Consider the following 57,671-nt stretch of genomic DNA (forward strand, 5'->3'; position numbering starts at 1 on the left):
ATTGAAGCTAACGACGAAATCTTACTCACTCAAATGGAGCACCACTCAAACCTAGTTCCCTGGCAAATTCTAGCTAAAGAAAAAGGGGCAAAGCTGAAATTCATCCCGATCAACGAGCAGGGTGAATTAAGAATTAAGAATGAAGAATTAAAAATTTACTTGACGCCAAAGACAAAATTAATCTCTTTAACTCATGTTTCCAACGTCCTCGGTACCGTCAACCCTGTGAAGGACGTGATTAACGAAGCTAAAAACTTTAATCCTGAGATTAAAATTCTAGTCGATGGAGCTCAGGCAGTACCACATCTTCCAGTCTCGGTGCAGAGCCTAGGAGTCGATTTTTACGCTTTCACTGGCCACAAAATGCTTGGTCCAACCGGAATTGGGGTGCTCTGGGCAAAAAGGGAACTACTTGAAAAAATGAGACCGTTTCAGGCTGGTGGGGAGATGATTCTTGACGTTGGTTGGGAAGAGTCCAGCTACAATTACATTCCCTGGAAGTTTGAGGCGGGCACCCCCAATATTGCTGGGGCGGTTGGTCTGGGAGCTGCCGTAGACTATTTAAGCAAAGTTGGTATGAAAAATATCCGAGAACACGAAAAGGACCTAACTGAGTATGCTTTAAGAAAACTTGAATCTGTTGCCAATCTAGAAATTTATGGACCGAGAAAGCTTGATCGCAAAACGGGAGTCATCTCTTTCAACATTGTTAAAGAGGGTAAGGTAAACCCCTCACTTCGTTCAGCGACCGTATTTCCTGACGGAAAAGTGGTCATTCATCCCCATGATTTAGCTTCGATACTCGACGCTCATGGCATTGCTGTGCGCAGCGGGCACCACTGCGCAGCACCCTTGATGAAAGTTTTGGGCATTCCAGCTGCGGCCAGAATCAGCTTTCATCTTTACAACACCAAAGAAGAAATTGACCAACTTGTGCCCGCACTTGAGAAAGCGAAGCAAATTTTTAAGATTAATTAAAATGGAAGACCAACTCTACCGAGAAGTTATACTCGAACGTTTTTCCAATCCAGTCAATCAAGGGATGCTTGAAAAGCCGGACTTGGAGGCTGTTTTGCTCAACCCACTCTGTGGTGATGAAGTGCGTTTGCAAGTTAAGCTAAACGGAACCAAGGTAAGTCAAGCCCGCTTTTCGGGAAACGGTTGCGCCATCTCCCAGGTTTCAGCCTCACTTCTAGCAGAGTATTTGGAAGGTAAAAATTTAAGCGCAGCAAAAAAGATAACCCCAGACAAACTTCTTTCTCTGCTCGAGATCAAACCCAGCCCCGCTCGTTTGAGTTGCGCTTTGCTTTCTCTGGAAACCCTAAAGAAAGCCCTGCAACCTAGTTAATTATCTTCTGCTATACTAAAAATAGCTATGGAACAGGTTAAATACTTAATTATTGGTGGCGGTATTGCCGGTACGAACGCAGCTGAAATGATCCGTCGTCTCGATCCTTCAGGATCAATCCTCATTGTCACAGAAGAAAAAGACCTACTTTACTCACGAGTCATGCTACCTGATTTTCTGCGTGACGAAGTTCCCTACGAAAAGATTTTTCTGCGCAAGGCGCAGGATTATCAAAAAAACCAGATTGGGCTGAAGCTAAACGAGCCGGTTTCGAAGGTTAACGCAAAGGAAAAGAAAATCACTCTAGCCTCTGGAGAGGAGATAGAGGCGGAGAAAATTCTGGTCGCCTCGGGAGGAAAAGTGAACAAACTGAAAAACCCAGGATCAGACTTAGCTGGAGTCAGCTATTTGCGCACCACTGAGGATGCGCAACAAGCAAAAGATTGGCTCCGAACCTCGCAAGAAGCAGTTGTGGTTGGAGGAGGTTTCATTGGAATTGAATTTGCCAAAACTTTTCGCCAGCACAATTTGCAGACAAAAGCCTTGATCATGGAGAAGTATTTTTGGGAGGCAGTGGTGGGTGAAAATTCTGGTAAATTGCTAACCGAGCTACTTCAAGAAAATGGAATTGAAGTTGTCGCTGGGGTCCAAGTTGGCCAATTTATTGGCCAAAACCGTTTAGAAAAAGTCAAACTGAACAACAACCAGGAGATCCCAGCCCAAATTGCCGGAGTGGGGATTGGCATTCATTTGGATTTGGATCACTTGCAAGACTCAGGTCTCAAGATTAACAAAGGAGTAGTCACAGACCAGTATTTGCAAACTTCGGCCCCAGATATTTGGGCTGCCGGTGATATTGCTGAATTTTATGACCCTATTTTCGATAAGTACCATACTCTAGGCAACTGGACCAATTCTTCTGCTCAAGGCCGGGTCGTAGGTGCGAATATGGTGGGTCAGAAGCAAGTTTTTGAGACCTTAAGTACATACTCAATTGATGTTTTTGGCTCAAGCTTTACTTTTTTGGGTGATCCGGCCGTGGATGAGCAAACTGAAGTAGTTGAACGTGGTAGCCTGACGGATAAGAAATTGGGTAGAATTTTGCTTCGCAATGACGTTGTTGTTGGTGCTTCTCTCATCAATCTTAATCATGACCGAGCGGCTTTGAACAAACTTATTAAAGAAAAGACGAAGGTAGCTACTTCAAAAGAACAATTAAAAGACCCAAAATTCGATCTTCTGAGCTTACTCAACACCCTATAGTACTTGACTTTTAACCCTATTTTTGCTATAATATTTCACATTGAAGTCGGCAAACGTCGACTTTTTGTTTCCTTAAGGAGGGAGCACATGCGATCGTTGGTCATCAAAGTGACCGCCCCGCTGGCGATCATCATGACGCTAGTGTGGTTGACTTTTTCGGCATCCTCGGCCTTGGCTTGGGAAGTCGAAGTCGAGTGTCGCGACGGTTTCGTCGGCGGCAGCATCCATGTCCCGGAGGCGAGTAGCTTCGACATTTATGTCGAGGATCACGTCCCTGGTAAGGGCTGGCTGGAGGTTCCAGGCAGTCGCGATGAGATTACCGTCGCCGAGGGTAAGGAGGGTTTCGTGCCTTTCGGACCACTTGACGTTCGGGCTCATCGTGATGGTGCTGATCTTCTCAAGATCGCTCAGACAGCGGACGATACTCCCTACGAGCCGTTCGACGTTTGTGACGCACCTGAACCGACCTCAACTACAGTCCCACCGACGAGTACTCCGAGCCCGACCTTCACCGCGACGGCTACGAGAGCTCCGAGGACGGCCACGAAGACCGCAGTCCCTCCGACCGCGACTTCAACGCCTTGGGGAAGTGTGGGTGAGCCGGGTTTGTCGATCACTCCCGAGCCAACGTCCACGACCGCACCAGCACCGCCAGCCATCAAGCTGCCGGCCGCAGGAACAGGGGCTGATCGAGTAGCGAAGAGGCAAGTCGTACCCTACATGGTCATCGGCTTCGCCGGCATCTTCCTTCTCATGGCCGGGTCACTGCGACGCAACAACCGACGGCGTCGTTAAGCGAAATTATCCTTGAGTCGGTTTTGATCGGGTCGTCCACTGTAAGCCTCTTTCTAAGAGCAAGTGGACGGCCCGATTTTCGTATTTGACAGCTTTCCCCCCAACGTTTAGGATAGATTTATGGCCGATCTTTCTGGAAAAAAAGTTCTAGTGGTTGATGATGAAGACTCAATTCGTGAGATTTATCGTCGTGAACTGCAAACCCACGGTTTTGAAGTAGTTGTAGCGGCCGATGGGGAAGAGGGTTTACTGAAAGCGGGGGAGGCGATTCCCGACATTATTTTACTCGACATTATGCTTCCCAAGATGAGTGGTATTGACGTTCTCAAAGCTCTCAAAGAAAATCAACTGACCAAGAACGTTCCAGTTCTACTGCTGACCAATCTTGGTGAAGAAACAATCATCAAAGAGGGTTTTGAGCTGGGCGCAGACGGGTATCTCCTCAAAGTTTCTTACACTCCCGCCCAAGTCGTCGACGAGGTCACCAAGTTTTTGTCAGACAACAATTCCTAAATTTCCATGAGTAATTTTGAATTTCGTCAGGATCCTTTAAATCGGGATTGGGTTATCATTGCACCGTTGCGCTCAAAAAGACCTGATGTCGCCAAAGGCTCGGAACCGGTTTGTCCTTTTTGTGAAGGTAATGAGGCGCTGACTCCCCGAGAGGTTTACCGTCTTGGCAAAGGCAGGGTGAACAAGCCTGGGTGGGAGATAAGAGTTACTCCCAACAAATTTCCCTTCGCTCCAATTCACGAAGTAGTGATTCACAGCCCACGACACGAGGAGAATTTTTTTACCTTTAGCAAAAGTAAATTGATCAAGATTTTTAAAGTTTACAGGCAGCGGTACTTAGAACACCAAAGTAAGGGACAAGTTTTTATCTTTCACAATTTTGGCAAAGAGGGAGCTGAATCATTGCCTCACTCTCACACTCAAATTGCGGTCATACCTTCAGAATTAACTTTGAGAATACCTTTGATGGGAATCCAGGAAAACACTTTTCGAGCAACAAAATACTTCAATCTCTTTTGCCCAGAAGCTAGTCATTGGCCCGCTGAAGTTTGGATTGGTCCCAAAGCAAGAGGCGAAAGTTTCGGCTCAATCTCTCCTTCGCAAACTGAAGACTTGGCCAAGGCGGTAGCTTTAGTTTTAAAAAAACTGGAAAAATTTCTTCGTCCAGAGTTTCCTTTCAACTTTTACATTTATCCCGCCGGGGATTGGTACTTGCGGATCATTCCTCGTCTCAAAGTGCTCGGTGGTTTTGAGATTGGGACTAATGTTTTTGTAAATACCGCCGACCCAGTTTCAACCGCCAAGGCTTTGGGGCGTTAGACCCTTCCCAAACCCCCTCTGAGGCTCTAAAATAGTTCCTTATGATCAGTAAAGAAGATGTGGTGAACCAGCTAAAAACTGTCAATGACCCGGAGCTCGGAATTAACATTGTTGATCTCGGTTTGGTTTATGAGGTAAGAACCAAAAACAATAATGTTTTTGTTCTCTTGACGCTAACTTTTCCAGGTTGTCCTTTTGGAACAATAGTCAACGAAGAAGTAAACAAAGCTCTTTCCGCATTAAAGAAGGTGGGGAAAATAAGTTTAAAAATCACTTTTGATCCGCCTTGGGATCTTACTAAAGTCAGTCCGGAGGCGGCCGCCGAAATAGGTATTTGAAAATGATCAACTTAGTTGATATTTTTGTCTTGGGTGTTTTAATATTTTTTGCTTGGCAAGGTTTTCACACTGGCCTTCTCGGAGGAGTGCTCAACCTTTTGACTACTGGACTAGCTTTCTTGCTAGCACTTTTGCTCTACCCGTATTTGGGTAGTTTTCTTTCTCAAAGGTTCGATATTGCTGAGAACTTTACTTTGATAGTGAGTTTCTTCTTTATTTTAGTTTTTAGTGAGATTACCTTTGGTTTTTTGGCTACTTTGATTTACAAACACTTAGTTAGCCCACTGCACAAACGTTTTCGATCCTTATTAAAAATCGATAAAATTCTTGGCATCATACCCTCTTTGTTTGTCGGAGCCATCCTAGCAAGCCTTTTTTTGCTCCTTCCACTTTTACTGCCGGTGACTCCAGGCTTGAGGAGCAATATTGCAGATTCGTTTTGGGGCGAAAAAGTTTTGTCACCTTTGGTTACCAACCAGCGAAAATTCGAAAAGTTTCTCAATCGTCTCCCTTACCAAAACTTGATTTATTTATTGACTCCAAGTCCAGAATCACAAGAAACAGTCAAACTCTCAATTCCAGCCAAGACTAACTTTAAAGTTGATAGTGAATCTGAAAAAAGGATGTTTTCTTTAGTAAATAAAGAGCGTAAAGCCAGAGGGTTAAAAGAACTACTTTTTGATAGTGCGTTGCGAGAGGTCGCTCGCGACCACTGCCTCGATATGTTTAAGCGTAGCTATTTCTCCCATTACACCCCGGAAGGCAAATCTCCTTTTGACCGGATGAAAGAGGCGGGAATCACTTATTTGGTAGCGGGAGAAAACCTCGCCTATGCCGCCTCTGTTGAAGTAGCTCATCAAGGTTTGATGAATTCGCAGGGCCACCGGGAAAATATTTTGCGGGGCGAGTTTGGTCATCTTGGAGTCGGGGTAATTGACGGCGGACTCTCCGGGAAAATATTTTGCCAAGAGTTCAAAGACTGAAGTTGTTATAATCAAGCCATGAATTACTTGAACAAGCAAATTAAGAAAAACCCCCTATTCTTTGCCCTTCTTTTACCAGCCCTAACAGATTCTATAATTACTTTATTAGGCCAAAGTCAGGCGTATTGGAACGGTTCAAAAACTGTAAATGAAGCAAGCCCAGCTTATTATTTTCTTCTAGCCTCGCCTTGGGTTTATTTAGTGGCGGTTATTGTATGGTTCATTTTCTGGTACTGGGTTTTTAAGAAGATAAAAGAACCGGCTAACCTGTTTTTAATGTTTGTTTTTATCGTTGGTCACGCTTGGGGCAGCTCAACTTGGATAAAAAAGCTTCTAATTGAAAATGGTCTTTACACAGTTGAGAATCAAAGCCGAACGATACTGGGTTGGAGCTTGTTGATGCTTTACTTTGTTGTAATTGCCGTTTTAGCAACCTACTGTTTAAAAATATATATGGAGAGTAGAAAAAAATGACTGACAAGCTTGTCTGTTGCAATCCCTTTTGACTAGGACTAATCTTAAAGACGAATCCATAACTAATTTATAAGGCCTTCTAGGTTTATCAACAAAAGGAGGTAGTTATGGAGAGAAGTCCCCCGGTTTGATTTCACTCAAATCAAGCGGGACCAGGAATTTCTTGATTGTCTTGAGAGGAAATTCCTGGGCAATTATTTCAATAAATTACAAATCCCCGAAGTCACTCTTCGGGTTTTTGTTTTAAAAGGAATGGTATAATAAATTTTAGCTGTTGAACTTGTAGCTCAGCGGTTAGAGCACCATTTAACACTTGCTGGGTCAGTAGCTCAGCGGTTAGAGCACCACTCTTATATCTTGCTTGGGCACCGATTGGATCGGTAGCTCAGCGGTTAGAGCACCACTCTTATAAAGTGGGGGTCCTTGGTTCAAATCCAAGCCGATCCACCATAGTCTTTACTGACTGATCAAAGTGGGAGAAAAGCAAGATAATGAGTAAGATGTATTCTTGCGAATATAAAGTGGGGGTCCTTGGTTCAAATCCAAGCTGACCCACCAGAGTCTTAATTGACTGATCACAGTGGTTCTCCAGCAGTAATTTTAGTGGAAGGTCCTTGGTTCAAATCCAAGCAAGTTCGATAGCACCTTATATCGCGCTAAAGGTAATTCTGAAGAATTGTTAAAATTAGATGCGCGCGATATTTTGTCGATTACGCCAAAATGAAACTATCCTACGCACTTGTAGCTGATCACGCTTTTTTGTCAATTGATAAAAAGGTAAATATTATCGGAATTTTTGAGACGATCAACTCAGTCTCTTTTCCGGTGATCCATCCAAAATTTGTTGTGGTTGGTTCGATCGAGCCGAGTCAGCAGACTTTCAAAATGGCCCTCAATATCGCAGATGCCATGACCGGACAGAGCATTATCGACAACTCTACCGAAAGAGAAATTAAACTTCCACCCAATCAGATCAATGCCAACTTCAACTTCATCATCGAAATAGTAAATATTAATTTCAGAGCCGCCGGAAACTACCGGGTCGAGATCCTCATCGATGGACAAAAGCTTGGCGAGGTCCCCTTGAAAGTGGTTCAAGCCCCAACTCCGATCGATTCACCTCAGGCTTAGGCTTTACTTCCAGCAAACAAATTTCTAAAATAGCGTTGACCGAATCTGCAAGCAAGGGAGGGGAGAGATGGTTAAGGCACTACTACCCGAGACTAAGGTTGAGGGTTGGCTCGACACCAACGAGGCGGCGGCTCTGCTTGGTGTTCACCCGCAAACAGTACGAGTGTTGGTGCGCAAGGGTAAGCTAGAAGCCACTCACTTGAACAGCTCTCGACTTGTTTTTGAGGAAGCTAAAGTCGAGAAGTTCAAAGGCGGTTACAAACCAAGGAAACCAGAGAGGAGGGTTTTAAGGTGACTAAGAAAAACTTAGCCGACTACCTTACGGTTAAGCAGGTGGCTGAGGAGCTAAGTGTTCAACGACGAACAGTACTAAGACAGATCAAAGCCGGCAATCTCAAGGCCTTTTGGTTTGGAAGAGGTTTTCTGGTCGAGAAAAAGGAGCTGGAGCGTTTTAGGAAGACCTACAAAGGGAGAGTCGGGCATCCGCGAGTTGAGGTAGAGGGGCTAGGGGCTTGGCTTGATAAATTGAGCTGAGCCTCTTAGAGTTCGTCAAGTTTGATCGGTTCTTCGAGTCTTCCTTGAATTAAATTCAAATATTTCTCGGTAGTTGCTAATCTTTTGTGGCCAGCGAGCTTGCTGACGAGAACCAGAGAAGTGCCAGCCATGAGGTGATGGGCGACAAAAGTGTGGCGCAGATCATTCACTTTAGCGTCTTTAATGCCAGCAAGTTTGAAGTAGCGGTCGATTGCAGTTCGAATATTGCGCACAAGTAAGGGGCGACCGGTTTTGGTAACAAACAAAGTTTCATCTTTGGTATTGGGTCGAATTTCCAAATACTTTTTTAGAGAAACTTCAGCAGCTTTGTTCAAAGGGACAGTCCTTTCTGGGTAACTTTCTCCCGCCGGAACGTGAATTTCCCCTATCTTTGAGTTTTCAGAAAAGTGCAGATCGTCCATCTTTAGTTTCGCGAGCTCCCCAATTCGAATTCCAGTTTGCAAGAGAACCTCAATGATGGCACTGATACGAATATCAGCCCGAGCCGCGTCTCGCAGCGCGCGGTACTCCATTTTGGAAAGAATTCTCGGTGGTTTCATTTCAAATTTGGGGTGTTCAAGTAGGGAAGCGGGGTCATCGGTCAAAACATCGGTGACTTTGAGAAAACGGAAGAAAGTCTTGGTTGAGTTGGTTTTTCGAGAAATACTTTTTGGAGTGTAGCCTTCCTTGGAAAGTTTGGCCATGAAAGCGCGCAGATCTTTGGTATCAATACCTTCAATTTCAGCTTTTTTTAAGCTAGCAAGAAAATTTACCAGCTGTTCAATATCTTTCCCATAGGCCAAAACAGTCGCACTGCTGCGACCTTGACTCTTTAAATGGTCAACAAATTTGGCATGGGCTTCGTGGAGTTTTGTCATATTTCTAGCAGTCTATTTGAATTGTACCAATTTGGAATAGCACCTGTCAAGAGACTATAGGGTACTTGCTGGAAGCAAGTTCCCTGCGAAAGCTAAAGCTTTCTTAGGTCACTAGGGGTAATGTCCTACCGTAAATCAGATGCTGCCTAATCTGCGCTCAAGCATAGTCTGACGACTATTTGCTTGATCTTAGGGTTTCTAAGAAACAAACCACCGAAAATCCTTGATAGCAACTTCGTCAACAGTTTTAAGTTATAAGGGCGCAAAGCATATGTAGCCATAACCTAGAGTTTGGGTCAGATTGTTAGCTTTGTCTTGGTATAATTAGAAAGTGAAGAAAACTGCCCAACTCATTTTTGTGCTCGTGCTTCTTCTTACCAGCTTTTCCCTGCTTCGCAGTGTCGTTGCTTCCTATCAAAAAATGGGAAGTTTGAACTCAACTCAGAAACAAATAAACGCCTTGCGGGACGAAAAGGAGAGACTAAAGGCAGAGAAAGAGTATCGGCAAACACCCTTTTATATTGAAAAAACAGCTCGGGATAGTCTCGGTCTAGGAAAAAACGGGGAAACTGTTTTGGTTTTGACACAACCGGCAACAAGTTCTGCCTTGACGAAAAGTAAAATACCTCAGTCCAACTTGGAGGCTTGGTTCGATCTTTTCTTCAACTAAGAAAAAATTTGACTCTTCAAAGCTAAAATGGTAGAGTACGAACACTTAGTTCACCGCGGGTGGGGGGTATAGCATCCCGCGAGGCTCATAATCTCGCTTAAGCCGGTGCGAATCCGGCACCCGCAACCAATACAAACCGTTCCCTAAAGGAGCGGTTTGTGCGTTTCAGAGTTGTGGGTTGGAAATTGGTGGCTGCGGCTGGATTTGAACCAGCGACCAACGGCTTATGAGTCCGCTGCTCTACCACTGAGCTACGCAGCCAAATTGATTTTCTGCGGTTTGCATTATATAGTTTAAACTTAATTCAGACAAGTTATGAGTGAAATTTCTTTTGAAGAATTTCAAAAACTAGATTTAAAAGTTGGCAAAGTCATTTCCGCCGAACCAATTGAAGGTTCAAGTAAGCTGCTTAAGCTCAAAGTAGATTTTGGCCTTGAAAACAGACAAATCCTTTCGGGGATTGCGGAGTTTTACAAACCAGAAGAACTGATCAACAAAAATTTTGTTTTCATCACCAATCTTGAGTCTCGCAAGATGATGGGTCTGCAAAGCCAGGGGATGATTCTTTGCGCTGATGTCGCTGGAAGAGCAGTTTGTTTATCCCCGGTGGATAATGTCCCTGCTGGGACTCCGATTCACTAGCAATTTGGGTTTGCAGACTGGTTTAAAGAAAAGTTATCCCCGTTTTTGAGAACTGTATTTTCATTTCCAGTCTTGATAATTACTGAGTTAGGACTACAAAAAGCGTACTGAAAAGTAGTTAAATCCAGCCCAGCTGAGTCAATTTCTTTTAAGGTTTGGGGGTAGACGCCGTTTTCGGAAAAGTAAAGATTAAGTTTGGTAGCCAAAATTTTTAAATTAGCTTTGTTTTTGATAGAAATAGCAGTCGCAACTGTTTCTTTCGCCCCACCTGCTTTGCTAGTTTGACCCAGTTGGTTAGTAGCTAAGAACGCAATTAAAACCACCCCAACAAGCAGACTGAATATTCCTAAGACAGCAAGAGCCCTCATCACAATTATTATAGCGCTGATTTGACAAAAATTCTTAGCTTTGCTAGAGTCTTTCTCACAATGATGACAAACTTAAACCATTATTGGCCAGACTCTTCCAACTAAGTTGGCGGTTTTGTTGTGCCTTGGTTTAAGTTTCTTCTAAAATAATTTTCCAAAACAAAGACATTACAAAATTCGCTAACAGGCGAATTTTTTGATGGCCAAAAGGTTATCAACAGTTTGAAAGGTAGAGAGAATGTGTGACTGCATTGGTCCACGCTTCGATCCGTAGGTTTTCAGGGAGACGTCCCTGTTTTCCGAAGCAGATCTTGAAAGGAAAGGAGGTGATAGCATGGAAAAGCGACCGTACAGCCACGGCCGCGCCTCGTGGGGTCCGCACAGCTACGGCAGTGCACCCTGGGCCCTGCATTGCAACCGGTAAGATGAGATGAGGCCAAAAACGCACGGGCGACTTGCATTCCCGCGAAGGTCAGCTTGTCGCCCGTACGGGTCTCATTCTATCACAGCCGTTGCAAAGCGAAGAGAGGAGGCTAAACACAAAAAGTTTAACCTCCTCTCAAAGACAAAAAGAGTTTTAGTTGCTATACTTTGTGTAATTCTAGAAATTATACCGACCTAAAGGTAGTTTTGAAAAACTAAAAGGTTATTATGTGCGGTCGATATAATGTTCGTTAAACTCACATTATGAAAAGAATTTTGACAGGTGACCGCCCCACTGGAAAACTACATCTAGGCCACTACGTGGGCTCTCTAAAAAACCGTTTAGCACTTCAGGACGAATACGAAGTGTTTCTTCTTGTAGCGGATTTACATTCTCTGACTACAAAAACCGATACCACTGAACTTAAAGAAAATATTAAAAACTTAATTCTTGACCAACTCGCAATCGGAATTGACCCAAACAAGGTTACCTTTTGTTTGCAAAGTGCGATTCCTGAGGACACAGAGCTTGCAAGTATTTTTTCAATGTTAGTGACAAAAAATCGACTGGAAAGAATTCCAACCTTGAAAGATGTTCTTCGTGATTTAAAAATTGAAAACCCTACACTTGGACTTCTTTCCTACCCAGTGCTTATGAGTGCAGATATTTTAATGATAAGAGCGAATGTTGTTCCAGTAGGCAAGGATCAGGCTAGCCACGTGGAAATAACCCGGGAAATTGCCGAGAGGTTCAACTCTACTTACGGAAAGGTTTTTCCAGTTCCTGAAGCTTTGATTCCAGAAGGGCTTGGAACTTTACCGGGAATTGATGGAAAAGCAAAAATGAGCAAATCTTTGGGCAACGCGATTTACCTTTCTGACTCTGCTGAAGAAGTAAAAAAGAAGGTTAACTCAATGTATACAGACCCCAAACGTATCAAGCCTACCGATCCCGGAACAGTCGAAGGCAATCCGGTCTTTATTTATCACGATGCCTTCAACTCCAACAAAGAAGAAGTAAACGCTCTAAAAGAGCGCTACCGAGAGGGAAAAGTAGGGGACGTTGAAGTCAAAGAAAAACTGGCTCAAGCTTTGAACGATTTTCTTGCTCCTATTCGAGACAGACGAGCTGAGTTTGAAAAAGAACCTGAAGTGATTGATGAGATCCTTAAATCGGGAACCGAAAAAGCGAGAAAAGAAGCTTCAGAAACCTTAAAACTAGTCAAAGAAGCAATGTCTTTACCCAATTTTTAGACCCTCCTAAAAACACTTGGCAATCTTGCCCCCGCAATATATAATGCTTCAACGTATCCAGCTTTACAATTATTATTTGAGATCAAATTAAACCAATGTTGGATGAAATAAAAAACAAAAAACCAAAGCCGAATAGTTCCTGGAAAAACTTGGGAGTCTATTTTCTCATTATCTTGGTGGGAAGTCTGATCATCTACGGGTTCTTTCAACCCAAAGATACAGGAGCGCAAAAAGATCTTTCCGAAGTGATTAAATTGATCAAAGATGACAAAGAGAAGAAAGTCACCATTGATGGTGACAATATTACCCTTGAGCTCAAGGATGGAAGCAAAGTCCAGACCAGAAAAGAAAGGGATCAAAGTTTCATTCAGACGCTGGCTGCGGCTGGGATCAAGCCCCAGGACGTTCCCTTCAATGTCAAAGACAACTCAGCTTCAGACACAATCCTCAGTCTTCTAAGTTTATTTTTGCCAGTCATCCTCATCGGAGCTTTCTTTTTCTTTATCATGAGACAAGCTCGAGCTCAGGGAGACAGTTTGCTGTCTTTTTCTAGATCCAGGGCCAAAACCTTCAATCGCGACAAACCAGGGGTGAAGTTTGCTGACGTGGCTGGGGTTGATGAAGCCAAGCAAGAACTACAAGAAGTGGTTGAGTTTCTCAAGACTCCGGAGAAATTCCGTGCTTTAGGAGCCAAAATTCCCAAAGGGGTGCTCCTTATTGGCCCAGCTGGGGTAGGGAAAACCTTGCTTGCCCGAGCAGTAGCTGGAGAAGCTGGGGTGCCATTCTTTTCAATTGCGGGTAGTGAATTTATGGAAATGCTTGTCGGAGTTGGGGCCAGCCGAGTACGTGACCTTTTTGAAACGGCCAAAAAAGACGCCCCAGCGATTGTCTTTATTGACGAAGTTGACTCGATTGGTCGGCAGCGTGGTTTGGGTATCGGTGGCGGCCATGATGAGCGTGAACAAACCTTAAACCAAATTCTCGTTGAAATGGATGGTTTTGAACCCAATGTCAATGTAATTGTCATGGCCGCCACTAACCGGCCGGACATGCTTGACCCGGCACTGGTGCGACCAGGCCGTTTCGACCGAAGAGTCGCTCTTGATTTACCAGATATCAAAGGCCGAAAAGCGATTGTTGATATTTATGCTAAAGGAAAACCAATGGCCAAAGAAGTCGATAGAGAAAGAATTGCTCGCCGTACCGTTGGTTTTTCCGGGGCAGACCTTGAAAATATGCTAAATGAAGCTGCGATTTTAGCGGCTCGTGAAAACAAGCGAGAAGTTGACAACAAAATTTTGGAAGAAGCAGCCACCAAAGTTCAGCTTGGTCCCCAGCGTCGTCGTATGACTAGTGATGAAGAAAAAAGGATCACTGCTTATCATGAAGGGGGGCACGCCGTGGTGACGAAACTTCTTCCCCACATGGACCCGGTCCACCGAATTTCGATCGTTGCACGTGGGGCAACGGGAGGGCACACGATGATTCCACCAGCAATTGATCGCTACAACGAAACCAGAACTCGGCTTTTGGAAACGATTACCTCCTTACTTGGAGGCCGCGCGGCGGAAGATATTGAGTTTAACGACTTCACTGTTGGAGCTTCTTCAGACATTGAAAGGGCGACGGAAATTGCTCGCCAAATGGTGACCAAATTTGGTATGAGTGACCTCGGACCAATGACTATGGGGACTCAGGGGGAAAACCCTTGGATTGCCCGTGAAGTTGGCGAAGGCAAGGCTTTGTCTGAAGAGCTGGCGGCCAAGGTTGACGATCGGGTCAAAAAGATTATGGACGAGCAGTTTGTGATAGCTAAAAGATTGCTTAAAGAAAATAAGGAAAAACTTGATCTTGTTGCGAAAGAATTGATCAAAAAGGAGACGCTTGAAGGTGATGAGTTTGAAGAGCTAATGACCCGCGGGGAGGCTCTTCACCAGGTGCGGGACAACATCACCAATACCAATTAATTTAAAGCTCTTTTCGTCAAAGTAAAATTCAGTTAGAATTCCTTGCAGCTATGTCAAAACTTGTTCTTGTTGATGGACACGCTCTCTTTCATCGGGCCTTTCACGCCATGCCGCCCTTAACCACTTCCAAGGGAGAACTGGTCAACGCTGTTTACGGCTTTACAGTTATGCTTCTCAAAGTCTTGGAAGATATCAAGCCCGAGTACGCCGCAGTGGCTTTTGATACCAAAGCTCCAACCTTTCGCCACACTCAGTTTACGGGCTACAAAGCCCACCGTATTGCAGCTCCAAGTGAAATGCATGAGCAGTTGCCTCGGGTCAAAGAAGTCGTGAGTCGACTCAATATTCCCATTTTTGTCCTTGAAGGTTACGAAGCTGACGACATCATCGGTACTCTAGCTTCCCAGGCGGTAGATCAAGAAGTTTTTATTGTGACTGGCGACCGTGACGCCCTGCAGCTAGTTAATACTCACGTTAAAACCTACATGCCTGGTAAATCTCTTTCTGACATCATTATCCACGACGGGAGAAGTTTTGAGCAAAAATATGGCTTTAAACCCAAGCAATTGATTGACTTCAAGGCTTTGGTGGGAGATGCCTCCGACAACATTCCCGGAGTCGCCGGAATCGGAGAAGTCAGCGCCACTAAACTGATTGCCGAGTTTGGCTCAGTTGAAGAAATTTATAAAAACTTGGAGAAGATTCCTGAAAAAACTAGCAAAAAACTAGCAGAAGGAGCAGAAAGCGCGGTAATGAGTAAACAATTAGCTACTATCGATACGGCGGTACCAATTAGACTGGATCTCAACAAATGTCTCTTGCACGACTATGACAAAGCTTCCGCAGTCGAACTTTTTGAAGATCTTGAGTTTACTTCTTTGATTAAACGTTTGCCTGGAATCGGAAAAGTCACGCTTAAACCCAAAAACCACGAAGATCAGGGTGAGCTTTTTAATAATGAGGAGTCTGTTGAGCCTGTGAAAAAAACAGAGACTCAGCTTGATGCAGTTTTGCGGGAGATGGAGGAGTATGGAGTACTGATCGACAAAAGTTACTTGGACAAACTTAGTTCAGACATCAACGCGGCCATTGCCAAGTTGGAAAAAGGAATTTACTCTTCGGTCGGTCATGAATTCAATCTCAACTCGCCCAAGCAACTCTCGGAAGTTTTGTTTACTGAGCTTGGTCTGACTTCAACCAAAAAAGGCAAATCACACGCTTCGACTGATGTTGAGACTCTGACAGAACTGCTCGGAGCCCATCCCTGTATTGAAATGCTTTTGTCCTACCGCGAGCTTTTTAAACTCAAATCTACTTATGTTGACGCCTTACCACCCTTGCTTGATAAAAACAACCGACTACATACCCACTACCACACTGACGCGACCAAAACCGGGCGCCTTTCTTCAAACAACCCCAACTTGCAAAATATCCCTGCTAAAGGTGGTTGGGGAATGAAAGTCCGAGCTGCCTTTGTCGCCCCCAAAGGCTCAAAACTGCTTTCGGCTGATTACAATCAGATCGAGCTGCGGGTCATGGCCCACCTCTCCGGAGATAAGCGCCTCAAAGAAATTTTTGCGGCTGGAGAAGATATTCACACTCGTACAGCGGTGGAAATTCTCAACAAAAAACCAGAAGAGGTGAGCAAGGACGATCGGCGGTTGGCCAAAGTTGTCAATTTCGGCATCATGTATGGCCTTTCACCTTTTGGGCTTTCAAGACAACTTAAAATTGACCGAGACGCGGCCGCTACTATTATAGATAAGTACTTTGAAGAGTTTCCGGGAGTAAAAGCTTGGCTCGATAAAACCTTGGCGCAAGCTTACGAGAAAGGCTACGTTGAAACTTTAGGAGGTTTTCGTCGCTACCTGATTGAGCTTAAGCAAGGTAACCAAAGGGTGCGGGCGGCGGGTGAGAGACAAGCGATTAACTCTCCGGTTCAGGGAACAGCGGCTGACATCATCAAGGCGGCAATGATCAAAATGGCCTCGAAGCTAAAATCCAAAGAGCTAAAAACGAAAATGATCCTTCAAGTCCACGACGAGCTCGTCTTTGAAGTTCCTGACCAGGAAATTGAAACTGTTTACCCGTTGATCAAAGAGACGATGGAGAAAACCTTTAAACTAGATGTTCCCATTGTTATAGAAGCCAAGATTGGTCAAAACTGGGGCGAGATGAACGTTTTTCGTTTCGACTAAAGATTGTCTTTGGAAATTGTGAGCCAAGCCACCACCCCAAAAATATTCAAGCTCGTGACCAAAAGAAAGATTGCCAGACCGAAACTGAGCTGAGTATTTTGCTTGCTTTGAGCCGAAAGAACTTGGCCCAAGTCGCCGGTGTAAGTCTTCCAAATTGTTCCCGCCGAAGAAGTGGAAGCAGGGACAAATTTTGGTTTCTCTGTCCCACCGAGTTTCTTTGTTTCCGCAGTTTTTTTGCTAGTGGTGGGTTTTGTTTCCTCAGTCTGAGTAGCAACTGGCTTTGTGGTAGAAGCTTTCGTAGTATTCGAGCTCACACCACAATCTTTGGTCATTTTGCTTGCATTTCCTGAAGCAAAGTCGGCGACCCAATAATAAGTTTTGTTTTTGCTTCGGTAAGAGTTGGCCACGCCAACGCGTTTGTAGCTGCTGGTGAGCATGATTGCATTGTGACCGGCTGAAGCCTTCCAACCAGAAAAAATCTTTTGGGCGGAATTACTCTGATTAGTCAAAGAAGCAATGTTTTCTCCTCTTGAGCCGCCTGAGACTCCAAAGCTGTCCATGCGGGTGAAAGGATTTCTTCCCAGTGAATCAGTATGGCTAAAGTAGCCTTTGGCAGCCATGTCTCCCGCCATCCAGCAGGCCGCGTTAGTTAATTTTTGATCGGTGCTCAGTTTGCCAATACCTTTGCTAGTACGGTAGTTGTTGATTAAATTGACCAGATCAGTGTTGAGAGAAGCAGAGACCGAAGTAGAGGCAACTAGAGAAATAGTTGCTAAAGAAAAAAAGAAAATTGAGCACAGCAAAGCTTTGCGCAGCAGCATAAAAGGGAAGACGATCTCTTACTCTCCATACTGCCAAGAGCTTGCTTGAAAGTCAAATCAACATTTTGCCCAACACTACGGGATAAAACCAAATTCGTTGAACCTAAAGAGTAGTAAATAACAGTATCTTATAGTAATTGACTTTTAGCCTTGTTTATGCTAGAATAAACGGGTTAAATTCGCTCCTTGAAAATATTCAGTTGTATTTTTCCTTCCCTCGTGGCTACCAATCTGGTTGTTGAAAACAGTAGCTAGGTTGGTAGTCATGAAGCAATCACGCATTGAATTGATGCGTTAGCACAGGAGGAAGCAGTGTTCAAATCAATCAGTCTCATCGTGGTCGCCATGGTGGCGATTCTTTTCGTCGCCTGCGGCGGTGATGACAACGACGAGGTCCAACAGCTCAACGAGCAGATCGACGCCCAGGCTGCGCAGATCGCGACCCTGCAAGAGCAGGTGAAGGATCTTCAAGCGGGTCAACTGACCCCAAACGACATCGTTTCAGCCATAGACCAAGGGTTCTCTGACCGGCGGGTTGGTTACAGCCTGACGACCCGAGCTTCAGCGGTTGACGTTGACGGGCAGAATCGGCAGTTTGTAGCGTTCGTCGCCTTCGATGCGAAGATCGCGATGGCCGAGCAGTACCTTAAGGCTGGTCAGGTGCAGAATGCCAAATACCTTGCCGAGGTGGCTCTATCAGATCTCGGTCTTGTTAGCTGCAATGGCGGGAGCATAGAGGTTGCCGACTGGGCATTCCCAAGGGAGCTACTGGAGCTGGTCTCGGACCTAGCCCCGCTTTACACCTTCGATTTCCAAATGCTGGAAGGCGAACATTACAAAACCGTAATCACCTTCCAGGCGCCGAATCCGGGCTGCTGACACCACGGCGACACCAACTGAATAGTACAAGGAGTGGGCGGACGGCGAGGCAAAGAGCAATCTTTACTGAGGCTATCCTTCCGTTCATTCCCAAGACATGATTAATTTAATGATGTTTTAGGAAGAGAAACGACTCAGAGACGGGTCGTTTTTCTTTGGGCAAAAACCTGCGAAAGTGACTTTAGCTAGGACAAAACTCACGATCGTTGATTTTTGTTGGTTTTGTCAGTTGAAGAAATTGACTATTAGGTTCACGTTTAGTAAATAAAGCGTATTTCCCTTTTTTCGAAAAGAGTTTACAATAGCGCTCATGCCAGAGCTACCAGAGGTTGAACTGATTCGAAGCCAACTTGATGAGGAAGTAATCGGCAAGTTCATAACTGAGGCTGTTTTTGATTCTGAAAACGGCAATTCCCTCAAACTGCGTCAAACTCGTGACCTAGAAGAAATTTTGCCTGGTAAAAAGATTCTCAAAGCGAGAAGAAGAGGGAAGTACTTGTTTCTTTCTTTGACCGATGGGTATCACCTGATGTTTCATTTGAAGATGACCGGACGGTTGCTTTTGCGTGAAAGAAATAGTCCTATAGATGAGTATTTACGACTGACGGTAAAACTTGATGATGGCCGTGAATTGCGCTTTACCGACCGAGCTAGATTTGCTGATTGTTTCCTTTGGGACAAAGATAATTTGCTAGAACTGGATAAAAAATTAGGACCAGAGCCGGAAAAAGCTAACCCAGAGTATTTGTTAAATGCTTTGCGTCAAACATCTGTTACAAACATCAAAGAAGCCCTTTTGGACCAGTCAATCGTTGCTGGAGTTGGCAATATTAATGCTGATGAAGCTCTCTTTGTTGCCAAGATAAATCCAAAACGGGGTCCAAGAGAGCTTACTGAGCTGGAGGTTAAAGCTTTGTTGAATTCAGTTAAGCAGGTTTTGGAAAAAGATTTGTCTAATGGTGGCAGCACGATCGACAGTTATTTAAATCTTTACGGACAACCGGGCAAAAACCAAGAATCTTTTTATGTTTACGGTCGGGGTGGTCAGAGTTGTCGAGAGTGTGGCACAGTGATCAGTTACACCGAAATCAACAGCCGCAGAACCCATTTTTGCCCAAACTGCCAACCTGATAAACAACTGAGCCTATTTTGAATTAAGAATTGAGAGTGCAGAATGCAGAATTTCTGATAAAATACTTCCAGTTTCGATTTATCGCAGTTAAATGTCATTCTGAGTGGAAAGAAGAATCTCCTGAGATCCTTCAACAATGTTTCAGGATGACAAGGAGGAATTATTCCGGAATTACCAGAAGTTGAAACAATTCGCCGCGATCTGGAAAAAGAAATTGTTGGTCACAAAATTGTGGATCTTTGGTACGATGTGCCGAAAATGCTACAGCCTTCGACAGCCAAAGTTGAAACGATCGTGGGCCGCCACATTGTTTCTGCTGGAAGAATCGGAAAATTACTCTTACTCGGTATCGAAAATGACGGGACAATTGGGATTCACTTGAAATTATCGGGAAGACTCTTCATTCGCAAACAAACTGATCCAGAAGATAAATTTACCCACGTTATTTTCAAGCTTGATGACGGCCGCGAACTACGCTTTACTGAATTTCGGAAATTTGGTTACGTTAAATTGATTGAGAATAGTGTTGAACTTACCGAAATCAAATCCAAGTATGGGCCCGAGCCTTTGACAGCTGATTTTACCTTTGACGCTCTTAAAAAAGTCATCAGCAAAACCTCACGGGCGGTAAAGACAGTAATTATGGATCAGACTAAAATCGCTGGAGTAGGTAATATTTATGCTGATGAAGCGCTTTGGTATGCTAAAATTCACCCAGAGACGGCTAGCGCATCTCTAAACGAAGCCGAAATCGAAGGACTTTATCAAGGTATTATCAAAGCTATTGAGCAAGGCATCGCGGATCGTGGTACTAGTGTTGATGATTATCTGGATATTTACGGTCGGGAAGGCAACCATCAGAAAAATTTGAACGTTTTTCGGGGTCACGGTGAGCCTTGTCCGAGATGTGGAACAATGATTAAAAAAACTCGCGTTGGTGGTCGGGGAACCCATTTTTGTCCAAACTGCCAAGTTAAACTTTAAAATATGGAGTATTATTTTCTTTCCATCGTCATACCCGCCCTCAACGAAGAAAAGTACTTGCCAGCGTGTCTTTCTTCACTTAACTCACAGGATTACCCAAAAGATAAATATGAAGTGATTGTCGTCAACAACGACTCAACTGATCGGACCGCCGAAATTGCTACCGAAATGGGAGCCAGAGTCGTCTCTTGTCACGAAAAAGGGGTCGCCGCAGTGCGGCAAGACGGTTACGAGCAAGCCAAGGGGGAAATTTTTGTTGGGACTGACTCAGATACTGTTCAGCCAACAGACTGGCTGTCGAGAATAAACGAGCTTTTCCAATCTGATCCAAGTTTAATTGCAATTACTGGGGGAGCAGAGTTTAATTCGAATAGTTTGCTCAACCAATTTCTAGCCAAAGAACTTTTCCCAATCAATTTACAGATCATGTTTGCCTTGGGCAAACAATCTCTTAGCGGTTTCAATTTTTCGGTTAGGAGAGACGCTTTTGAGCAAGTTGGAGGCTTTGATACAAGCTTGGCTTCCGCTGAAGACGTTGATCTCGGAGTCAGACTGGGAAAAATAGGTAAAGTTAAATTTATCCGCAGTTTGGTCGTAACGACCTCATCACGAAGAATCGACGCTTCAAGGGTTAAGTTTTTTACCCATCATTTGCGCAACGTCATTAAATTTATGATTCTCGGTCAAAAGCCAGAAAGTTTTGAAAACATTCGTTAAATACTATGCGCGTGGGATTTTTTACTGAAACATATTTACCAGAACTAAATGGGACATCGGTAACTTTGGCTTATGCCAAAAAAGAGCTTGAAAGGGCTGGTCATGAAGTCTATATTTTCGCTCCCAAAGTCAAAGGTTATCAGGAGAAAGACCCAACTGTCATGCGGCTAAACTCAGTGAAGCTTGTTGCTTCTGAGCCAGAGCAAAGAATGGCTCTGCCAATCCCGAACGAGTCCTTTCGAAAAACCCTGAGAGTTAAGCTTGACCTAGTTCACGCCCACGGCGGTGGTTCTTTCAGTTTCCTTGGTTATCAACTCGCCTTGGCAAAGGGGTACCCCTTTATTCTTACTTACCACGCCTTTTTGAAGCACTACACGCACTATTTTCTCAATGGCCGGCTCGTCAACCCAAGAATGGTGGAGACAGCCAGTCGAGTTTTTTGTAACCAAGCTGATGTCGTCATCGCTCCAACTGAAAAAATGAAAGTTGAGCTTGAAAGTTACGGGGTGACCAAACCAATTGAAGTTGTTTCCAATGTTTTTGATTTGAGCCAATTCGGCCAGGCCAAAAAAGGTTTTCTCCACAAAAAGTTAAAAATAGACTCGGGAAGGCCGATTCTTCTGACCGTCTCACGGCTTGGAAAGGAAAAAAATATCGATTTTCTTTTTCGTAGTTTTGCTCGTGTTGCCAAGAAAGACGCGAGTTCAGTTTTTGTTGTTGTAGGCGATGGTCCTGAAAAAGAGAATTTAAAAAAACTTGCTCAAAAATTAAAAATCAGCTCTCGGGTCAAATTCACTGGCTATGTCAGCAAAGAAAGTCTTCCTGAAGTTTATGCCGATGCCGAGATCTTTCTTTTTGCTTCAAAAAGTGAAACTCAGGGAATGGTAATTCCAGAGGCAGCTGCCTCCGGACTACCTTTTGTGGTAGTTCAGGATCAAGCTTTTGTTGGAGTGGTCGAAGACGGGCGTAATGGCTTTGAAATTAAAGGTAAAGAAAGTGATTTTGCCCAGAAAGTGCTTGAATTGCTTAAAAATACCGAGAAAAGAAAAGCTTTCGGAGACTATTCAAAGCAGTTGATCAAAGAAAATTTCTCGGTCGAGGACAGTATTGACAAACTTATTAAAGTTTACGAGCAAGCCCGAGAAATCCGTGCTCAGAAGCCGCGCTTGAGTAACAAGATTCAAGGCAGAGTCAAAGACTTTGCGAGTCTTTTTAAAGTTGTCAAAGAGCTGAACAAAAGAATAGGATTTTTCAATGGTAGTGATAGTTGACGGTCGAGCTCTGCGTGATCAAATCCTCCAAGAACTAAAAAGAGAAATCGAAACTAAAAAGCTAGAACCAAGGCTAGCTGTTGTCCAGGTGGGAAATGATCCCGCGAGTAGTCGGTATATCGAACAAAAAAGAAAAGCCGCTGAAGAAATTGGGGCGGGTTTGGTTCATTACAAGCTTGATCAGAGCCTTAGTTTTCCAGAAATAAAAAAGTTAATTGCACGCTTGAACCGCGACAAAACTACTAACGGAATTATTGTCCAGCTACCCTTACCTTCGCAGCTGAAAGCGCAGGAAGTTACAAACTTAATCAGCCCAAGCAAAGATGTTGACGGGTTAGTTGAAGATTCTCCCTTTGAGCCAGCGACCCCGGGTGCGGTGCTGACGATTTTGAACCACTACCAAGTTCAAGTTAAAGGGAAAAAAGTGGTTGTCCTCGGTCAGAGTAATCTCGTGGGTAAACCCTTGTCAGACAGGCTCGAAAAAATGGGAGCAAAAGTTACTCGTCTTGACATTGATACACCCCCTCCGCTTGAGCCTTTGGTTGAGCAAGGGGATGTTGTCGTCAGTGCTGTCGGAAAGATTGGTCTGGTCAGTCCAAAGATGGTTAAAGAGGGTGCAGTGGTGATTGATGTTGGGACCAATTTGGATACGAAGACAGGAAAACTGGTAGGCGATGTAGATTTTGAGGCGGTTAAAGACAAGGTCAGCCTAATTACTCCGGTTCCGGGTGGGGTTGGGCCCATGACCGTGGCGATGCTGATGAAAAACCTTGTGGAAGCTGCTGGCAATCAAGAAACTTTGAAGTGAATCTTGCCATTAACTAACCTTGCTTCGACCTTATCTCCCTTTTTCACTTTGCCTTCAATTATTTCCAAAGACAGTTCGTCGAGGATTAAATCTTGAATCACTCGTTTCAGGGGACGGGCTCCGTAGACAGGGTCGTAGCCTTCTTTAGCAATTTTGTCGGCGACTTCCTTGCTTACTTTAAGTTCAATTCCTTGTTCTTTTAGTCTTTGCACCACTCGATCAATTTGAAGATTAGTTATTTCCCGAATTTCTTTTTCTCCTAGAGGCTCAAAAACGACAATTTCATCGAGTCGGTTCAAGAACTCAGGTCGAAAGGTGCCCCGCACGAGCCCCAAGAGTTCTTCTTCCATGATGGCCGGGGTTTTCCCAGCATATTTTTGAATAATGTCACTTCCCAAGTTGCTAGTCATAATGATAATCGCATTTTTGAAATCGACCGTCCGTCCACGCCCATCAGTGAGACGGCCCTCGTCAAGAACTTGGAGAAGAGTGTTGAAAACTTCAGGATGAGCTTTTTCAATTTCATCAAACAAAATGACTGCGTAGGGCTTACGTCGGACTGCTTCGGTGAGCTGTCCGCCTTCCTCATAGCCAACGTAGCCGGGAGGAGACCCGATGAGTCGGGCGACAGCGTGTTGCTCCATGTACTCGCTCATGTCGAGGCGAACCATGGACTTTTCGTCATTAAACATAAATTCGGCGAGAGAGCGGGCTAGTTCAGTTTTTCCGACTCCGGTGGGCCCGAGGAAAATAAAGGATCCAATCGGTCTTGACTCTTCGGAAATACCGGCTCTGTGGCGTCTGATTGAGTTCGAGACCGCTTTAATAGCTTTTTCCTGATCAACCATACGTCTGTGGAGCTCATCTTCCAGGTGAGAGAGTTTAGAGGCCTCGGACTGCAGAAGGCGGTTGACGGGTATTCCAGTCCAGCGTGAGACAACAGACGCAATATCGTCAGCGCTGACTTCTTCTCGTAGAATCTGGCCGTCCTTGGAAACTTCTTTTAGTTTTTTATTAAATTCTTGGACTTCCTTCTCGAGTTGGGGGATTTTACCGTATTTAAGTTCGGCCGCTTTGTTGAGCTCAGCTTCGCGTTCAGCTTGTTCAAGGGCGACTTTAGTTTTTTCTAGTTCGGCGGATTTGCTGCGTAAGTTGGTGATAACTTCCTTTTCAGCCCGCCAGTTTTTCTCCATCTCAGTAGCCTTAGTTTTCAACTCTTTGATTTCAGCTTCAAGTTTAGTTAAACGTTCCTTTGAAGCGGGGTCTTTTTCTTTTTTCAAAGCTTCTTTTTCAATCTCGAGCTGGATGAGACGGCGCTTCATCTGATCAAGTTCAGTGGGCATGCTCTCGACTTCCATTTTGAGAGCGGCAGCGGCTTCGTCAACTAAATCAACGGCTTTGTCGGGTAGCAGTCGCCCAGAGATATAACGAGAGGAAAGTTGAGCGGCCGCAACAAGAGCACTGTCGGTAATCCTGATTCCATGGTGAACTTCGTACTTTTCTTTGATACCCCGCAAAATTGCCACTGTGTCTTCAATTGAAGGCTCTTCCACCAGTACTGGTTGAAATCTTCGCTCAAGAGCGGGGTCTTTTTCAATATACTCGCGGTATTCTTTGAGGGTGGTGGCTCCAACAGTGTGTAGTTCACCACGAGCGAGGGCCGGCTTGAGAATGTTGGCGGCGTCGACTGCACCTTCAGCTTTGCCCGCACCGACGACAAGGTGAAGTTCGTCAATAAATAAGATGTACTTGCCGGACTCAGTTATTTCCTTCAAAACCGCCTTGAGGCGTTCTTCAAACTCGCCGCGAAAGGCTGCTCCGGCTAGAAGAGAGGAGATATCGAGTTGAAAAATCTCGCGGTTTTTGAGGGTATCGGGGACGTCTCCGGCGACAATGCGTTGGGCTAAACCTTCAACAATGGCGGTCTTGCCCACGCCAGCTTCACCAATAAGCACCGGATTATTCTTCGTACGGCGAGAGAGAACCTGCATGAGGCGGCGAATTTCTTCATCACGACCAATGACTGGATCAAGAACCCCTTCCTTGGCGAGTTGAGTCAGGTTACGACCGTAAACTTCAAGAGGTTTTTCCGCCACTTGCGGTTGCATTGGGATTTCCATAGGCACAATTTAGCACAAAACTCTAGCACTTGCAAGACAGAAGTGCTAAGTAACCAGTACCCTATAACATAATTACTCTGGGATGAAATCGCTTGGAGAGAAATAGACCTCTAGTTAATCAACTGTTTATAGTAACTTATTTTTAAGGTAAATAAAACTGAATTTCGAGACTTATAGGGTTGGGACGGGAAGTAATGAGTTCCCGTCCCGAAAAGACTGCCTCTAGCTGACTTTCACCCGGATCGAGTTAGTCGTCAGTACTAGTAGGAGTCGGTGTTGCGCCTCGGAGAGGAGCGTTGTCGATCTTCTCGAAAGGGCCAAGTGGTGTGCCCTCAGAGTTAACCGCCGGCATGCCGTTCTCATCGAGATCGGCAGTCTTGGTTTCGGTGATCGTGTTCAGCCCAGTATTGAGGCCAACAATACCTAGCCCCAAAACTAGCGCAATGATCACCACTACCGCTTGGATCTTCCGCTTTCTTACGAAACTCTTGATGTCCATCTTACCTCAATTCACGGCATTCCCGGACCCTTGGTCGGGGACATGATGCACTTGCTGCCCGGTCCGACGGTGAGTGAGGTCGACAGGTACTTGTTCTGGACCGTGTAGACCTTGTAATCGAGGATGAACTTCTGCTTGGCACTGGCGTAGGCCTGCCAAGGGTAGGTCAACCACTTCGGTCCCACGATTGATGCCGCTCCCGACACCTTCCAATTCAGGTAGGCGTAGGTTTCGATATCAACTGGATCCCAGTCCTGAATAGTCCCGTAGATGCTCACAAGCCAGTCTTGGCGCTGAATCAGTCGAATCAGCTTCTGGCCAGTGATGTTTTTCGCATAGGCCTCGGCGGTACAGTAATACCAGCCAGAAACCACGCTTGATGTCGTGACTGACATTGCGGATATCTCACTACTGCCCCTTTGGGGGCGGCAACCATGCTGACGGACACGATTCCCGAACTTCTCGAAGCTAAGACCTTCCTTGAAGCGCTTGAGTTTCGGCCGGCCTTGCTCGTCCCTGTCGTCCGGATCTGGCAGAGCCGGTGGAAGCAGGTTCGGGTTGTCGGTCATCACAGCGGTGACAACCACTTCGACCGGAGCGTTCCGCTTGACCATCTCGATAAAGGCAGCCTCTTCCTGTGGTGTTGCCACCCGGGATTCCTCTGCATGTTTGGCCTTGAATTCGGCCATCGCCGAGACGAGAAAAGCGTTGCGATCTTCCACCGTAGTTGGCTCAGTGAAGGAAACCACCCGGTCAGCGCAGTTGACGCTTACCGTTCGGTCTTGCCGACCTTCCTTGGCTTGGGCGGTGAAGTTGGATGCCCCGGCGGCGAGTATCGCCAACAGGGCAAAGATGGCAATAATTAGGCGGGATTTCACCTTAAACCTCGTATTACACCCTAGTGGGGTACTGTGCCCTCTATGGCGCGGGGTGGGCTAGTGGCCCAATCCTTTGAGGAACCAGCCGAGAGATTTGCCCTCTCGATAATACACGCTCGCTTCCTATTCGAGCGGCTATGCCCTCCCTAGCACGATGAGCGAACTCATTCCTGCTCTCGAAAGACATTACCGTTCTAAATAGACCTCTCTTTCTTTGCCTTCGCTTCAGTAAGTCCTCAGGTCGGACTCTGCTGGATACATTATAGTACTATAAGTCTAATGTCTCCCTTTCATAAAGATTTCTGCGGTAAAAGTGCGGGAAATATGCTAAAATTAAACTGTGTTTAGACCAAAATTTACTATCACCAACAATATTCTAGGTAACGTTGGGAAAATCGAAGCCGCGCGAGAAGTGATTGAAAACTCTCCTCTGGTTCCAGCTTGGGAAGCAAAATTTCGGCAAGAAGCAGTGATTCGGGCGGTCCACTATGGGACTCATATCGAAGGGAACGACCTTAGTTTTACAGAAGCAAAAGATGTTCTAGAAGGAAAGGAAGTGACTGCTCGGGAGAGAGACATTCAAGAAGTTCTCAACTATCGGGGTGTAGTCGACTATATTAACAAAGAGGGAACCAAGGAACGTCCGCTTGATACGGAAATGCTTCTGCAAATCCACCAGCTGACCGTCAACAAGCTTGTCCCAGAAGACCAAGTCGGCAGTTTCCGCCAAGTTCCAGTGGTGGTCAAAGGAGTAAAAACTGGTCAAGTTACTTATTCACCACCACCACCAGCCGAGGTAGAAAAGCTAGTTGAAGACTTACTTTCATGGGTAAATTATGAGGAAGCGAAGGAGATATCTCCTTTATTGAGAGCGGGTGTGGTCATGTACGAAATTGTTCGGATTCACCCTTTCACCGAAGGGAATGGTCGGACTGCCAGGGCTCTGGCAACACTCTTGCTCTTCAAAGAAGACTACGATGTCAAAAGGTTTTTCTCTTTGGAAGAGTACTACGATGAAGATATAGGGGCTTATTATGACGCTTTGCAGGCTGCCTCAAAACAGCTAATTAGTGACGAGAGTGAAAGAGATCTGACCAGTTGGCTTGAGTATTTCATTGAAGGTCTGGCGATCGAGATCAACCGCATCAAAGACAAGGTCAAAAAACTCTCAGTTGACCTTCGACTCAAAGGAAAGCAAGGACAGATCGTTCTCAATGAGCGTCAAATCAAACTTATCGAATATATGGACCAGTACGGGCAAATTACTAATAAAGAATGGCGAGCGCTTTTGCCCATGGTCAGTGACGATACTATTCTGCGGGAGATGAAAGATTTGCTGAAGAAAAAACTGGTTAGAAAAAAGGGTTCAACCAAGGCAGCAATTTACTTACTAAAATAGTTAAGTTGGGCTAAACAATATTAAAGCCAGTGAAGTCGCCAAACTCTTTTTCACCTTTAACCCATTCAATCTTAACCTCTTCAATCTTGGAAAGCTGCGGTCCAGATTTAGCTACCAAAACTAGTTGTTCCAAGTCTTTTTTCTTACCCTCAGCCAGAACTTCAACGCTACCGTCAGTGTTGTTGCGAGCCCAACCGGTTAAACCCAGATTCAAGGCGTAGCGACTGACAAAAGAGCGGTAAAGGACTCCTTGAACTTTTCCGGTCACCAAAATCTTGACTTGATCCATTTAGTTATTGTAGCAATTTACCGGTTTAAGTTGAAGAGAAATTTAGTTAAAATTAACTTTAATGAAAGTCGGGGTAATAGGTGCTGGGGCTTTTGGGACTGCTTTGGCAGTACAGCTAATTAAAAATAAAAATGAAGTGCTGCTTTGGTCTTTTGAAGATAAGGTTGTAGAGGAAATAAATCAGCTTCATCAAAACAATACTTATCTTGCCGGAGTTTTGTTGCTCAGGAAACTAAAAGCAAGCCAAGACTTAAAAAAAGTGATAAATTGGGCCGAAATAGTTTTTAATACCACCCCGGTTTTTGCGACTCGGTCTACTTACAAAGGAATCAATTTAAAGGGAAAAGTTTTGGTTTCAGCTTCAAAAGGAATTGAGAAAGAAACTCATCAGCTTTTGCACGAGATTTTTGGACAAACTCTGGAAGGGGCTTTCCAATACGCAGCTTTGTCAGGTCCAAGCTTTGCTCGCGAGCTTGCTGTTGGGGAGATGACCGCTGTTTCTCTGGCTAGCAAGGAGCCAAAAGTTTCTGAAAATGTAAAAAAACTTTTGGAAAGTTCAAACTTCCGGGTTCAAATTGTCGATGATGTAGTTGGAGTTGAGCTCGGAGGAGCACTAAAAAATGTTTTGGCAATTGCAGCTGGGATCTGCGCTGGGGCGGGACGAGGCAAGGATTTTCAGGCAGCAATTTTTGTGGAAGGTTTAAACGAAATGATTGCTCTTGGTGAAAAGATGGGGGCGGAGAAGCAAACGTTTTACTCCTTAGCTGGTCTTGGGGATCTCTTTTTGACCTCAACGAGCGACCAATCACGCAATTTTAACTTTGGTTTTCAACTTGGACAAGGTGACAGTGTTCAGAAAGCGTTAGCTGGGAAAACGGTTGAAGGCGTTGGGAGTGCTGAGAGCGCAGCTTACCTGGCGGAGAAACACAGTATCAAGGCTCCTCTTTTTGAAAATATCTACGCCGTTACTTCTGGAAAAAAAGAAGCAAAAAAGGCTCTGGTCGATATTTGGTCAGCCTTGGAATTTTAAGTGTAAAGAGGCGTAACTTAAAATTTTTGCATAGTACAAAATTTCCGATCGTGAATAATTGTTGGATGTTATCGTTTTCTAACCTTATGGTGGTATACTAAGCTCGAAATTGAGTAATGAAAACTATGAAATTTTCAACTCTTGCTGATTATTTTGAAAAATTGGAAGCTGAAACCAAGCGCAACGAGCTTGTCCAAATTCTTTCTGAGTTGTTTAAAAAATCTTCTCCTGCGGAAATTCCCGAAATTGCTTATTTGATACAAGGCAGAGTGGCCCCTTTCTTTGAAGCAACTGAGATTGGCATGGCGGAGAAAATGGTGGAGCAGGCGATCTCGGCGGCTTATGATTTAGAGCGGGATGAAGTTAAAAAGCTTGCCACCAAAAGAGGAGATCAAGGAATTGCAGCCGGAGAACTAAACAAAAAGAAGGGTATTAAAGACAAAGGACTGACTGTCTCTGAGGTTTTCAAGCAATTGCGAAAAATAGCAGAGACTTCAGGGGAGGGGTCCGTTGAAACCAAAATAGGGCTTTTGGTGAGCTTACTTAAGCAGATTGGACCAGAGTCCGCTAAACACCTGGTTCGAGTCCCCCTTGGGAAAACTAGATTAGGGATTGGCGATCCAACAGTTTTGGACAGCCTTAGTTTTGCCAAAGTTGGAGACAAATCCTTGCGTAAGGATTTGGAAGAAGCCTACAACAAAACTAGTGACCTAGGTTTTGTCGCTGAGACTTTTTGGAGTAAAGGACTGAAAGCGATCAAGGCAGTTGAGCTTATTATTGGCAAACCAGTTCGTCCGGCTCTGGCGGAGAGACTCCCTGATGCTGAAGCAGTTGTCAAGAGAATGGGAGAAGAGTTTGCGGTTGAGCCAAAGTTTGACGGTTTTCGTTGTCAGGTTCATAAAGAAGGTGAAAAGGTCAGAATCTTTTCGCGTAACCTCGAAGACTTTACTAGCTCCTTTCCTGATTTGGTTGAAGGAGTAAAAACTGAAGTTGCGGCCAAGAGCTTTATCCTGGAAGGAGAGGCAATTGCTTACAATCCGTTAACCAAAGAATTTTTACCTTTCCAGGAAACTACCAAGCGCCGCCGCAAATATGGAGTTGAGGAGGCAGCTGAAAAGGCTCCACTCAAGCTTTTTTGCTTTGACTTACTTTATTTAAATGGAAAGGATATTACAGGGGAGCCCTACGTGGAGCGAAGAAAAAAATTGAAAGAGCTCATTAAAGATGATTCCCAGACGATCATGGAGGCAGTGGGAAAAATGGCTCACAAGGCTGATGACTTGACCAAGCAGTTTGAAGAAGCGATTTCGGAAGGTCTTGAGGGAGTAATGATTAAGCGCTTGGATTCTACTTATCAAGCTGGAGCAAGAAACTTCAATTGGATCAAGTTCAAACGCCAGGCAGGCGGTGAGCTTGAGGACAGTGTTGATTGCGTTATTCTCGGCTATTTCTATGGAACAGGGAAGAGAACCAATTTTGGTGTTGGAGGTTTGTTTTTAGGAGTTTATGACGATAAAGCAGACAAATTCCTCTCAATTAGCAGACTTGGAACGGGATTGACAGATGAAGAATTCCGGACAATGAAAACAGAACTGGATAAGATAAAGGTCTTCCACAAGCCGGCTCGGGTGGAAGCACTGATCGAGCCTTCGGTTTGGGTCGAACCAAGGCTAGTAGCTGAGATTTTTGCTGATGAGATCACTCGTAGCCCGATTCATACCGCTGGCAAGGATAAAGAAGGGATTGGCTATGCCCTTCGTTTTCCTCGGTTAGTTAAATTCCGAGGCTCGGATAAGAGGGCTGAAGACGCAACTACCGTCAAAGAGATTGAACAGATGTTTCAGGCACAGAAGAAAGTTAAAGTAAGTTAGTTGCTCGTAAAGGCGACTAAAGGAAAAATGAAAAAAGATTACGGCAAATTAGCGCTTGAACAAACGAAAAAGACAAAAGGTAAGCTTGAGATTCGTTCTAAGGTTAATCTAGAGAGCAGAGAAGACCTCGCAACTGCCTATACTCCTGGCGTCGCCGCAGTTTCTAGGTTACTTGCAGAAAAGCCAGAACTGGCCTCCCAATATTCAATCAAAGCTAACTCAGTGGCTGTGGTTTCTGATGGCTCGGCAGTTTTGGGTTTGGGTAACATTGGTCCTTTGGGAGCCTTACCAGTCATGGAAGGGAAGGCGATCCTCTTCAAAGAGTTCGCCGGAGTTGATGCTTATCCAATCGTCCTTAATACTCAGGATCCTGATGAGATTGTTAAAACCGTCAAAAACTTAGCCCCTGGTTTTGGCGGAATTAATCTGGAAGACATTGCCGCCCCGAATTGCTTTTATATCGAAGACGAGCTACAAAATCTTGGAATTCCTGTTTTTCATGACGACCAACACGGTACTGCGGTAGTTGTGCTTGCTGCTCTAATTAACGCGGCTAAAGTGGTCGGTAAGGAGATGAAAAATTTACAGGTAGTTATTAACGGAGCGGGAGCAGCCGGACAAGCAGTTGCCAAAATTTTGCTTGGCTTCGGAGTAAAAGAGTTAATTTTAGTTGATTCTAAAGGGGCAATTTACACCGGACGAGGTCAGCTGGATCGTAACAAAGAAAAACTTGCGCAGCTAACTAACAAAGACAGGGTTGTTGGGCAACTGGATAAAGCGATCGCGGGTAAGGACGTTTTTATCGGAGTTTCCAAGGCGGGTTTGTTAACGCAGGGAATGGTTCGCTCAATGAATGAGGCGCCAATTGTTTTTGCGATGGCCAATCCGAACCCAGAGATAGAGCCCGCTTTAGCTAAAAAAGCTGGTGCGGTGGTGGTTGGAACGGGAAGAAGTGATTTTCCCAACCAAATTAACAATGTCTTGGCTTTCCCGGGAATTTTCCGAGGAGCCCTTGACCGAGGGGCCAAGAGGATTACCAAGGAGATGAAATTGGCCGCAGCCTTGGCTTTGGCTAAGGAAGTTGGCAGACCACACAGTGAGCAAATTGTTCCCTCACCCCTAGACAAAAAGGTTGCTAAAAAGGTAGCAGCTGCAGTTTACAAAGCAGCTTAGTTTTCGACTTGGACTGATTGATAGAGTTCATTTGTTTCGGGGACGTAAAAAATAGAGAGTGGAGTTAGCTTTTTAAGCTCACCCTTTTTAAAAGTAGCCCCTTGTAAGAAGGTCTTGATGCCTTGGTTTTCTGATCCAGAAACGAGAGTGTAAGAAAGAGTTTGATAGATTTCATCAACAAGGCCAGCTCGGACAAATTCAGCTGCAATACTTGGTCCGCCCTCAAGTAAAAGCCTTTCAACCCCAAAGCGAGTGCGGATGATCTCAGCTAAAGCTTTGAAATCATTATCCGGAAAGGTGAAAACTTTTCTGCCTGTCGCTTGAATTTTTTTGATATTAACTTTTGGAGCTGATTCCGAGACAAAAACGACCGCTTCGTAGTCAGGATTGTTAAAGAAAGCTTTTTTGAGAGGTAAATCAGCACCTTTTTTGGAAATAACTGCACCAATTGGGTGCTTACTGAAACCTTCTTTTTCTCTGATTGAAGAAAGTTCATCTCTGTCTACTTTTGGTTCTGAGCTAGAGAGACGTAAAGTTTCCGCTCCATTCAAAACCATATCGGCTCGGGTACGCAAGACTTTCATCAGGTATTTATCCAAGTTGCTACCCAAACCGGCTTCAGTTAAACTCAAATCATCTTGAGGTAAATTGACCTTGCCGTCAAAAGAGCTGACCATATTAATTCTCACCCCTGGCCTTTTCGAGGTTGCTTTTGGCCAGGGACGGGTCAAGTAAGCTCTAACTATTTCGTTGGTGGCTAAACGGATTTCCATTATTGCCTTTATTACTTTAGTTAAAAAAGAAGCTGCCTTTGGTTGGCAGCTCAAAAGTGAATTTTACATTGGCTAGGTTAACACCAAAGACTCTCACTGTCAAAGCCCGGCCCTACTTGCTTTTATTTGACTTTAATTTAAAATCAACTAACCATGAAATTTGTTGCTGATTTACACCTCCATTCTTCTTACGCACGCGCAACTGCAAAAAATTTAGATTTTAAAACCCTTTCTACTTGGGCACGTATCAAAGGCATCAACCTCCTTTCTTCAGCTGATTTTACCCATCCACTTTGGTTTGAGGAAACTAAGCGAATGCTTGTAGAGGATGGAAGTGGTTTGTTTGATTTTGATGGTTTTAAGTTTATTTTAGGAGCTGAGTTAAGCAGTATTTTTAGTCAAGGAGGTAAACTGCGTAGAATCCACTCCCTGATTTATACACCTGATCTAGAAAGTGCCGAAAAGATAAACAAAGAACTATTGAAAAGAGGAGCGAAGCTAGCTAGTGACGGGCGACCGGTGGTTGGTTTATCAGTAAGGAATTTACTAGAGATAATTTTAGAAGCAAACGAAGATTCAATCCTGATCCCGGCTCATGCCTGGACTCCTTGGTTTGGTTTGTATGGAACCAACTCCGGCTTTGACAGCATCAAAGAGGCCTTTGGTGATCTAGAGAAATATGTTTACGGGATAGAAACCGGACTTTCAAGTAATCCAGAAATGAACTGGAGAGTCAGGGATCTTGACCAGCGTTCAATTGTTTCCTTTTCTGATGCCCACTCGAGTGCAAAAATGGGTCGAGAAGTGACTATTTTTCAGGAGGAGCTTTCCTACCGAGGTTTACTAAGAGCCTTAAAAAACCAGAAAATCGAGAGAACTTTGGAGTTTTTTCCGGAAGAGGGAAAGTACCATTTTACCGGCCATCGCGCATGTTTTATTCGTCACTCGCCGCACGAAACTGCTAAGCTAGGTTTGATCTGTCCGAGGTGTGGAAAGCCACTGACAATTGGTGTGATGCACCGACTTAGTCAGCTGGCCGAACAAAATAGACCCGAAGGTTTTTCTGATCCACAGCGACCAGGTTTTCAAATGATGGTACCCCTTTTGGAAATACTAGCTGAGGTGCTTGGCTCTCCGCCTGCCAGTAAAAAAGTAATGCAAGACTATCAAAACCTCATTAAAGAGTTCAAAAATGAGCTCAACATTCTTTTTGAGGTCAAAGAGGGAGAGCTGGAAAAAAACCACTCGCCTCGCCTCGCTCAGGCAATTGCTAAAGTTCGAAAAGGTGAGATTGTCATCGAGCCAGGTTACGATGGAATTTTTGGTGTCGTCCAGATCTGGCCGGATGAAAGAGTAGTAAAGAAGAAGATAGAGGCTCAAAGGCAGAAAATTACGGCTAAAGAAGAAACAAATCAAATAAGCCTTTTTGATTAAAAAAGATTATACTTAAGTAAAGATGCCCAATCTAGCCGACCTTACTTCAAAAGCAAAAGAAAAGTTAACTCTCTCATCCAATGAAGAAGTAGTGGTTGCGGAAAAGTATGAAGGCAGTGATAAAGTCATTGCCTGTCTAGCCTACGTTTACTTTGTTTCGGCCGCGGTCCTTCTTCTTCGCCATGACAATTCTGAGTTTGTACGCTTTCATGCCAAGCAGGCCTTTGTTCTTTTAATTATCGCTTTGCTCGTTTTATTAATTGCACCTGGAACCTGGAAGTACGGTCTTAATGGGGCGCTTTTTTTGGTTGCTCTTTATGGAGCAGTGCGGGCTTTTCAAGGCAGAAGATGGACCGTTCCTTACTTTACAAGTATCGCCAACTCAATCGAGATTTAGAAAGGAAAGCACTTGATCAAACAGACTGCTAAATTACTAAGTGCCTTTTTTGAGCCTTATACAGTAGCAACGGTGACTTTAATTTTTGTGGTGCAAAGCCTCAGAGCTCCCTTGAGCGAAAAGTTTGTTTGGCTTCTGACCGTCTTTTTCTTTGGTGCCTTGCCGCCAATACTGGTTCTTGTTTACGAAAAAAGAAAAGGCAAAATCAGCGATTGGTTTATTTCCAACCGAGCAGAGAGAAGAGATGTCCAACTCGCCTGGGTCTTCGGTGCAACGAGTGTCACTGCTCTGGCCCTGATTTTTGATTTGCCTCGCACTCTTCAGGCTCTAAGTTTAACTTTCTTTTCCTTAAGTCTTGGTATGAGCGTGGTCAATTTTTATTGGAAGGTAAGTGTCCACACCGCGATGATTACTTTGGCGGTTTTAAGTATGGTTTTGATCTATTCGTCGAGTTGGGCCTTTCTTTTCCTCTTGATACTTTTCGTAGCTTGGGCGCGGGTTCAAGTTGGAGCTCACACTTGGTCCCAAACCAGCGGTGGTGTCTTTTTAAGCTTAATAATCACATATTTTTGGTTTAACTATTTTGGCTTGGCTACATTTTAATTTAAATATTCGCCAAGACAAAACAGTCGACGTCTATTTCGGACTGGCAACCTTTTAGATTCTAAGGACAGCTTAAAAATTTGCCAATTCAGTATTCTTAATTCATAATTCTAAATTACAATGTTGACCACTCCACATTTGTTAGTTGGTGCGGCAATTGGGGCTAGCCTGGGGCCAGAAAAAAGCCTTTTGGTTGTGCCAGTTGCTGGGGCTTCACACTTTGTTTTTGACTGGATCCCACACCTCATGGGCTTTATTGAAGTTGAAGATCTTGATAAAAAGGATGTTCTCTTTGTAGTCGGAGATGTGCTTCTCGGGGTCGGGCTACTTATGGTCCTTTCCTTGGGCAACACAAACTGGGAAATCCTTTGGATTGGAGCTTTGGCTTCGGTTCTGCCAGATTTTCATCATCTTGTCAAGGTAATCTTTGGTCCAGAGACACTAAAGAAATACACTAAGGCCCACCTAAAATTCCACTATCAGAAGGAAATGAACGTCATTACAGGTATGTCTACCCAAATAATCACCTGTGTGATTGCAACGGCCACTATTTTGCTCAAAAAATAAAGTTCTGGAAAGAGCCTTTTTCGTTGACAAAGTGTACCTGAACAACTATAGTTTATCTTAGAACAATGAGCTGCCCAAAAGCTTCTTACACCTCAATTATCACCACAACAAACTTTTCTGAAGCAAAATGTTGGATTATTTAGCAACACAGCCTCTCATAGCCTCGTTCTTGGTGATTATCATCGTTACCCTTGTCCTAGCCTTCGCTTTTCCAAGTTTGGTGAAAATCACTGAGAATACTTTTTGGAACAATCTTTCCCACCAAGCGAGAAAGCTCAAAAGAAGACTTAAGGATCATCCAATCCAATCAACTATTATAGCTGTTTTGCTGGTTGTTGTTCTTGCTGGGGGTTACTACTTGTACCTGAGTTCCCAGAGCGTAATTTACTTATCAGGCAGTGAGCTTAAGTCAAGAAAAGCAAGCAATTTGCAAATTTTGGAAAAAGAAGGCGTGGGCGCCTCAAGAAAAGCTCAAATTTATTTACTTGATATTCGAAGTCGTGACGAATATATAGAAGAGTATATCTTGGGATCAGCAAGCTTACCGGCCGAAAGAGCTAAAAAAGAAGCTTACCCAATGGACAAAAAATACATCCTGGTGGTTTTTGGTAGCCAGAACAGGTTTGATGAAGCTAAAGAAACGGCTGCCGCGATTATCAAGAACGGGAAAGAAAGTGGTTACCAGGGAAATGTTTTTTTGATCAAAGACGGCTTTGAGGGTTTGAAGAAGGCTGGACTGAAAACAGCTAGAGGAGCTATTTACTAATGAAAAAAACCCTTTTTCTGCGAATTATTATCGTTTTGTCTTTGCTTTTTAATTTTCTTTCCGGTTTCCCTTCGTCAAACCTGGAGCCTGTTCGTGCTCAGGAATCAGACCCTATCTGTCCAGAACCTCAACCAGTCCAAAAACTAGGGGAGTCAATACCACCTGGCAACGACCTTTTCCCTGGAAGCGATGTCAAAGTGACTTTGAGGGTTGAGGGTGGGTGTAGTCAGATCAGAACAGCAACAGATATTATTTTGGTTCTTGATGTGACTGGTAGTATGAACTTTCTTTGGGGTCCGTGTCCGATAGTCGGTGGAGTAACAAGATGCGATCTGCGACCAACCAAGCTTGATTCTGCGAAGGCAGCCTTAACGAGCTTTGTCAACAAAACCAACGAGGATAAAGGCGCGACCGATCCGGGAGATTACGTTGGTTTAGCTACTTATGCAGGCCCTACTACGTGTACTGGCAATGGCTTCGGTGGGTGTAAGGAAACAACTCTTTGCCCGTCCTTAACTTCCTGTGCTACCTTGGTTTACCCCATTTCAAATATGACCAATGCGAACAAAACCGCTCTTATCAACGCGATTAACTCTGTTACAGCCAAAGGTTCAACCACGATTGGTTCTGGGGTAAGAATGGGCAACGATGCACTCATTAACCGCAGGATAGCGGATGCAGCTATGATTCCTCCTCGTAGTGCCATGCAGGTAATGGTTCTGGCAACTGATGGAAATCAAAATACCGTACCAAGTCCTTTCGAGGCTGGAATTATGTCGACAACTATAAACCAAAAGTTTCTTGCCTTTTCTATTGGTATTGGAGATGATGCCAAAACCGCTAGCACCCCAATCGGAACCTACTGCTCGGGTTGTCCGGACGGGATTTCCAGTGTGCAAATAAACCCAGATGGAAGGTCGAGCGGTGAAGAAGTGATGAAGGATATTGCTTGTCGAACTGATCAGATTGATCCTGATACGACAAAAAGATGCAACTTTTCAGACAAGGTAAATAAAGGGCCGGCTGTAAACAACGAGTACAACCCCCGGAACTATTTTTATGCGGCCGGAGATGCGCAGCTGACCACCATCTACAATACTATCATTGGTAGATTGCAGCTCCCCAGTAGCTATCTGATGTACGAAGCTCCAAATGTTTGTACTGTACCGGGTGACTCAACTTCGTGCAACAGCGGCGACTTATTCATCAGTTACTATTGGAACCCAAGTAGTGTCAAAATTGAGGATTGTAGTACTCCAGGTGTGCCATGGCCAACTGGAAAAGTAGTTTTAATTGGTCCCCGTTTCTTTTTCGTAGGCTTTACCAATGTACCAGTCGGCAAAACTGTTTGTGTTAGTTTTGTGGCCAAAATCAGAGACGACGATGCCTTCATCGCCCTACTTGCTGGTGACGAAGCGAACTTCGATTTAAACAACCCCAGGTCCAGGCTAGCAGCTGTTGATCCTCGAAAGCCCGAATGCGACTATGTCTTTGAGTGTTTGAGGGATTTGAACTCTTCTCCGATCACAGATATAAACGAGGGTTCGGCAACGGTCAAAAGCCCAGCTTTTGGTTGGCTCAAGACTGATCATGGCAACGTTGGCTCTTTTACTGACATGCAGCTGAGGAGAAATCTTGCTATCGCCGACCCAACTGAACCCTATACTTTATACAATACTGAATATCTCGGTATTAGTAATGGTAGTTTGAACAGCCCCCCAAACTACTTCTTCCGTTCTTTCAAAAAATGGGTCGTACCAAACTACACGAACTTGAACGTTTATCCAAATGTTACGGTGGGTGGAAGTATTTATGACAAGCTTTTGGCTGACAGCGAAAAGCGCTGCGTGATAAACACTTTAACAAACGATACTCCCGGAGCGGTGAGTTCCGCCGCCAGCGGGACCTGTAAAATTTCCCGTTACACTTCAGCTAGTTCCTTTGACATTGATTCGAGTTGGTCTTCAACCTACAGTGGTAACTCCTCGATCGTCTTTATCGAGAATGCAGACCTGCTTTTTTCTGAAGATTTGCGCTTAGCAGCTGGTAAAGGCTTGATTTTTGTAGTCAAAAAACAAATCCGCATCGTCAATGACGGAGCCGATCGTATTGATGCCGTTCTCATTTCCGATGGACAGTTTATAAGCAGCCGCACTTCCTGCACTACCCCAAATGTTACTTCAGACCCGCTCACCGTAAATGGAGCAATTTATGTCTTTGGTAGTCGTGCTGCCGGAGAAAACGCTGCTTGTTTCAACCGAGTCTTGACTAACAACTTTACTGACCCTTCAGAGATTATTAACTACGACCCACGCTATCTTTACCTCTTTCGAGAAATAATCGGCAACTCTCGGCCGGTTTACTCTGAGCTCGCCCCTTGAAGAAAATTAAGAGTTCAAACTCAAGCTACTTCTAAAACCACCACTCCACCCACAAACACTAGATAGCAACGACAATTTTTGCTAAAATCCTTCGGTCATGAGGAGAAAAGTAGAAAAAAATAAAGAGCCAAGCAAGCGTGTCCTTGTGGCAATGAGTGGAGGAGTGGATAGCTCGGTAGCTGCCGCCTTGCTCCAAAAACAGGGCTACCGGGTTGAGGGCGCCTACATGCAGTGTTGGAGTAGCGGTCCCTATTGTTCGACTGAGAAAGATCGGTCTGATGCGCTTCGAGTTGCAACTCAACTAGATATACCTTTCCAGGTTTTCGATTTCGAGAAGGAGTACAAAGAGGCAGTTCTTGATTACTTCTTCGCGCAGTACCAAGCTGGCCGAACTCCAAATCCTGATGTTGCTTGCAACCGAGAAGTAAAATTTGGAATTTTTCTTCACAAAGCCTTAGAGCTGGGTTTTGATTACATCGCGACCGGACACTACGCGAGAATTCAGAATTCAGAATTCAGAATTAGAAATGTCCCATTGGGAAAAATTGAGTTCAAAAAAACTTACAAGTTACTAAAAGGGGTTGACCCTGCCAAGGATCAATCGTATTTTCTTTATACCTTGGGGCAAGAACAACTCAAACACACTCTTTTCCCGATTGGGGAGTACAGGAAAAAAGAGGTTCGGGAGATCGCTGGGAGCTTGGGTTTGGTGGTTGCAGACAAAAAAGATAGCCAGGGGATTTGCTTCATTGGACCGGTGAATGTAGCAAGTTTTTTACGACAAAATCTTAAAACTAGACTCGGAGATGTTGTCAGTCTGAATGGAGAAGTGCTTGGTAGGCATGATGGTTTAGCTTTCTACACTATTGGCCAGAGAGAGGGGATAAGAATCAGTTCTAGCCTCCCTCATTACGTCGTCAGAAAAAAAATAACAAGCAATGAGCTTGTGGTCGCCCCAATTGGCTCTGAGGCAATTTATTCATCCCAAGCTCAAATCACAAATCTGACTTTTGTCGCCGACGAAAAGCCCAAGCTACCCCTAGCCTGTCAGGTAAGTTTGCGCTATCGACAAGAGCCCCAAGATTGTCGGCTTCGCGAAGACGCCAAGCAGACCTACAGCCTCGACTTTAAAAACCCCCAGCGAGCGGTCACAGAGGGACAAGCAGCGGTTTTCTTTGTTGGGGAGCAAGTCCTGGGTGGAGGAGCTATTGAAAAAACTTTCTGAGGGTGCTACGATTCCACATCAGAGTTAGTTGTTATAAAAAGTAATATAAAATAGTAGAAAGACCGGTTAAAGCAGTAAAATATCAAAATGCTAGCTTTTATATCAGAAGCCTACAGAAATATAACAATTTTCCACCCAAGTTTTTGGTTTAGTTCAAGAGTAAGTGTTCGTCTTGATCAGCTCTATATTTATATTGCCTTTGTGCTCGTTTTGCTTGGTTTTAGTATTTTTTTCTTGATCCTAAGCAAACTCAGAGACAATCCTTTTCTGCGGAAATTTTATTCGAAGCTGTCCTGGATTATATTTACCTTTGGTTTTGTCGCCGCCCTTCTCTCCTTTTTTCGTCTTTTGGGAGCAGGAGCACTCTCGGCGCGGGGAGTTTGGATCCTTTTTTTCTTCGCCCTCTTTTTTGTGGGCTATCTGAGCCTGCTTGAGTTTTACAAAAAGATACCAGAGAAAACGTCTCACTACGAGACTGACCAAATCAAAAAACGCTACCTACGTCCCTTCAAGAAGCGAAAATGAAGTTCCCTTGGTTTTAAAGCCGCAGCTTTACAATTTTTTCTTATAAATAACTGTTTTTTAGATTTGACATAGGTTGAAACTAAACCTATACTTTTAGTTAGACATGTTCTTTCTGCCCAAAGCCTCTCCAGAGCAAATATCCTCTTTTAGAAAAATTCAAAAATTCTTTTCCAACCATGGATAAGCAGATCTTTACCACTAAAAATTTTTTAAATTTAAATTTAGCTGATCTAAAGGAAAGATTTAACAAACCGAAATATTGGGGAGTGGCTTTTGCCCTTTTTCTTTTTTTGGGGCTCTCTCTTCTTGGTTTGGACTTTTACCTTTCTCAGACAAAAAAAACAGCTGAAAGCTCACAAAGAGGGGAAAAAGTCTTTGAAAAACAAGACCCAACTACTTACTTTGAGGCAGTCTTTTTTGGTTACGACAGCGGCAAAGGAACAATCTTAGTTCAAGTGACCAAGAACGGTTTGTCGAGCCAAACCGAAGTAAAGGTAAATTCTACAGTTTCAGTTGAGCGGATTGTTTATGAAGCCAAAACTCAGCTCGTTAAATCAAAAACAAAAATTTCTTTAGCAGAGATTAAACCCGGTGAAAACGTTCGTTTGGTTGTCAAAAGAGCGGATACCAAGTTTGATTTCTCAACGTTGAAAGAAATTCAGGTGCTGGAGTCAAAATGAGAGCATTAACTATAAATTTCAGAGCCAGCAAACTTCTTTTGAGACTGCTCACTCTTGGTTTTTGTTTGTTGGCCTTTTTGCTTCTGGTTAGAGGCGCGCAGGCAGCACTCGTTACCAACACCATCAACCCGGACGACATTTTGAACGACCGACCAGAAACTTTTCTGGGTAGTGATGGTTTTGTCCGGGCTATCTACCACGACAGCAACCAAAAAATAATCTATGTACAATGTCTCTCGGATATTTGTACGACTTCCACCCGAACTGAGCTCAACATTGGTTCGGGAGTAGTCAACAACGGCAATGTCGTTGCTTACAAAAAAAGTGGTGGGGACTTGCGAATTTTTTTCATCGCAACTGATGCGGGTGTGCACACTCTGCGCAGAATTGATTGCGATACGGCTGATACTTGTACCTCGGCCTCGGTTGTTTACACTTTCGGCAATTTTATCTTTGGTGCCCACGCTCTCTCGGTTGATAAAGACAGTAACAATCAGGCACGTTTTTTGATCACTCTGACTGACATTACCTCTGGAACTCCAGCTCAGAGAGTGGCTTTTTACTACTGTACTGGGGAGTGTGTTTCGGGTAGTGTTACCCAAAGTTTACTTTACGGAACTAGTTTCGCGGGGGCAGGTTTTTACGTTCCAAAAATCGTTATTTCGGCTGGAAACTTTCCGCTCCTTGCTTTTCAGCAGCAAACCACGACCACGGCTGGTCAAATGCGTTATGTTCAATGTACCGCTACCACTTGCTCAACTAGAGTCAACACCACCATCGAGAGCTATTCGGTGACCTCATCCATGATTATGGGTGTGGCTGATATGGTGATAAAGGGGGATAGCTTTCCGTTTATTGTCTACTCAAGAATTTTGGATGGTACTTTGGTTGGTAAGATAGTCACTTGTAGCAACGCTTCCTGTAGCAGCCGAACCTCAGCTGACATTACCAATGGCAATATGCCACGTTTACTCAAGATGGGCGACAATACGCTGCGGGTTTTTTATCAGCTTAATTCTGCACCGACAGAACTGCACTACAAAGTTTGCTCTGCAAATGATTGTACGGGGGCAACCGATACTTTGATTGAGGCTTACAATTCAATTTGGCCTGGGCCTTTTGTCAATATTGGCGGTTTTCCGCAGGCGGTTTTCAACTCCAATCCAGGTGGGGGAATTGATTTGCGGATGGCTTGTGGACTGGAAGGTCCAGTCTGTCCTTCTCCAAACCTAGTGGTTCGTAACGCTGGGGCTGAGATGTCTCCAGCAATTACTTATACCAGCCCCGTCATCGTCAACACCAACGTGAACTTTACTTTTACCAATGTAAATGCTGGTCCAGGTGTTTCAGCTGACAGTGTGACTCGAGTGACGGTCGCTTGTGCCAGTCCGCCTTGTAGTACCAATGATGCGGAGAATATTACTATTAGTGGTATTGACCCATTCTCGGCAAGCCCAGTACAAACTTTTACGACCAATTTCAATACGACTGGTAGCTTTACCCTCACCTTTCAAGCTGACTACCAAAATGACAATTCTGAATCGAACGAAACTGACAATAGTGTTTCAATCGTCGTCAACGTCTCCCCACCAGGGGTAGTGTCTTACACGATCTCTGTCTCACCCTCAGCTCGGGCGGTAGCGCAGGGAAGTTTTTACGACTACACCGTGACCGTCAATGTCACCTCTGGGGCTCCGGCGGCGATCAACCTAACTGCCAACGATCTGACTGGCAAAGGAATTACCCAAACCCTGACCCCAGCTAGTTTGGCGTTTGCTGCAAATGGGTCTCAGACGGCAAGTCTGCATGTTGTAGTTTCGTCAGGGACTTCACCAGACCCACCGAACAACCCCTATACACTGACAGTCAGCGCCACAGTTTCTGGTCTACCAAATTCGACTCAGTCAGCCAACACCAAATTGGGGGTGATAGCAGCGGGAACAGGACCCTGGTTGCAAACAACGGGTGGTGATTTGGGATCAAGGGGACCAATCACCCTGACTGTTCCTGCTAAAAAGTTTTTTCCCAATCCAGTCACACAAGATGGAACGATTGAAAGTGACGGTGTAAATGGGATTTGCAGGGTCGGTTCCGGGAGTTTTGTTGGTCCGACTAATTCAATTACCGCTGGGAAGAATGGTGATAGATTTAATGCTACTGGCTTCATTGGTTTTGATACTGCAAATATAGTTGGTAAAACTGTTGTTGGTGCTAAACTTACCCTAACGGTTAAAGAAAAGAACCTTGTCTTCTCTGCTACCGACTTTGACGTAACTTTGTATAAACAAAACTGGGGTCCAACTCTCGATCCAGGGTGTGGTCCCGGAACTGATGTGGCTAGTAATGGTGGTGTCGAAACACCACCCGGTCCGACTTTTAACACCAGTTCGATCACTGCAGCTGGGCAAAAAGTAATTATCAATTTAACTGATTTGTCTTGGATAAGTAGTTTTGCTAACGATGGCTTTACTGGATACAGAATTATTGGCGCACCTTCAGGTTTTACTGCCTTCGGTTATGTTGCTTTTTACCAGGCAGAAGAGGGTAGTCCCAATGCCCCAATTTTGGAAGTTGATGTGTCTGATTACTATACTCATACCGATTATTTGGGTATTTCCGAAAGTAGCATTGCCGCTGGTTTTTCTTCAGCCAAACGTTGGGTTGTACCAAATTACGCGAGTAGCAATATCAACTCAGTCGTGCCAGTGGGGCAGGATGTTTATAGCTATCTCTACGGTAAGTTTGGGGGAGACAAGGCCACTGTTCTTGACCCAACTGCGATCTGCAGCCCACCCTCGACCTTTGGTTTTACTTCCTACGGCTTTCGCAACGATCTAGTTGGAAACAGCGGAGGCAACGCAACCAACTGTGTGCTAACAGATCTGAACGGCTCTGGAACGGCTCATTTAAATTTGTTTAGTTCGGGTGGGACAGTCGACAACGGGGTCTTTATTTTCAAAGGAGATGGAACTCACAATGGGGACTTGACCTGGAGCGTGGCTGACCCCGACGGTGATGAGTACACTATCCCTTCTGGGAATCCGACCATAATCTTCGTGACTGGAAACTTCTATATCAACACAGCGATCAGAGTTTCAAATAGCAAAAAGTTTATTTTCATCGTCAAAAACGATTCGAACAACGATGGTAGCCTCGATACGGATGATGCCATCCAAGTCAATCCTACGGTCAGTCGTTTGGACGGCTTTTTCCTGACTAGGGGTAAGTTCAACTCCTTCAAATGGATCAACGAGCGCAATCAGACCCGCTACGACCGCGCCCGCACGATTGAGGATAAAATAAAAGAGTATCGTGCCTTCAAAGGCAACTACCCACCCAGTTCTTCAAGCTATGATACTAGTGACGGTTGTTCTTGGAACACGACTCCAACCAATTGGTGGTATGAACCAGTTGCCAGTGGTGGTTTGGGGCCAGTCGGAAATACCAACTGGGATGGAAAGACTAGTGGAGTAAACAATATTGCCGGCCCGTGTACGTCGGCGCAGGGTTTGAGGTATGAATTGAATCGAAATGATATATCAGGATATACACCAATCGACATCAATTCCTACAAAGATCCAACCAACGGAACCGCAATTCCTGGGAAACCAGCTGTACCGAGACCAAAGAAATTTGCTCTGCGTTACGCTGGAATTGCGGTTGGTGGGTCTGCAACCGCCAACGCTTATGACATTTTCTTTTCTACCGAAGATGATGCTGGTGCTGACGGAGCCTCAACAGCACCCGACCCGGAGTTTCATATGTGTGGTGGAAATTACAACGCTTCTGACTCTTACTTGCGTAGTGAGTTTAGTCAATATTGTTATATCCATCGCTTGGTCGTCAACGGTGGTCTTTACGCTGAGGGTGGCTTTTCCTTGGGTAGGGATCTCCACGATGAAAACAACTCAAGCATTCCGACCCACCCCCCGACCCCGGCTGAGCAAGTTAATCTCGATCCGGCCTTTTACTTCATTTTCGCCAAGACTAAATTTCTTGGTAGCCAAGGAACAATTTCTAAAGAACTCTCCCCCTAGTTAATTTGAACTTAAGGCCAGGCTTGACAAAGATAGTGTCTTGAAATAGAATGAGCTGGCCCTTTGGATTTCTCTTTAATTAATCCTTCCGGGCAATCTATGTAAGTCTCTCTTTACAGTAATTTCCTGTAAGACCAAGTGCGAAAGAGACTAGTTCACTAGGCTCTTTTTGTTTGGGAAGAGAAGCTTCGATTCGCACCTTGCCAACTTAATCAATACAAATGTTTTTGTAGAGATTATTGAAGTTCTTCAAAATGTATACTTTGCTTTTGCAAAGACTGCATCTTGAGTTCCAAAATAAATAAACTTCTTTGCGAGCTTTGCTTACAAAGAAAGTTCATACTTTGCAAATTCAAAATGTAAACCCCGATGAAAAATCGGGGACTGCATTTGAGCTTTGTAAGCTCGAAATGTAGCAGGAACCCGATTTCTTAAGTTTTGACTAGCTTTTGAAATCGAGAACCGCAATTCAAACCAAATTAGTCAGATCAAACAATTCGATTTTGAGTTCGATTTATCGAACAAGAAATATCGTGCCTAAGTTAATTTATTAATTTAGAGCGTTATTTTTATCGAAATTTTTGGAGAGTTTGATCCTGGCTCAGGGTAAACGCTAGCGGCGTGCATTAGGCATGCAAGTCAAACGGGCAGTAGCAATACTGCAAGTGGCAGACGGGTGAGTAACGCGTAGGAATCTACCCTAAAGTGGGGGATACCCCGCCGAAAGGCGGGCTAATACCGCATGTGAAGGCAACTTCAAAGTACATAACTGTACGCTTTAGGATGAGCCTGCGTCCCATCAGCTTGTTGGTAGGGTAAAGGCCTACCAAGGCAACGACGGGTAGCTGGGCTGAGAGGCTGTCCAGCCACAATGGCACTGAGACACGGGCCATACACCTACGGGTGGCAGCAACCGGGAATCTTCGGCAATGGGCGAAAGCCTGACCGAGCGACGCCGCGTGGAGGATTAAGGCCTTCGGGTTGTAAACTCCTTTTGTTAGGGATTAAACTCTGCGAAAAGTTGGTAATTAAGTTCATAAGTATTAGCACTCTCAAAAGTAAGTGCTAAGCACTCGTGGATAAATTTTGCCAATTTCTCGCAGAGTTGACAGTACCTTTCGAATAAGCCGCTGCTAACTACGTGCCAGCAGCCGCGGTGAAACGTAGGCGGCAAGCGTTACCCGGATTTACTGGGCGTAAAGAGTGCGTAGGCGGTTTGGAAAGTCACTATTGAAATTTCTCCGCTCAACGGAGAACCCGGTAGTGATACTTTCAGACTGGATGGTTAGAGGGAGTACCGGAACAGTTGGTGGAGCAGTGAAATGCGTTGATATCAACTGGAACACCAAAGGCGAAGGCAGGTACTTGGCTAATTCATGACGCTGTTGCACGAAAGCGTGGGGAGCAAAACGGATTAGATACCCGTGTAGTCCACGCCGTAAACAATGGACACTAGATATTGGAGGTGTTGACCCCTTCAGTGTCGTAAGCTAACGCGTTAAGTGTCCCGCCTGGGGAGTACGGCCGCAAGGCTAAAACTCAAAGGAATTGACGGGGACCCGCACAAGTAGGGGAACGTGTGGTTTAATTCGAGACAAAACGAAAAACCTCACCAGGGTTTGACATGTACGTTTTAGGACCTCGAAAGGGGAACAAACCGCAAGGTAGCGTACACAGGTGCTGCATGGTTGTCGTCAGCTCGTGTCGTGAGATGTCGTCTTAAGTGACTCAACGAGCGCAACCCCCATCATTAGTTGTATCACTCTAATGAAACTGCCTCGCCGCAGGCGGGGAGGAAGGTGGGGACGACGTCAAATCATCATAGCCCTTATGTCCTGGGCTACACACACGTTACAATGGTAGTACACAACGCGCTGCGAACTCGCGAGAGCAAGCTAATCGCTAAAAAGCTACCTCAGTTCAGATTGCAGGCTGCAATTCGCCTGCATGAAGATGGACTTACTAGTAATCGCAGATCAGCATGCTGCGGTGAATACGTTCTCGGGTCTTGTACACACCGCCCGTCAAGTGAGCAAAGTTGGGGGCACCCGAAGCCGGTTGTCTAACCGCAAGGAGGACGCTGTCGAAGGTGAACTCAGCGATGAGCGCTAAGTCGTAACAAGGTATCCCTAGGGGAATCTGGGGATGGATCACCTCCTTTCTTTTTTTGAAACATAAAAAAGATAATAGGGAGAAATCTGGAAGTAGTTCTTCCAGCAGTTCGCCAATTCACGAAACGGCGAACAGGTCAGCCCCACTGACGAGTTCAGTGGGAAGATTGCAGTTCTAGTTCTTGCTACATTTTGGGTTTGCAACGCAAATACAAAATGCAGTCTTTGCGCAAGCAAAGTATACATTTTGAGATTGCAAATCTCGAAACGCAGTCGTTCCCGAAAGGGAAGGTTTACATTTTGAGCTTGTAAAGCTCAAAATGCAGAGTTTGCTTTTGCAAATTCTACATTTGATTAGTCAATGGGTAACATCCCGCCAGAAAGACCTCGCGCAAGCGAGGTTTTTCTTTGGGTAAAATAGGCAACAAAAAACGACCGATTAGGTCGCTCTTCTAAAAAGTAATAAATCGAGTTCGGGAGCGGATTCGTCATGAAACAAATCCGGTGCTAATGAAAGCACAAAGCCTCTCGGCTTTCTCCCTTCCTCGGTTGGTGCTAGCTGGTCTTGATTGTGACGCTTACCTCCTTAACCTCGTCCAAATCTGCGGTCTGGTAGGCTTCCTCGATGTCCCTTTGGACACGGAAGGCCAGACGGCTGTTCGAGATGAGGAAGTTGCAGGAAGTGCCAGCAATTTCGATCTCCTCTACTGGCTTGAACTGTTCGTCTGGCCGCGACCTCTCGCCGGTGATCTTCATTACGATCGCCCAGCCACTGATCCTTCGCACCTGAATTCTCTTGTCCTTGGTGCGAATTTCCACTGTGGCAGGTAGATCGAGCCAGCTGTCCAGCTGGACGTTCAGAGTCTCTGCGAAGTTAACTGTAGCCAATGTTTCCTCCTGGCTAAAATTCCAACCGATTGTCCTATATAATGGCAGATTTGAGCACAAAAGTCAAATACTATAGGATTAACTTCGTTAGAATCCTGCGCTTTGTGACCAAAGCTAGGGATTTATTGATTCGGAGGCAATGTGGTGTTAAAATACTCGAGATTTAATGGGCGATTGGCTCAGTGGTAGATTAGGTCTCTGGTTTGAATCAGGGTGAGGGGCGATTGGCTCAGTGGTAGAGCGCGTCTCTGATAAAGACGAGGTCGATGGTTCGATCCCATCATCGCCCACCATCCTGATTCAAATTCGGCTTTGCCGAACAAAGACGAGGTCGATGGTTCGAAGGTTGTTTCCAAGCGCGGGGCGCACAGCGATCTATCCTGTGCCCATCAGTAAGTTAACCCAACCTAACTACTTTGTGAATTATTTCTCCGTTAAGCGATTCTTCCAGCCAAATAACGTTGTCTGGAAGTTTCCCTGCGAACCTTTTACAAACCTCACAGTAGAAGTAATGTCGCCTTATAAATTTTCACCTCCTTACTATAATAAATACAGTTCTTAGTAAACTAATATAGAGCACTGTTAGAAACGAAAGTCAATAAAAGGGTTAGCAAACCCCTTTTCTCGACTGCTAAACATTCATTTTAAGCTTGACAATTAGCATAATTGCGAAGCGCAAAGCGCTTGACTTTACCTTTTTCAAATGATATATTTCGCCCAATGAGATTAACTTTCTCATTCGAGGGTTTTTTGAGTACTTGAGGATTTCTTGCTGAATTAGAAACTTACTTACCTGCGATTATTCCTCTTTGTGCTCTGAATCCCCTAATGAATTGACTTAACTGAATAAATTTGTTTTCTGTTTTAGCCTCTTGTAAATAACGCTAAAACTCTGTATCATCCGCCGGTTGGCTTTGACCGACCTTGTCTTACCAACCTGTGGCTTAGTTTGCACTCTGTATATTAAGGATCGTTTTGTTTTGGGCCGTTAGCTCAGCGGTAGAGCACTACATTTGCAATGTAGGGGTCGTGGGTTCAAATCCCTCACGGTCCACCAGGTATTAGATTTCAGGTCTAAGATTTAAGACTTAAGATATCTTACATCTGACATCTCATATCTTTTGATCTGAGATGGCACTTTAAAAACTAGAAAGAACGTCTTACTTCAGAACTCTTTGCGCAAGCGAAGAAGTCTGAAGTTAGTGAAAAAATCTACTCGAAGCATCAAGTGGATGCCTTGGTCTTTTTGGCCGAAGAAGGACGTAATTGGCTGCGATAAGCTCGGGGCAGGTGCCAATAACCGCTCATCCCGAGATTTCCGAATGGGGCAACCCCTCCTTTTAGGAGACCTCTACGCTGAATACATAGGCTAGAGGAGGTAAGCGCCCGAACTGAAACATCTCAGTAAGGCGAGGAAAAGAAAACGATAATGATTCCGTAAGTAGCGGTGAGCGAAAGCGGAGAAGCCCAAACCTTTTAAGTAATTAAAAGGGGTTGTAGGGCCTTTCTTACTTTAATGTGAAAAGAGTCTAAAAATTTCGACGGTAGCAGAACAAGCCGGAATGCTTGGCCATAGACAGTGATAGCCTGGTAAGCGAAACCTTCGAAACTCTTGAAAGGTTCCTGAGTACCGCGGAGCACGTGGAATTCTGCGGGAATCTACCGGGACCATCCGGTAAGGCTAAATACCAAAAAGGACCGATAGTGAACAAGTACCGTGAGGGAAAGGTGAAAAATACCCCGGTGAGGGGAGTGAAATAGTTTCTGAAACTTGATGCTAGCAAGCAGTCGGAGCCTTGATTTATCAGGGTGACGGCGTGCCTCTTGAAGAATGAGCCTGCGAGTTGTCTGTATCCGCATAGTTTAACCTCGTTAATGAGGGTAGGCGTAGTGAAAGCGAGCCCTAACTGGGCGTTTAGCGGAGGCAGTCAGACCCGAAACCAGGTGAGCTAACCATGTCCAGGGTGAACCAGTTGTAAAAGACTGGGGAGGCCCGCACCCGTATACGTTGCAAAGTGTTGGGATGAGGTGTGGTTAGAGGTGATATGCCAATCGAACCTGGAGATAGCTGGTTCTCCCCGAAATGCATTTAGGTGCAGCGGTAAATTTTAAGTTCTGGGGGTAGAGCGACTGAATGGAATTGTGCGGGGCAACCCGTGCGTTCTAACCAAACTCCGAATACCAGAATGTATAATTTGCCAGTGAGTCTGCGCGGGCTAAGCCGCGTGGTCAAAAGGGAAACAACCCAGATCGCTAGTTAAGGTCCCTAAGTTCAAGCTCAGTGTTAAACGTAGTGTACTTCCTTAGACAGACAGGAGGTTGGCTCAGAGGCAGCCATCCTTTAAAGAGTGCGTAACAGCTCACTGTTAGATTTGGGAAGTATGCGCGAACAATGTAACGGGGCTCAAGCTTGACACCGAAACTACGACTTCGCATTTATGCGAGGGGTAGGGGAGCGTTCTGTATGCCTTGAAGGTGAACTGTAAGGTTTGCTGGAGCGTACAGAAGTGAGAATGCAGGCATGAGTAGCGTAATTCGGGTGAAAACCCCGAACACCGAAAGTCCAAGGTTTCCTGGGCAACGTCAATCGTCCCAGGGTTAGTCGGTCCTAAGTCGAGGCCTCAAGTGGCGTAGGCGATGGACAAGCCGTCTGAAATTCGGCTACAGGATTGTTTCGATCAAGACACAAAGGGTTAACGAGAGTGGAGAATTCTAGCACCGCTACGCAATGGTGTTTAAGCAGTAAGGAAGTGGCAGTTGGCAAATCCGCTGTTATGTTTATTCAAGCTGCGATGAATCTTGTAAAACGAAAGTGGCACAGGATTAGATAAGCTTCAGTCTTCAGGAAAATGCTCGTTGTGGAGAACAATCTTACCGTACCGCAAACCGACACAGGTGGACTGGTCGAGTAGACCAAGGTGAACGAGATAACCATCTTTAAGGAACTCGGCAAAAAAGCTCGATGTATCTTCGGAAGATATCGTCCCTAGCCATGCCGCTAGGGCGCAGCGAAAGACTCTCAAGCGACTGTTTAACAAAAACACAGGGCTATGCAAACCTGAAAAGGGAAGTATATGGCCTGACGCCTGACCAGTGCCGAAAGGTTAAGGAAGCCTCTTCACGGGGGTGACCGAAGCCACGGTAAACGTCCGCAGTAACTATAACTGTGCTAAGGTAGCGAAATTCCTTGTCGGGTAAGTTCCGACCTGCACGAAAGGCTGAACGACTTGAGAACTGTCTTGAAGGTGGACTCGGCGAAATTGAGATGGCTGTGAAGACGCGGCCTAGATATGCCAGGACAAAAAGACCCCGTGGAGCTTTACTACAGTTTGGCCCTGCATTAGGTTTGAAGATGTGTAGCGTAAGAGGGAGCTTCGGCGCCAATGAAACACCTCTCTTCTTCAAATTTGATGCTAAGATTGACCCGTGAAACCGGGCAATTGACAAGGTCTGATGGGTAGTTTGACTGGGGCGGTCGCCCGCTAAAAAGTAACGCAGGCGCCCAAAGGTTAGCTTAGCGCGAATGGAAACCGCGCTAGACGTGCAAAAGCTAAAGCTAGCTTGACTGCGAGACCTACAAGTCGAGCAGGTGCGAAAGCAGGGTTTAGTGATCCTCCGTGTCCCGAATGGAAGGGCCGGAGCTTAACGGATAAAAGCTACCCCGGGGATAACAGGCTTATGGTGTCCAAGAGTTCACATCGACGACACCGTTTGGCACCTCGATGTCGGCTCGTCTTATCCTGGGTGGGTAGTACCACCCAAGGGTTGGGCTGTTCGCCCATTAAAAAGGTACGCGAGCTGGGTTCAGAACGTCGTGAGACAGTTCGGTCTCTATCCGGCATATCCGCATGAGTTTTGAGTGGGGCTACTCCTAGTACGAGAGGACCGGAGTGGAACAGCCTCTAGTGTATCGGTTGTCCAAGCTTGGGCAGTGCCGAGTAGCTACGCTGTGTTCGGATAAGCGCTGAAAGCATCTAAGTGCGAAGCCGGCCACAAGATTAGAACTCAATGGAGCCTCGTGCTCCGAAAGGATCGTGGAAGACTACCACGTTGATAGGCGGTAAGTGTAAGACTGGTAACAGTTTCAGCTAAACCGTACTAATTATCCAATCTGATTTTTTCTCTTTCGTTCTTTCTAGTTTTTAGGGCGCTATTTTTAGCTCTAAGTTTTAGGATCTAAGATTTAAGATATTTTAGGTCTGGAATACTTAAAAATTAAACAAGCGGTTTTAGGTTAGAGTATTAAGATAATTTATATCTTACGACTTAAGTCTTATAACTTTAACCTAAGGCCGTTAGAGCGAGGCGGAACCACCTCTTCCCATTTCGAACAGAGAAGTGAAAAGCCTCAGCGCCGATGATACTGCAGCTACTCAGCTGTGGGAACCTAGGTCACGGCCACTTTACGAAAGAACCCACCGCAAGGTGGGTTTTTTCTTTGAAAAGGGTTAAACTTTATTTATGGACCCTGAAACCGGTGAAGTTCCCAAACAAGCAGCTAGCTTTAATGCGGCGGCGGCAAAGGCAAAGTTCGAAGCGGATTTAAATAAGGAACAAACGAACCACCCGGCCGAAGAACTATCCAAAAAGACGGAAGCGAAAGAAAGCGAGCCACAGGATTTAGAGGATCAATTTTTGTATCACGGTACGAATGCTGCGTTTGAAGACGAATTGCACTCTGGTGCAAGCGACCACAATGTTGGCGGTAGCGCGGTTTATCTAACCCCGAGTCCGGAGCAGGCACATCATTATGCCCATTTTGGCGGCGGTCTTCACAATGAAAATAAAAATGAGCAACATTACAACATCCACAGATACAGACTTAAAAGAGGAACAAGGATTCTTGATTTAGATGAGCCGTTGCCCCCAGAGGAAACGGAGCAAATAATATTGAAGAAATACGCTTCTCCAGCTTTAGCTAGTGAAGAAGCAGCAAGGTATAAGCGACATTATGAAGGGCGTCTCCCTCAGCCCGCAGAGGAGTTCTTAACTGGTCTTATGGATCTTAACAACGGTGACGACCGTCAACTGTTAGAGCAGATGGCTTACAAGGGAATCAAGAGAGCCCATCTTAAAATGAACGGACAGGTTGCTTTGGAAGTAGCAATTTGGGATCCGAGCGTCTTGGTTCCTGCTATCGGAGGCAAAGCAGAACCAAGAACTGACGGTAGGCTAACTCAAGAAGCGAGCGACTATTTGAAGGGTCATGAAAAAGCTAAAAGAACTTTTCATGGTCGTACCTATAGTGATAGTGATTTTTATGAAGATTTGCCAGTATTAAAAAGAATGGCTTGGGAAAGCGGGATTTCTTTAACCGGTGAAGAGACCGGTAGGGAGATAATGGAAACTTTGAAGGCTAGGAATGATGCTGACAAACAGAAGGATGTCTAGACGTTTTTGGGATTGATTTGCTTAGATTCTGCGCCCCTAATCGGGGCTAGAAATTACCCACCGCAAGGTGGGTTTTTTCTTTGTTGAATATCTGTATAATAGTAGCGATCAAAAAAAGCAGCATGACTGCTAATGGAATGGAGAGGGAGATGTCGCAACTTAAGGCTGCAGTGATTTTCGATGGTCAGTCCAATGCCGAGGTGGATCAGATCGAACAAGCCTTGGAATGTCCGGCTGTACGCAGTCGGTTCCGAGAGGCTTCGAGCTTCGGGGTTGATCTGGCAGGGTTGTTTCGCACCGCTCCGCCTGAGGTTCTGAACAGCCCGGCCGCCCATGTCCTCCATTTTGCGGTGGCGGTTGGTCTCTTTGACGAACTTCGTGCCCGTGAAGTGGTTCCCTCAGTTGTCAGTGGTGCGAGTCTTGGGCAGCTGAGTGCTCTGACCGCGGCCGGGGTGCTGAGGTTTGAAAGGGCGCTTGAAATCGTCAAGAGGCGTTCTGCAATCATCGCCTCAGCGACCCGAGATTTCAAAGGCTTGACCATTCAGGTTCGTGGTAGCAACCCTGATTTGCTTGAAAGGGTCACTCCTTTTCTGACCTCTCGGGTCAGCGTGGCTATCATCAACAGCAGCACGAGCCTGAACCTGACCGGCCCGAAGGAAGAAGTTGAAGAAGTGGAGACTGCTCTCAAGCAGTTAGCTGGCGTCAAGGTCTTCCGCCTTCCCTTTGCGGTCATCTCTCACTCACCTTTGCTCAAGGCGTATGAGAGTGGGATGACTCTCATTCTGGCGATTCGCAATCGAGATGCGGAGAATGCAGTTTTCCATTCAGTTCAGATCCCAGTGATCTCAGATCTGGACGGTGATCTCTTCTCACGTTTCGGGGGTCCCTTCAGGAAGATCCTCAAGAAGCAGCTTTCGAGCACCATCAATTGGCCGGCGGTGGTGCAGCGTCTTCGAAGTTTCGAGCCGACTTACGTTGTCAATGTCGGCCTGAACCCCTATCTCTGGCGCGACACAGCCAAAGAGTGGCCTGAGATCAGTGTTCTCAAGGTCTCAGACATGGCTAGCGTTGAGGCTGTCGTCAGGGCGTTGCGGAGTTAAGGAGGGATTGGACCCGCTTTGAGTTTTGACTCGGGCGGGTCCTTCCTAGACTGTCTAAGACTAATATTAAATTGTTCGACCCACGGGAGTGGGTTTTTTCTTTGCTCTGAAAGAGGTAAACTTTATTTATGGACTCAGAGACTGGTGGAATTCCCAAAGAAGCAATTGATTTTGATGCCGCTAAGGCTCAAGCCAATTTCCTTGCCAGAGGAGAAACAAACTCAATACAACCCGGATCGTGGGCCTTTCGTCGGAAAGAAGAAAAGGAAGAGAGAGAACGAGTGGAGGGGAGACGACCTCTTGCCGAAAATTTGGTCGAAAAGTATTTCCCCGAAAGCTCGACCCCCGAGAAAGAAAAATACAACCTTAGGAATTTGGTTAGCACTTTAGCCTTTCACGAAATTCCCGAAGATCAACTTGAAGATTTTTTAACTATTCTGTTTGATGGAGCCAAGCAACTTGAAATTCCAGGCAAATCACTTCTTGATACTACTGCTCAGCTGGCTACCATTCCTGAATCAGTTGATAAGGCTAGAATCTATGCAGATTTTGCGAGGACGTGGAGGGAAAAGTTCCTCCAAGAAGGAGACGACACTCAAAAGTACAATCGAAGAGCTGCGTTTTTGGAGTTGACGCGCGATTTATCAGGAAGGAATAGAAGTCCTAGACCACCGGAGATTTCGGCTCAGTCTGCGCAACAAATTTTTGATAATGCAGTTGAGCTGTACAAGGAAGTCTACTCTTTGCCCGAGCAAACCATGGGTTCCCGGGAGCTTGTTAGTAGATCTATGAATGCTGCAAAAGAAACCAATGATCCAGAGCAAATTTTGTTTGCCGCCCAAGTTTTGAAGGACTCGCAGGGTATTGAGAATAAAGAAATTCGCGATAGCTACCTGGCAAATGTTGGTAGGTACGCAAGGCAACACCCTTTGAGCGTATCTAAGCTAAAAGGTATTGAAGAGAAACTTTTACCGGCTATGCTTAATAACGACCCACAGGTAGGAGTACTTTTAAGGGGCGGAAATATTTGGGGTATGGAAAGAGGTGATTTTGGGGTTGGAGACCTTTTGGTCCATTGCTACGCTTCCGAGATAAGTCCCGCCAATCTGAACGAGTTAATGCTAACAGCTCGACAGGTACCTGCAACAACTGTTTCACGGTTAGAGCAGAATCGAAAAGATGCCTTGATCATGGCAGGACCCTTTGGAGCCTTGAGAGATTTTATTCACGATCAGAGGCCAGGAGTTCATGAGGTTTTGGCATCTATGGTTGAGTATTATGATACTGGAAAAGCGGAGAATCTTCAGAAGTTAATCGGACAGACAGAGGGTTATTTAGCTGATCCAAGGAGACAAGACGCAATTTTGGATAGGTCTCGTTATGATCAGCTCGCTACTGAGGCTTCGCGTAATGACGACGCGGAGCCAATACCGGTGATCGACTATCTTCGTAGACTTGAGAAGAACACTCGTCCGGTTGATGAGACACCACCGGCAACTGCGGATCAAGAGCTAAACCAAAAACTAAAAAACGTTTTTGAGACTAAAGGCACAGAAAAAGGTAGGGAAGGCTTAGGTGAGGTGATGGAGAATATTAATCAGAAACTTTTAAGTCAGATGCAGAACCATGAGATTGGAATAGATCCAAGTATGGTTGAGGCAATTTCTTGGGCAGAGCAGCAGGGTTTTCAGGTTCTACAAAAACTAAACTATGAAGGCCAACTTGGAGCCTACAGGCAAGAATGGTTCCATTCTCTACTTAGGTTTCAAGAACTTACTTCTTCGGCTAGGGATTTTGATGAAGTAGAGTTTAATAGTTTCATTGAAAGAGTGAAAAACGCACCAACTGAGCAAGAGGCTTATCGAATGATTTCGCAAAGGACTTTATTAAACATAGGTGGGTTGGCAGATAAGTACAAACAACAAGGTAGAGAAAGTTGGTCGGGAGCACTTTGGTCAGGTAATATTAATCATGAACTCACAACTTTGGTTGATTTGCGACCAGCAAGTACTGCTTTGGGGCGTAGAGATAGGGAAGAAAAGTTAAATCCTGAAAAACGTTTGCCTGGGGACTAAGCTGCTTTTTCGGCCAGTTTGGAGGTGGTTTCGTAGGCAGCTTTGAGGACTTCTTCGATTCTTTCTTCGCGAAGAACGAATTTTTTCATTTCCGCGATTTCGGCAGTAGTTTTGGTGGCTTGATTCCAGGGGCTCACGTCAGCAAGGGAATCAGGATCATTATCACCAACCAAATCAGCCAAAGATTTAAGCTCCGGTTTTTCGTATTTGTAGCTGATCGTTCCGATTGAAGTTTCGAAGCTTTCCCCA

The 57,671-nt window shown here is 45.0% G+C and carries 50 protein-coding genes, 5 tRNA genes and 3 rRNA genes (2 of these 58 only partly in view); 47 read left to right on the forward strand and 11 right to left on the reverse strand.

All coding sequences use genetic code 11. The features are described 5' to 3' along the window. From Q8P13_00785 to Q8P13_00845, 13 genes are all read left to right on the forward strand, one after another. Positions 1–978, forward strand: partial view of a cysteine desulfurase gene (locus Q8P13_00785; GenBank protein ID MDP2670988.1) — the 3' portion only. Its footprint begins 351 nt before the window's first position; 978 of the gene's 1,329 nt are visible here — the last part of the coding sequence; its start codon lies beyond the left edge, outside the window; the stop codon is at positions 976–978. 1 nt (position 979) lies between these two features. Then, positions 980–1,348 carry an iron-sulfur cluster assembly scaffold protein gene (locus Q8P13_00790; GenBank protein ID MDP2670989.1) on the forward strand — a complete coding sequence of 123 codons (369 nt, stop codon included), beginning with the start codon at positions 980–982 and terminating at the stop codon, positions 1,346–1,348. Positions 1,349–1,375: 27 nt separating this feature from the next. Next, positions 1,376–2,611 carry an FAD-dependent oxidoreductase gene (locus Q8P13_00795; GenBank protein ID MDP2670990.1) on the forward strand — a complete coding sequence of 412 codons (1,236 nt, stop codon included), beginning with the start codon at positions 1,376–1,378 and terminating at the stop codon, positions 2,609–2,611. 87 nt (positions 2,612–2,698) lie between these two features. Then, positions 2,699–3,406, forward strand: a complete 708-nt coding sequence (locus Q8P13_00800) for a hypothetical protein (protein ID MDP2670991.1) — start codon at positions 2,699–2,701, stop codon at positions 3,404–3,406. 120 nt (positions 3,407–3,526) lie between these two features. Beyond that, on the forward strand, positions 3,527–3,919 hold the full coding sequence (locus Q8P13_00805) for a response regulator (GenBank protein ID MDP2670992.1): 393 nt from the start codon (positions 3,527–3,529) through the stop codon (positions 3,917–3,919). Positions 3,920–3,925: 6 nt separating this feature from the next. After that, complete coding sequence (locus tag Q8P13_00810; GenBank protein ID MDP2670993.1) at positions 3,926–4,738, forward strand: hypothetical protein; 813 nt, start codon at positions 3,926–3,928, stop codon at positions 4,736–4,738. Positions 4,739–4,779: 41 nt separating this feature from the next. Then, complete coding sequence (locus tag Q8P13_00815) at positions 4,780–5,076, forward strand: metal-sulfur cluster assembly factor (protein MDP2670994.1); 297 nt, start codon at positions 4,780–4,782, stop codon at positions 5,074–5,076. A gap of 2 nt (positions 5,077–5,078) precedes the next feature. After that, positions 5,079–6,059: a CvpA family protein gene (locus Q8P13_00820; protein MDP2670995.1), complete on the forward strand. Its 981-nt coding sequence runs from the start codon at positions 5,079–5,081 to the stop codon at positions 6,057–6,059. Between the two features lie 18 nt (positions 6,060–6,077). After that, the gene (locus Q8P13_00825) at positions 6,078–6,533 is read left to right on the forward strand and encodes a hypothetical protein (GenBank protein MDP2670996.1); all 456 of its coding nucleotides are present in this window, start codon (positions 6,078–6,080) and stop codon (positions 6,531–6,533) included. A gap of 374 nt (positions 6,534–6,907) precedes the next feature. Further along, positions 6,908–6,983: transfer RNA gene (locus Q8P13_00830), tRNA-Ile, on the forward strand. Positions 6,984–7,253: 270 nt separating this feature from the next. Further along, positions 7,254–7,664: a hypothetical protein gene (locus Q8P13_00835; protein MDP2670997.1), complete on the forward strand. Its 411-nt coding sequence runs from the start codon at positions 7,254–7,256 to the stop codon at positions 7,662–7,664. Positions 7,665–7,731: 67 nt separating this feature from the next. After that, the gene (locus Q8P13_00840; protein MDP2670998.1) at positions 7,732–7,959 is read left to right on the forward strand and encodes a helix-turn-helix domain-containing protein; all 228 of its coding nucleotides are present in this window, start codon (positions 7,732–7,734) and stop codon (positions 7,957–7,959) included. After that, positions 7,956–8,198, forward strand: coding sequence for a helix-turn-helix domain-containing protein (locus Q8P13_00845; protein ID MDP2670999.1), 243 nt, complete (start codon positions 7,956–7,958; stop codon positions 8,196–8,198). Before Q8P13_00840 ends, Q8P13_00845 begins: the two co-directional genes overlap by 4 nt. Before the next feature lie 5 nt (positions 8,199–8,203). On the opposite strand, the gene Q8P13_00850 is transcribed toward Q8P13_00845, so the two are convergent. Continuing rightward, complete coding sequence (locus Q8P13_00850) at positions 8,204–9,076, reverse strand: tyrosine-type recombinase/integrase (GenBank protein ID MDP2671000.1); 873 nt, start codon at positions 9,074–9,076, stop codon at positions 8,204–8,206. Between the two features lie 331 nt (positions 9,077–9,407). Here Q8P13_00850 and Q8P13_00855 point away from each other — a divergent pair, with 331 nt between their 5' ends. Both Q8P13_00855 and Q8P13_00860 read left to right on the forward strand, forming a co-directional pair. Continuing rightward, positions 9,408–9,746: a septum formation initiator family protein gene (locus tag Q8P13_00855; GenBank protein ID MDP2671001.1), complete on the forward strand. Its 339-nt coding sequence runs from the start codon at positions 9,408–9,410 to the stop codon at positions 9,744–9,746. A 54-nt stretch (positions 9,747–9,800) separates the two neighbouring features. Next, positions 9,801–9,875 (forward strand) — tRNA-Met (locus Q8P13_00860). Positions 9,876–9,932: 57 nt separating this feature from the next. On the opposite strand, the gene Q8P13_00865 is transcribed toward Q8P13_00860, so the two are convergent. Beyond that, positions 9,933–10,007: transfer RNA gene (locus tag Q8P13_00865), tRNA-Met, on the reverse strand. Positions 10,008–10,061: 54 nt separating this feature from the next. Between Q8P13_00865 and metG the strand changes: the two genes are divergently transcribed. Beyond that, positions 10,062–10,388 (forward strand): methionine--tRNA ligase subunit beta, encoded by a 327-nt coding sequence (metG, locus tag Q8P13_00870; GenBank protein MDP2671002.1) that lies wholly within the window; start codon positions 10,062–10,064, stop codon positions 10,386–10,388. Here metG and Q8P13_00875 read toward each other — a convergent pair. After that, a complete protein-coding gene (locus tag Q8P13_00875) occupies positions 10,385–10,756 on the reverse strand; it encodes a hypothetical protein (GenBank protein ID MDP2671003.1) in 372 nt (123 codons plus the stop codon). The two genes, metG and Q8P13_00875, sit on opposite strands and share 4 nt — an antisense overlap. A gap of 687 nt (positions 10,757–11,443) precedes the next feature. On the opposite strand from Q8P13_00875, the gene trpS reads away from it, so the two are divergent. The 3 genes from trpS (at position 11,444) to Q8P13_00890 (ending at position 16,598) form a co-directional block, all read left to right on the forward strand. After that, on the forward strand, positions 11,444–12,433 hold the full coding sequence (gene trpS, locus Q8P13_00880) for a tryptophan--tRNA ligase (GenBank protein ID MDP2671004.1): 990 nt from the start codon (positions 11,444–11,446) through the stop codon (positions 12,431–12,433). 95 nt (positions 12,434–12,528) lie between these two features. Next, positions 12,529–14,400 carry an ATP-dependent zinc metalloprotease FtsH gene (ftsH, locus tag Q8P13_00885; GenBank protein ID MDP2671005.1) on the forward strand — a complete coding sequence of 624 codons (1,872 nt, stop codon included), beginning with the start codon at positions 12,529–12,531 and terminating at the stop codon, positions 14,398–14,400. A 50-nt stretch (positions 14,401–14,450) separates the two neighbouring features. Then, positions 14,451–16,598, forward strand: a complete 2,148-nt coding sequence (locus Q8P13_00890) for a DNA polymerase I (GenBank protein MDP2671006.1) — start codon at positions 14,451–14,453, stop codon at positions 16,596–16,598. Here Q8P13_00890 and Q8P13_00895 read toward each other — a convergent pair. Beyond that, on the reverse strand, positions 16,595–17,419 hold the full coding sequence (locus Q8P13_00895; protein MDP2671007.1) for a CAP domain-containing protein: 825 nt from the start codon (positions 17,417–17,419) through the stop codon (positions 16,595–16,597). The genes Q8P13_00890 and Q8P13_00895 overlap by 4 nt on opposite strands. Positions 17,420–17,731: 312 nt before the next feature. Between Q8P13_00895 and Q8P13_00900 the strand changes: the two genes are divergently transcribed. The 6 genes from Q8P13_00900 (at position 17,732) to Q8P13_00925 (ending at position 23,210) form a co-directional block, all read left to right on the forward strand. Beyond that, positions 17,732–18,298: a hypothetical protein gene (locus tag Q8P13_00900; GenBank protein MDP2671008.1), complete on the forward strand. Its 567-nt coding sequence runs from the start codon at positions 17,732–17,734 to the stop codon at positions 18,296–18,298. A gap of 310 nt (positions 18,299–18,608) precedes the next feature. Further along, on the forward strand, positions 18,609–19,451 hold the full coding sequence (mutM, locus tag Q8P13_00905; GenBank protein ID MDP2671009.1) for a DNA-formamidopyrimidine glycosylase: 843 nt from the start codon (positions 18,609–18,611) through the stop codon (positions 19,449–19,451). 141 nt (positions 19,452–19,592) lie between these two features. Then, entirely contained in the window at positions 19,593–20,414 is an 822-nt protein-coding gene (gene mutM / locus Q8P13_00910) for a DNA-formamidopyrimidine glycosylase (GenBank protein ID MDP2671010.1), read from the forward strand. A 3-nt stretch (positions 20,415–20,417) separates the two neighbouring features. Next, positions 20,418–21,131, forward strand: a complete 714-nt coding sequence (locus Q8P13_00915; protein MDP2671011.1) for a glycosyltransferase family 2 protein — start codon at positions 20,418–20,420, stop codon at positions 21,129–21,131. An 11-nt stretch (positions 21,132–21,142) separates the two neighbouring features. Beyond that, positions 21,143–22,402: a glycosyltransferase gene (locus tag Q8P13_00920; GenBank protein ID MDP2671012.1), complete on the forward strand. Its 1,260-nt coding sequence runs from the start codon at positions 21,143–21,145 to the stop codon at positions 22,400–22,402. Then, positions 22,386–23,210 (forward strand): bifunctional 5,10-methylenetetrahydrofolate dehydrogenase/5,10-methenyltetrahydrofolate cyclohydrolase, encoded by an 825-nt coding sequence (locus tag Q8P13_00925; GenBank protein ID MDP2671013.1) that lies wholly within the window; start codon positions 22,386–22,388, stop codon positions 23,208–23,210. The genes Q8P13_00920 and Q8P13_00925 overlap by 17 nt, the downstream gene beginning before the upstream one ends. Here Q8P13_00925 and Q8P13_00930 read toward each other — a convergent pair. From Q8P13_00930 to Q8P13_00940, 3 genes are all read right to left on the reverse strand, one after another. Beyond that, positions 23,192–25,330 (reverse strand): AAA family ATPase, encoded by a 2,139-nt coding sequence (locus tag Q8P13_00930; protein MDP2671014.1) that lies wholly within the window; start codon positions 25,328–25,330, stop codon positions 23,192–23,194. The two genes, Q8P13_00925 and Q8P13_00930, sit on opposite strands and share 19 nt — an antisense overlap. Before the next feature lie 247 nt (positions 25,331–25,577). Continuing rightward, positions 25,578–25,829 carry a hypothetical protein gene (locus Q8P13_00935; protein ID MDP2671015.1) on the reverse strand — a complete coding sequence of 84 codons (252 nt, stop codon included), beginning with the start codon at positions 25,827–25,829 and terminating at the stop codon, positions 25,578–25,580. A gap of 11 nt (positions 25,830–25,840) precedes the next feature. Beyond that, entirely contained in the window at positions 25,841–26,707 is an 867-nt protein-coding gene (locus Q8P13_00940) for a hypothetical protein (GenBank protein MDP2671016.1), read from the reverse strand. Positions 26,708–27,047: 340 nt separating this feature from the next. Here Q8P13_00940 and Q8P13_00945 point away from each other — a divergent pair, with 340 nt between their 5' ends. Next, the gene (locus tag Q8P13_00945) at positions 27,048–28,106 is read left to right on the forward strand and encodes a Fic family protein (protein ID MDP2671017.1); all 1,059 of its coding nucleotides are present in this window, start codon (positions 27,048–27,050) and stop codon (positions 28,104–28,106) included. A gap of 10 nt (positions 28,107–28,116) precedes the next feature. On the opposite strand, the gene Q8P13_00950 is transcribed toward Q8P13_00945, so the two are convergent. Continuing rightward, positions 28,117–28,395: an acylphosphatase gene (locus tag Q8P13_00950; GenBank protein MDP2671018.1), complete on the reverse strand. Its 279-nt coding sequence runs from the start codon at positions 28,393–28,395 to the stop codon at positions 28,117–28,119. A gap of 61 nt (positions 28,396–28,456) precedes the next feature. Between Q8P13_00950 and Q8P13_00955 the strand changes: the two genes are divergently transcribed. The 3 genes from Q8P13_00955 to Q8P13_00965 all read left to right on the forward strand — a co-directional run bounded on the left by Q8P13_00955 (position 28,457) and on the right by Q8P13_00965 (position 32,469). Then, complete coding sequence (locus tag Q8P13_00955) at positions 28,457–29,425, forward strand: NAD(P)H-dependent glycerol-3-phosphate dehydrogenase (protein MDP2671019.1); 969 nt, start codon at positions 28,457–28,459, stop codon at positions 29,423–29,425. A gap of 125 nt (positions 29,426–29,550) precedes the next feature. After that, positions 29,551–31,296, forward strand: coding sequence for an ATP-dependent DNA ligase (locus tag Q8P13_00960; protein ID MDP2671020.1), 1,746 nt, complete (start codon positions 29,551–29,553; stop codon positions 31,294–31,296). 27 nt (positions 31,297–31,323) lie between these two features. Next, positions 31,324–32,469, forward strand: coding sequence for an NADP-dependent malic enzyme (locus Q8P13_00965; GenBank protein ID MDP2671021.1), 1,146 nt, complete (start codon positions 31,324–31,326; stop codon positions 32,467–32,469). Here Q8P13_00965 and Q8P13_00970 read toward each other — a convergent pair. After that, entirely contained in the window at positions 32,466–33,242 is a 777-nt protein-coding gene (locus Q8P13_00970) for a dihydrofolate reductase family protein (GenBank protein ID MDP2671022.1), read from the reverse strand. The two genes, Q8P13_00965 and Q8P13_00970, sit on opposite strands and share 4 nt — an antisense overlap. A gap of 153 nt (positions 33,243–33,395) precedes the next feature. Here Q8P13_00970 and Q8P13_00975 point away from each other — a divergent pair, with 153 nt between their 5' ends. The 11 genes from Q8P13_00975 to Q8P13_01025 all read left to right on the forward strand — a co-directional run bounded on the left by Q8P13_00975 (position 33,396) and on the right by Q8P13_01025 (position 48,018). Continuing rightward, positions 33,396–34,676 (forward strand): endonuclease Q family protein, encoded by a 1,281-nt coding sequence (locus tag Q8P13_00975; protein MDP2671023.1) that lies wholly within the window; start codon positions 33,396–33,398, stop codon positions 34,674–34,676. Between the two features lie 22 nt (positions 34,677–34,698). Next, positions 34,699–35,073, forward strand: coding sequence for a hypothetical protein (locus tag Q8P13_00980; GenBank protein ID MDP2671024.1), 375 nt, complete (start codon positions 34,699–34,701; stop codon positions 35,071–35,073). 72 nt (positions 35,074–35,145) lie between these two features. Continuing rightward, positions 35,146–35,676, forward strand: a complete 531-nt coding sequence (locus Q8P13_00985; GenBank protein MDP2671025.1) for a hypothetical protein — start codon at positions 35,146–35,148, stop codon at positions 35,674–35,676. Positions 35,677–35,796: 120 nt separating this feature from the next. Next, positions 35,797–36,243, forward strand: coding sequence for a hypothetical protein (locus Q8P13_00990; GenBank protein ID MDP2671026.1), 447 nt, complete (start codon positions 35,797–35,799; stop codon positions 36,241–36,243). 127 nt (positions 36,244–36,370) lie between these two features. Beyond that, on the forward strand, positions 36,371–37,009 hold the full coding sequence (locus Q8P13_00995; GenBank protein ID MDP2671027.1) for a rhodanese-like domain-containing protein: 639 nt from the start codon (positions 36,371–36,373) through the stop codon (positions 37,007–37,009). Next, complete coding sequence (locus tag Q8P13_01000) at positions 37,009–39,390, forward strand: VWA domain-containing protein (GenBank protein ID MDP2671028.1); 2,382 nt, start codon at positions 37,009–37,011, stop codon at positions 39,388–39,390. The genes Q8P13_00995 and Q8P13_01000 overlap by 1 nt, the downstream gene beginning before the upstream one ends. A 97-nt stretch (positions 39,391–39,487) precedes the next feature. Beyond that, positions 39,488–40,615, forward strand: a complete 1,128-nt coding sequence (mnmA, locus tag Q8P13_01005) for a tRNA 2-thiouridine(34) synthase MnmA (protein MDP2671029.1) — start codon at positions 39,488–39,490, stop codon at positions 40,613–40,615. An 87-nt stretch (positions 40,616–40,702) separates the two neighbouring features. Continuing rightward, positions 40,703–41,140 (forward strand): hypothetical protein, encoded by a 438-nt coding sequence (locus Q8P13_01010; GenBank protein MDP2671030.1) that lies wholly within the window; start codon positions 40,703–40,705, stop codon positions 41,138–41,140. 176 nt (positions 41,141–41,316) lie between these two features. Continuing rightward, positions 41,317–41,820, forward strand: coding sequence for a hypothetical protein (locus Q8P13_01015; GenBank protein MDP2671031.1), 504 nt, complete (start codon positions 41,317–41,319; stop codon positions 41,818–41,820). Further along, on the forward strand, positions 41,817–45,857 hold the full coding sequence (locus tag Q8P13_01020) for a CARDB domain-containing protein (protein ID MDP2671032.1): 4,041 nt from the start codon (positions 41,817–41,819) through the stop codon (positions 45,855–45,857). The genes Q8P13_01015 and Q8P13_01020 overlap by 4 nt, the downstream gene beginning before the upstream one ends. Positions 45,858–46,435: 578 nt before the next feature. Continuing rightward, positions 46,436–48,018 (forward strand): 16S ribosomal RNA (locus Q8P13_01025). Between the two features lie 505 nt (positions 48,019–48,523). Here the strand turns inward: Q8P13_01025 and Q8P13_01030 are convergent. Next, entirely contained in the window at positions 48,524–48,916 is a 393-nt protein-coding gene (locus Q8P13_01030) for a hypothetical protein (protein ID MDP2671033.1), read from the reverse strand. A 158-nt stretch (positions 48,917–49,074) separates the two neighbouring features. On the opposite strand from Q8P13_01030, the gene Q8P13_01035 reads away from it, so the two are divergent. The 7 genes from Q8P13_01035 to Q8P13_01065 all read left to right on the forward strand — a co-directional run bounded on the left by Q8P13_01035 (position 49,075) and on the right by Q8P13_01065 (position 57,422). Continuing rightward, positions 49,075–49,149 (forward strand) — tRNA-Ile (locus tag Q8P13_01035). Between the two features lie 689 nt (positions 49,150–49,838). After that, a tRNA-Ala gene (locus Q8P13_01040) sits at positions 49,839–49,913 on the forward strand. A gap of 148 nt (positions 49,914–50,061) precedes the next feature. Further along, a 23S ribosomal RNA gene (locus tag Q8P13_01045) occupies positions 50,062–52,979 on the forward strand. Positions 52,980–53,143: 164 nt separating this feature from the next. Beyond that, a 5S ribosomal RNA gene (gene rrf, locus Q8P13_01050) occupies positions 53,144–53,260 on the forward strand. Between the two features lie 57 nt (positions 53,261–53,317). Beyond that, positions 53,318–54,247 (forward strand): hypothetical protein, encoded by a 930-nt coding sequence (locus tag Q8P13_01055; GenBank protein ID MDP2671034.1) that lies wholly within the window; start codon positions 53,318–53,320, stop codon positions 54,245–54,247. Between the two features lie 122 nt (positions 54,248–54,369). Beyond that, positions 54,370–55,347, forward strand: a complete 978-nt coding sequence (locus Q8P13_01060; protein ID MDP2671035.1) for an acyltransferase domain-containing protein — start codon at positions 54,370–54,372, stop codon at positions 55,345–55,347. Between the two features lie 128 nt (positions 55,348–55,475). Next, a complete protein-coding gene (locus tag Q8P13_01065) occupies positions 55,476–57,422 on the forward strand; it encodes a hypothetical protein (protein MDP2671036.1) in 1,947 nt (648 codons plus the stop codon). Here the strand turns inward: Q8P13_01065 and Q8P13_01070 are convergent. Then, positions 57,419–57,671, reverse strand: the end of a protein-coding gene (locus tag Q8P13_01070) for a hypothetical protein (protein ID MDP2671037.1). The gene runs 458 nt beyond the window's last position; only the last 253 of its 711 coding nucleotides appear in the window; the start codon falls outside the window, past its right edge; the stop codon is at positions 57,419–57,421. The two genes, Q8P13_01065 and Q8P13_01070, sit on opposite strands and share 4 nt — an antisense overlap.

The sequence above is a fragment of the bacterium genome (genome assembly GCA_030704665.1).
GTDB lineage: Bacteria > Patescibacteriota > Microgenomatia > Woykebacterales > RBG-16-39-9b > JAUYID01.

What these genes read in the sequence shown, in the direction of transcription:
- Q8P13_00790 (MDP2670989.1), top strand. Translation starts at nt 980, where the DNA reads ATGGAAGACCAACTCTACCGAGAAGTTATACTCGAACGTTTTTCCAAT.
- Q8P13_00795 (MDP2670990.1), top strand. Translation starts at nt 1,376, where the DNA reads ATGGAACAGGTTAAATACTTAATTATTGGTGGCGGTATTGCCGGTACG.
- Q8P13_00800 (MDP2670991.1), top strand. Translation starts at nt 2,699, where the DNA reads ATGCGATCGTTGGTCATCAAAGTGACCGCCCCGCTGGCGATCATCATG.
- Q8P13_00805 (MDP2670992.1), top strand. Translation starts at nt 3,527, where the DNA reads ATGGCCGATCTTTCTGGAAAAAAAGTTCTAGTGGTTGATGATGAAGAC.
- Q8P13_00810 (MDP2670993.1), top strand. Translation starts at nt 3,926, where the DNA reads ATGAGTAATTTTGAATTTCGTCAGGATCCTTTAAATCGGGATTGGGTT.
- Q8P13_00815 (MDP2670994.1), top strand. Translation starts at nt 4,780, where the DNA reads ATGATCAGTAAAGAAGATGTGGTGAACCAGCTAAAAACTGTCAATGAC.
- Q8P13_00820 (MDP2670995.1), top strand. Translation starts at nt 5,079, where the DNA reads ATGATCAACTTAGTTGATATTTTTGTCTTGGGTGTTTTAATATTTTTT.
- Q8P13_00825 (MDP2670996.1), top strand. Translation starts at nt 6,078, where the DNA reads ATGAATTACTTGAACAAGCAAATTAAGAAAAACCCCCTATTCTTTGCC.
- Q8P13_00835 (MDP2670997.1), top strand. Translation starts at nt 7,254, where the DNA reads ATGAAACTATCCTACGCACTTGTAGCTGATCACGCTTTTTTGTCAATT.
- Q8P13_00840 (MDP2670998.1), top strand. Translation starts at nt 7,732, where the DNA reads ATGGTTAAGGCACTACTACCCGAGACTAAGGTTGAGGGTTGGCTCGAC.
- Q8P13_00850 (MDP2671000.1), bottom strand. Translation starts at nt 9,076, where the DNA reads ATGACAAAACTCCACGAAGCCCATGCCAAATTTGTTGACCATTTAAAG.
- metG (MDP2671002.1), top strand. Translation starts at nt 10,062, where the DNA reads ATGAGTGAAATTTCTTTTGAAGAATTTCAAAAACTAGATTTAAAAGTT.
- Q8P13_00875 (MDP2671003.1), bottom strand. Translation starts at nt 10,756, where the DNA reads ATGAGGGCTCTTGCTGTCTTAGGAATATTCAGTCTGCTTGTTGGGGTG.
- trpS (MDP2671004.1), top strand. Translation starts at nt 11,444, where the DNA reads ATGAAAAGAATTTTGACAGGTGACCGCCCCACTGGAAAACTACATCTA.
- ftsH (MDP2671005.1), top strand. Translation starts at nt 12,529, where the DNA reads ATGTTGGATGAAATAAAAAACAAAAAACCAAAGCCGAATAGTTCCTGG.
- Q8P13_00890 (MDP2671006.1), top strand. Translation starts at nt 14,451, where the DNA reads ATGTCAAAACTTGTTCTTGTTGATGGACACGCTCTCTTTCATCGGGCC.
- Q8P13_00895 (MDP2671007.1), bottom strand. Translation starts at nt 17,419, where the DNA reads ATGCTGCTGCGCAAAGCTTTGCTGTGCTCAATTTTCTTTTTTTCTTTA.
- mutM (MDP2671009.1), top strand. Translation starts at nt 18,609, where the DNA reads ATGCCAGAGCTACCAGAGGTTGAACTGATTCGAAGCCAACTTGATGAG.
- Q8P13_00915 (MDP2671011.1), top strand. Translation starts at nt 20,418, where the DNA reads ATGGAGTATTATTTTCTTTCCATCGTCATACCCGCCCTCAACGAAGAA.
- Q8P13_00925 (MDP2671013.1), top strand. Translation starts at nt 22,386, where the DNA reads ATGGTAGTGATAGTTGACGGTCGAGCTCTGCGTGATCAAATCCTCCAA.
- Q8P13_00930 (MDP2671014.1), bottom strand. Translation starts at nt 25,330, where the DNA reads ATGGAAATCCCAATGCAACCGCAAGTGGCGGAAAAACCTCTTGAAGTT.
- Q8P13_00935 (MDP2671015.1), bottom strand. Translation starts at nt 25,829, where the DNA reads ATGGACATCAAGAGTTTCGTAAGAAAGCGGAAGATCCAAGCGGTAGTG.
- Q8P13_00950 (MDP2671018.1), bottom strand. Translation starts at nt 28,395, where the DNA reads ATGGATCAAGTCAAGATTTTGGTGACCGGAAAAGTTCAAGGAGTCCTT.
- Q8P13_00955 (MDP2671019.1), top strand. Translation starts at nt 28,457, where the DNA reads ATGAAAGTCGGGGTAATAGGTGCTGGGGCTTTTGGGACTGCTTTGGCA.
- Q8P13_00960 (MDP2671020.1), top strand. Translation starts at nt 29,551, where the DNA reads ATGAAATTTTCAACTCTTGCTGATTATTTTGAAAAATTGGAAGCTGAA.
- Q8P13_00965 (MDP2671021.1), top strand. Translation starts at nt 31,324, where the DNA reads ATGAAAAAAGATTACGGCAAATTAGCGCTTGAACAAACGAAAAAGACA.
- Q8P13_00970 (MDP2671022.1), bottom strand. Translation starts at nt 33,242, where the DNA reads ATGGAAATCCGTTTAGCCACCAACGAAATAGTTAGAGCTTACTTGACC.
- Q8P13_00975 (MDP2671023.1), top strand. Translation starts at nt 33,396, where the DNA reads ATGAAATTTGTTGCTGATTTACACCTCCATTCTTCTTACGCACGCGCA.
- Q8P13_00980 (MDP2671024.1), top strand. Translation starts at nt 34,699, where the DNA reads ATGCCCAATCTAGCCGACCTTACTTCAAAAGCAAAAGAAAAGTTAACT.
- Q8P13_00990 (MDP2671026.1), top strand. Translation starts at nt 35,797, where the DNA reads ATGTTGACCACTCCACATTTGTTAGTTGGTGCGGCAATTGGGGCTAGC.
- Q8P13_00995 (MDP2671027.1), top strand. Translation starts at nt 36,371, where the DNA reads ATGTTGGATTATTTAGCAACACAGCCTCTCATAGCCTCGTTCTTGGTG.
- Q8P13_01000 (MDP2671028.1), top strand. Translation starts at nt 37,009, where the DNA reads ATGAAAAAAACCCTTTTTCTGCGAATTATTATCGTTTTGTCTTTGCTT.
- mnmA (MDP2671029.1), top strand. Translation starts at nt 39,488, where the DNA reads ATGAGGAGAAAAGTAGAAAAAAATAAAGAGCCAAGCAAGCGTGTCCTT.
- Q8P13_01010 (MDP2671030.1), top strand. Translation starts at nt 40,703, where the DNA reads ATGCTAGCTTTTATATCAGAAGCCTACAGAAATATAACAATTTTCCAC.
- Q8P13_01015 (MDP2671031.1), top strand. Translation starts at nt 41,317, where the DNA reads ATGGATAAGCAGATCTTTACCACTAAAAATTTTTTAAATTTAAATTTA.
- Q8P13_01020 (MDP2671032.1), top strand. Translation starts at nt 41,817, where the DNA reads ATGAGAGCATTAACTATAAATTTCAGAGCCAGCAAACTTCTTTTGAGA.
- Q8P13_01055 (MDP2671034.1), top strand. Translation starts at nt 53,318, where the DNA reads ATGGACCCTGAAACCGGTGAAGTTCCCAAACAAGCAGCTAGCTTTAAT.
- Q8P13_01060 (MDP2671035.1), top strand. Translation starts at nt 54,370, where the DNA reads ATGACTGCTAATGGAATGGAGAGGGAGATGTCGCAACTTAAGGCTGCA.
- Q8P13_01065 (MDP2671036.1), top strand. Translation starts at nt 55,476, where the DNA reads ATGGACTCAGAGACTGGTGGAATTCCCAAAGAAGCAATTGATTTTGAT.